The 57,671-nt window shown below is 65.7% G+C and carries 50 protein-coding genes and 7 tRNA genes; 22 read left to right on the forward strand and 35 right to left on the reverse strand.

The genetic code is table 11. The features are described from left to right. A partial coding sequence (locus AB0O71_RS10640; protein WP_363745070.1) for an integrase core domain-containing protein occupies positions 1–274 on the forward strand: 274 nt, incomplete at its 5' end. Here the strand turns inward: AB0O71_RS10640 and uvrB are convergent. Beyond that, on the reverse strand, positions 271–2,361 hold the full coding sequence (gene uvrB, locus AB0O71_RS10645) for an excinuclease ABC subunit UvrB (protein WP_363745072.1): 2,091 nt from the start codon (positions 2,359–2,361) through the stop codon (positions 271–273). The two genes, AB0O71_RS10640 and uvrB, sit on opposite strands and share 4 nt — an antisense overlap. Positions 2,362–2,462: 101 nt before the next feature. On the opposite strand from uvrB, the gene AB0O71_RS10650 reads away from it, so the two are divergent. Beyond that, entirely contained in the window at positions 2,463–3,629 is a 1,167-nt protein-coding gene (locus AB0O71_RS10650) for a serine hydrolase domain-containing protein (protein ID WP_363745074.1), read from the forward strand. A gap of 33 nt (positions 3,630–3,662) precedes the next feature. On the opposite strand, the gene AB0O71_RS10655 is transcribed toward AB0O71_RS10650, so the two are convergent. The 5 genes from AB0O71_RS10655 to ileS all read right to left on the reverse strand — a co-directional run bounded on the left by AB0O71_RS10655 (position 3,663) and on the right by ileS (position 10,746). Beyond that, complete coding sequence (locus tag AB0O71_RS10655) at positions 3,663–4,880, reverse strand: crosslink repair DNA glycosylase YcaQ family protein (RefSeq protein ID WP_363745076.1); 1,218 nt, start codon at positions 4,878–4,880, stop codon at positions 3,663–3,665. A 163-nt stretch (positions 4,881–5,043) separates the two neighbouring features. After that, on the reverse strand, positions 5,044–5,460 hold the full coding sequence (gene ndk / locus AB0O71_RS10660) for a nucleoside-diphosphate kinase (RefSeq protein ID WP_363745078.1): 417 nt from the start codon (positions 5,458–5,460) through the stop codon (positions 5,044–5,046). Positions 5,461–5,537: 77 nt separating this feature from the next. Beyond that, positions 5,538–6,020 carry a DUF4233 domain-containing protein gene (locus AB0O71_RS10665; RefSeq protein WP_363745080.1) on the reverse strand — a complete coding sequence of 161 codons (483 nt, stop codon included), beginning with the start codon at positions 6,018–6,020 and terminating at the stop codon, positions 5,538–5,540. Next, positions 6,017–7,357: a folylpolyglutamate synthase/dihydrofolate synthase family protein gene (locus tag AB0O71_RS10670; RefSeq protein ID WP_363745082.1), complete on the reverse strand. Its 1,341-nt coding sequence runs from the start codon at positions 7,355–7,357 to the stop codon at positions 6,017–6,019. Before AB0O71_RS10670 ends, AB0O71_RS10665 begins: the two co-directional genes overlap by 4 nt. Then, the gene (ileS, locus tag AB0O71_RS10675; RefSeq protein ID WP_363745084.1) at positions 7,354–10,746 is read right to left on the reverse strand and encodes an isoleucine--tRNA ligase; all 3,393 of its coding nucleotides are present in this window, start codon (positions 10,744–10,746) and stop codon (positions 7,354–7,356) included. The genes AB0O71_RS10670 and ileS overlap by 4 nt, the downstream gene beginning before the upstream one ends. 754 nt (positions 10,747–11,500) lie before the next feature. Between ileS and AB0O71_RS10680 the strand changes: the two genes are divergently transcribed. From AB0O71_RS10680 to AB0O71_RS10720, 9 genes are all read left to right on the forward strand, one after another. Further along, a complete protein-coding gene (locus tag AB0O71_RS10680; protein ID WP_363745240.1) occupies positions 11,501–12,799 on the forward strand; it encodes a glycine betaine/L-proline ABC transporter ATP-binding protein in 1,299 nt (432 codons plus the stop codon). Continuing rightward, the gene (locus tag AB0O71_RS10685) at positions 12,799–13,704 is read left to right on the forward strand and encodes a proline/glycine betaine ABC transporter permease (protein ID WP_363745086.1); all 906 of its coding nucleotides are present in this window, start codon (positions 12,799–12,801) and stop codon (positions 13,702–13,704) included. The genes AB0O71_RS10680 and AB0O71_RS10685 overlap by 1 nt, the downstream gene beginning before the upstream one ends. An 83-nt stretch (positions 13,705–13,787) precedes the next feature. Next, positions 13,788–14,699 (forward strand): glycine betaine ABC transporter substrate-binding protein, encoded by a 912-nt coding sequence (locus AB0O71_RS10690; protein WP_363745088.1) that lies wholly within the window; start codon positions 13,788–13,790, stop codon positions 14,697–14,699. Positions 14,700–14,821: 122 nt separating this feature from the next. Beyond that, a complete protein-coding gene (locus AB0O71_RS10695) occupies positions 14,822–15,712 on the forward strand; it encodes a glycine betaine ABC transporter substrate-binding protein (protein ID WP_363745090.1) in 891 nt (296 codons plus the stop codon). Positions 15,713–15,796: 84 nt separating this feature from the next. Continuing rightward, positions 15,797–16,315 carry a GyrI-like domain-containing protein gene (locus AB0O71_RS10700; RefSeq protein WP_363745092.1) on the forward strand — a complete coding sequence of 173 codons (519 nt, stop codon included), beginning with the start codon at positions 15,797–15,799 and terminating at the stop codon, positions 16,313–16,315. A gap of 130 nt (positions 16,316–16,445) precedes the next feature. Beyond that, positions 16,446–19,040 (forward strand): valine--tRNA ligase, encoded by a 2,595-nt coding sequence (gene valS, locus AB0O71_RS10705; protein WP_363745094.1) that lies wholly within the window; start codon positions 16,446–16,448, stop codon positions 19,038–19,040. Positions 19,041–19,042: 2 nt separating this feature from the next. Beyond that, positions 19,043–19,336 carry a Fe-S oxidoreductase gene (locus AB0O71_RS10710; protein WP_363745242.1) on the forward strand — a complete coding sequence of 98 codons (294 nt, stop codon included), beginning with the start codon at positions 19,043–19,045 and terminating at the stop codon, positions 19,334–19,336. 8 nt (positions 19,337–19,344) lie between these two features. Beyond that, positions 19,345–19,995, forward strand: coding sequence for a hypothetical protein (locus tag AB0O71_RS10715; RefSeq protein ID WP_363745096.1), 651 nt, complete (start codon positions 19,345–19,347; stop codon positions 19,993–19,995). Then, complete coding sequence (locus AB0O71_RS10720; protein ID WP_363745098.1) at positions 19,992–20,588, forward strand: histidine phosphatase family protein; 597 nt, start codon at positions 19,992–19,994, stop codon at positions 20,586–20,588. The genes AB0O71_RS10715 and AB0O71_RS10720 overlap by 4 nt, the downstream gene beginning before the upstream one ends. 62 nt (positions 20,589–20,650) lie before the next feature. On the opposite strand, the gene clpX is transcribed toward AB0O71_RS10720, so the two are convergent. The 14 genes from clpX to recO form a co-directional block, all read right to left on the reverse strand. Next, on the reverse strand, positions 20,651–21,922 hold the full coding sequence (clpX, locus tag AB0O71_RS10725) for an ATP-dependent Clp protease ATP-binding subunit ClpX (RefSeq protein WP_363745100.1): 1,272 nt from the start codon (positions 21,920–21,922) through the stop codon (positions 20,651–20,653). 115 nt (positions 21,923–22,037) lie between these two features. After that, the gene (locus tag AB0O71_RS10730) at positions 22,038–22,709 is read right to left on the reverse strand and encodes an ATP-dependent Clp protease proteolytic subunit (RefSeq protein ID WP_339972371.1); all 672 of its coding nucleotides are present in this window, start codon (positions 22,707–22,709) and stop codon (positions 22,038–22,040) included. 27 nt (positions 22,710–22,736) lie between these two features. Then, positions 22,737–23,576, reverse strand: coding sequence for an ATP-dependent Clp protease proteolytic subunit (locus AB0O71_RS10735; RefSeq protein ID WP_363745102.1), 840 nt, complete (start codon positions 23,574–23,576; stop codon positions 22,737–22,739). After that, complete coding sequence (gene tig, locus AB0O71_RS10740) at positions 23,473–24,990, reverse strand: trigger factor (RefSeq protein ID WP_363745104.1); 1,518 nt, start codon at positions 24,988–24,990, stop codon at positions 23,473–23,475. Before tig ends, AB0O71_RS10735 begins: the two co-directional genes overlap by 104 nt. 56 nt (positions 24,991–25,046) lie before the next feature. Continuing rightward, positions 25,047–25,124, reverse strand: a tRNA-Pro gene (locus AB0O71_RS10745). Between the two features lie 173 nt (positions 25,125–25,297). Continuing rightward, a tRNA-Gly gene (locus tag AB0O71_RS10750) sits at positions 25,298–25,371 on the reverse strand. 82 nt (positions 25,372–25,453) lie between these two features. After that, positions 25,454–26,011, reverse strand: coding sequence for a gamma carbonic anhydrase family protein (locus tag AB0O71_RS10755; protein WP_363745106.1), 558 nt, complete (start codon positions 26,009–26,011; stop codon positions 25,454–25,456). A gap of 66 nt (positions 26,012–26,077) precedes the next feature. Next, positions 26,078–26,150 (reverse strand) — tRNA-Asn (locus AB0O71_RS10760). A 114-nt stretch (positions 26,151–26,264) separates the two neighbouring features. Next, positions 26,265–27,113 (reverse strand): ATP-binding cassette domain-containing protein, encoded by an 849-nt coding sequence (locus tag AB0O71_RS10765; protein ID WP_363745108.1) that lies wholly within the window; start codon positions 27,111–27,113, stop codon positions 26,265–26,267. A 94-nt stretch (positions 27,114–27,207) separates the two neighbouring features. Continuing rightward, complete coding sequence (dnaG, locus tag AB0O71_RS10770) at positions 27,208–29,274, reverse strand: DNA primase (protein ID WP_363745110.1); 2,067 nt, start codon at positions 29,272–29,274, stop codon at positions 27,208–27,210. An 86-nt stretch (positions 29,275–29,360) separates the two neighbouring features. Next, complete coding sequence (locus tag AB0O71_RS10775) at positions 29,361–30,620, reverse strand: deoxyguanosinetriphosphate triphosphohydrolase (RefSeq protein ID WP_363745112.1); 1,260 nt, start codon at positions 30,618–30,620, stop codon at positions 29,361–29,363. Continuing rightward, a complete protein-coding gene (gene dusB / locus AB0O71_RS10780; protein ID WP_363745114.1) occupies positions 30,613–31,800 on the reverse strand; it encodes a tRNA dihydrouridine synthase DusB in 1,188 nt (395 codons plus the stop codon). The genes AB0O71_RS10775 and dusB overlap by 8 nt, the downstream gene beginning before the upstream one ends. A 20-nt stretch (positions 31,801–31,820) precedes the next feature. Beyond that, positions 31,821–32,606: an isoprenyl transferase gene (locus AB0O71_RS10785; protein WP_363745116.1), complete on the reverse strand. Its 786-nt coding sequence runs from the start codon at positions 32,604–32,606 to the stop codon at positions 31,821–31,823. A gap of 37 nt (positions 32,607–32,643) precedes the next feature. Continuing rightward, complete coding sequence (recO, locus tag AB0O71_RS10790; RefSeq protein WP_363745118.1) at positions 32,644–33,366, reverse strand: DNA repair protein RecO; 723 nt, start codon at positions 33,364–33,366, stop codon at positions 32,644–32,646. A 107-nt stretch (positions 33,367–33,473) separates the two neighbouring features. Here recO and AB0O71_RS10795 point away from each other — a divergent pair, with 107 nt between their 5' ends. After that, a complete protein-coding gene (locus tag AB0O71_RS10795; RefSeq protein ID WP_363745120.1) occupies positions 33,474–34,277 on the forward strand; it encodes a TRIC cation channel family protein in 804 nt (267 codons plus the stop codon). A gap of 55 nt (positions 34,278–34,332) precedes the next feature. On the opposite strand, the gene ruvC is transcribed toward AB0O71_RS10795, so the two are convergent. From ruvC to AB0O71_RS10830, 7 genes are all read right to left on the reverse strand, one after another. Next, positions 34,333–34,929 (reverse strand): crossover junction endodeoxyribonuclease RuvC, encoded by a 597-nt coding sequence (gene ruvC, locus AB0O71_RS10800; protein WP_363745122.1) that lies wholly within the window; start codon positions 34,927–34,929, stop codon positions 34,333–34,335. Positions 34,930–34,960: 31 nt separating this feature from the next. Continuing rightward, positions 34,961–35,725, reverse strand: a complete 765-nt coding sequence (locus AB0O71_RS10805) for a YebC/PmpR family DNA-binding transcriptional regulator (protein WP_363745124.1) — start codon at positions 35,723–35,725, stop codon at positions 34,961–34,963. A gap of 110 nt (positions 35,726–35,835) precedes the next feature. Further along, positions 35,836–36,393 (reverse strand): HIT domain-containing protein, encoded by a 558-nt coding sequence (locus tag AB0O71_RS10810; RefSeq protein ID WP_363745126.1) that lies wholly within the window; start codon positions 36,391–36,393, stop codon positions 35,836–35,838. Between the two features lie 17 nt (positions 36,394–36,410). Further along, positions 36,411–38,333, reverse strand: a complete 1,923-nt coding sequence (gene thrS, locus AB0O71_RS10815; protein ID WP_363745244.1) for a threonine--tRNA ligase — start codon at positions 38,331–38,333, stop codon at positions 36,411–36,413. Between the two features lie 135 nt (positions 38,334–38,468). Continuing rightward, positions 38,469–38,738 (reverse strand): PLD nuclease N-terminal domain-containing protein, encoded by a 270-nt coding sequence (locus AB0O71_RS10820; protein ID WP_363745128.1) that lies wholly within the window; start codon positions 38,736–38,738, stop codon positions 38,469–38,471. Positions 38,739–38,886: 148 nt separating this feature from the next. Continuing rightward, positions 38,887–38,959, reverse strand: a tRNA-Val gene (locus AB0O71_RS10825). Between the two features lie 115 nt (positions 38,960–39,074). Then, the gene (locus tag AB0O71_RS10830) at positions 39,075–40,097 is read right to left on the reverse strand and encodes a hypothetical protein (protein WP_363745130.1); all 1,023 of its coding nucleotides are present in this window, start codon (positions 40,095–40,097) and stop codon (positions 39,075–39,077) included. A gap of 161 nt (positions 40,098–40,258) precedes the next feature. Between AB0O71_RS10830 and AB0O71_RS10835 the strand changes: the two genes are divergently transcribed. From AB0O71_RS10835 to AB0O71_RS10860, 6 genes are all read left to right on the forward strand, one after another. Continuing rightward, positions 40,259–40,331, forward strand: a tRNA-Gly gene (locus AB0O71_RS10835). Between the two features lie 43 nt (positions 40,332–40,374). Next, positions 40,375–40,445: transfer RNA gene (locus tag AB0O71_RS10840), tRNA-Cys, on the forward strand. 27 nt (positions 40,446–40,472) lie between these two features. Continuing rightward, positions 40,473–40,544 (forward strand) — tRNA-Val (locus AB0O71_RS10845). 210 nt (positions 40,545–40,754) lie between these two features. Then, positions 40,755–41,273: a hypothetical protein gene (locus AB0O71_RS10850; RefSeq protein ID WP_363745132.1), complete on the forward strand. Its 519-nt coding sequence runs from the start codon at positions 40,755–40,757 to the stop codon at positions 41,271–41,273. A gap of 132 nt (positions 41,274–41,405) precedes the next feature. Continuing rightward, positions 41,406–42,008: a class I SAM-dependent methyltransferase gene (locus AB0O71_RS10855; protein WP_363745134.1), complete on the forward strand. Its 603-nt coding sequence runs from the start codon at positions 41,406–41,408 to the stop codon at positions 42,006–42,008. A 71-nt stretch (positions 42,009–42,079) separates the two neighbouring features. After that, the gene (locus AB0O71_RS10860) at positions 42,080–42,436 is read left to right on the forward strand and encodes a VOC family protein (RefSeq protein WP_363745136.1); all 357 of its coding nucleotides are present in this window, start codon (positions 42,080–42,082) and stop codon (positions 42,434–42,436) included. Between the two features lie 69 nt (positions 42,437–42,505). Here the strand turns inward: AB0O71_RS10860 and AB0O71_RS10865 are convergent, their stop codons facing one another. Genes AB0O71_RS10865 through AB0O71_RS10875 form a run of 3 tightly spaced genes read right to left on the reverse strand, consistent with a single transcriptional unit; the run spans position 42,506 to position 45,322 of the window. Beyond that, positions 42,506–43,033 (reverse strand): type II toxin-antitoxin system PemK/MazF family toxin, encoded by a 528-nt coding sequence (locus AB0O71_RS10865; protein WP_363745138.1) that lies wholly within the window; start codon positions 43,031–43,033, stop codon positions 42,506–42,508. Between the two features lie 5 nt (positions 43,034–43,038). Further along, positions 43,039–44,097 (reverse strand): cell division protein ZapE, encoded by a 1,059-nt coding sequence (gene zapE, locus AB0O71_RS10870; protein ID WP_363745140.1) that lies wholly within the window; start codon positions 44,095–44,097, stop codon positions 43,039–43,041. A 28-nt stretch (positions 44,098–44,125) separates the two neighbouring features. Then, positions 44,126–45,322 carry a hypothetical protein gene (locus AB0O71_RS10875; RefSeq protein WP_363745142.1) on the reverse strand — a complete coding sequence of 399 codons (1,197 nt, stop codon included), beginning with the start codon at positions 45,320–45,322 and terminating at the stop codon, positions 44,126–44,128. Between the two features lie 79 nt (positions 45,323–45,401). Here AB0O71_RS10875 and AB0O71_RS10880 point away from each other — a divergent pair, with 79 nt between their 5' ends. The 4 genes from AB0O71_RS10880 to AB0O71_RS10895 all read left to right on the forward strand — a co-directional run bounded on the left by AB0O71_RS10880 (position 45,402) and on the right by AB0O71_RS10895 (position 50,671). After that, complete coding sequence (locus tag AB0O71_RS10880) at positions 45,402–46,019, forward strand: DUF3000 domain-containing protein (protein ID WP_363745144.1); 618 nt, start codon at positions 45,402–45,404, stop codon at positions 46,017–46,019. Positions 46,020–46,024: 5 nt separating this feature from the next. Then, a complete protein-coding gene (locus AB0O71_RS10885) occupies positions 46,025–47,215 on the forward strand; it encodes an HRDC domain-containing protein (RefSeq protein ID WP_363745146.1) in 1,191 nt (396 codons plus the stop codon). 114 nt (positions 47,216–47,329) lie between these two features. Next, positions 47,330–48,532, forward strand: a complete 1,203-nt coding sequence (locus tag AB0O71_RS10890; protein WP_363745148.1) for an acetyl-CoA C-acyltransferase — start codon at positions 47,330–47,332, stop codon at positions 48,530–48,532. A gap of 3 nt (positions 48,533–48,535) precedes the next feature. Continuing rightward, the gene (locus AB0O71_RS10895) at positions 48,536–50,671 is read left to right on the forward strand and encodes a 3-hydroxyacyl-CoA dehydrogenase NAD-binding domain-containing protein (protein WP_363745150.1); all 2,136 of its coding nucleotides are present in this window, start codon (positions 48,536–48,538) and stop codon (positions 50,669–50,671) included. Positions 50,672–50,778: 107 nt separating this feature from the next. Here the strand turns inward: AB0O71_RS10895 and dxs are convergent, their stop codons facing one another. The 5 genes from dxs to dut all read right to left on the reverse strand — a co-directional run bounded on the left by dxs (position 50,779) and on the right by dut (position 57,671). Next, entirely contained in the window at positions 50,779–52,731 is a 1,953-nt protein-coding gene (gene dxs / locus AB0O71_RS10900; RefSeq protein WP_363745152.1) for a 1-deoxy-D-xylulose-5-phosphate synthase, read from the reverse strand. Positions 52,732–52,870: 139 nt separating this feature from the next. Further along, positions 52,871–55,558 carry an aconitate hydratase AcnA gene (gene acnA / locus AB0O71_RS10905; protein ID WP_363745154.1) on the reverse strand — a complete coding sequence of 896 codons (2,688 nt, stop codon included), beginning with the start codon at positions 55,556–55,558 and terminating at the stop codon, positions 52,871–52,873. 63 nt (positions 55,559–55,621) lie between these two features. Further along, on the reverse strand, positions 55,622–56,491 hold the full coding sequence (locus AB0O71_RS10910) for a DUF3159 domain-containing protein (protein WP_363745156.1): 870 nt from the start codon (positions 56,489–56,491) through the stop codon (positions 55,622–55,624). Continuing rightward, positions 56,488–57,162, reverse strand: a complete 675-nt coding sequence (locus AB0O71_RS10915) for a DUF3710 domain-containing protein (RefSeq protein WP_363745158.1) — start codon at positions 57,160–57,162, stop codon at positions 56,488–56,490. Before AB0O71_RS10915 ends, AB0O71_RS10910 begins: the two co-directional genes overlap by 4 nt. A 71-nt stretch (positions 57,163–57,233) precedes the next feature. After that, the gene (gene dut / locus AB0O71_RS10920; protein ID WP_363745160.1) at positions 57,234–57,671 is read right to left on the reverse strand and encodes a dUTP diphosphatase; all 438 of its coding nucleotides are present in this window, start codon (positions 57,669–57,671) and stop codon (positions 57,234–57,236) included.

A 57,671-nucleotide genomic window follows, 5' to 3' on the forward strand; every position in this document is an offset into this window, starting at 1 on the left:
CCACTCCGCCGCGTTTCGAAGCGTGATCGACGCTTACGGAATACAGCAGAAGTTCATCAAGCCGCACTGCCCCTGGACCAACGGCAAGGTCGAACGACTGAACCGGACCCTCGCCACTGAGTGGGCGTACGCACGCGCCTGGACGTCGAACCAGGACCGAGCTGCAGCCTTGCAGTCCTGGCTCGATTACTACAACCTAGACAGAGCCCACCTCGGCATCGGGGGCAGCACCCCCATCGACCGCGTCAACAACGGTCGAGGTCAGTACACCTAGAGGTGCCCCGCCTGGTCCATGCTGCGAAGTTCGCGTTTGATCTCGGAGAGCTCGTCCCGCAATCGCGCGGCGAGTTCGAACTTGAGCTCGTCGGCTGCAGCCAGCATCTGTTCCGTGAGGTCGCTGATGAGCTCTTCGAGCTTCGCGGCGCCCTCTCCGGCAATAGCGCCGGCGCGTGCAGCAGCCTTTCCTTTGCCGCGCTGCGGTGACGCGGTCTTGCGCTGCGCGTGCGCACCGGATCGTGACAGGATGTCTTCCGAGTCGGCCGCTTCTCGCGACAACATCGCCGTGATGTCGCCGATCTTCTTGCGGAGCGGCTGGGGGTCGATGCCTCGTTCGGTGTTGTAGGCGACCTGGATCTCACGACGACGATTCGTCTCATCCATCGCTTCGCGCATCGAGCGCGTGATCTTATCGGCGTACATGTGCACCTGACCGGATACGTTTCGCGCTGCGCGTCCGATGGTCTGGATGAGCGAGGTGCTCGATCGTAGGAACCCCTCTTTGTCGGCGTCGAGGATCGAGACGAGCGACACCTCGGGCAGGTCGAGCCCCTCGCGAAGCAGGTTGATGCCGATGAGCACGTCGTAGACGCCGGCGCGCAGCTCGGTGAGCAACTCGACGCGACGCAGCGTGTCGACGTCGGAATGGAGATAGCGCACGCGCACGCCGGCCTCCTCCATGAACGTGGTCAGCTGCTCCGCCATCTTCTTCGTGAGTGTCGTGACGAGGACGCGCTCATCGCGTTCGGCGCGCACGCGCACTTCTTCGAGCAGATCGTCGATCTGCCCCTCGCTCGGTTTGATCACGATCTCGGGATCGATGAGTCCGGTCGGACGAATGATCTGCTCCACCACGCCGTCGGCGCGTTCCAGCTCGTACTTGCCGGGAGTCGCCGAGAGGTAGACGGTCTGACCGACCCGATCCTTGAACTCGCTGAACTTCAAGGGGCGGTTGTCGAGCGCGCTCGGCAGTCGGAACCCGTGGTCGACCAGCGTGCGCTTGCGCGACGCATCGCCCTCGAACATCGCCCCGATCTGCGGCACGGTGACGTGGGATTCATCGATGACCACGAGGAAATCGTCGGGGAAGTAGTCGAGCAGGCAGTGCGGGGCCTCCCCCGGGCGACGACCGTCCATGTGCATGGAGTAGTTCTCAATGCCCGAGCAGAAGCCGATCTGCTCCATCATCTCGAGATCGAAGGTGGTGCGCATGCGCAGGCGCTGCTCCTCGACGAGCTTGTTCTGCTGCTTGAGTTCGCGCGTGCGGCTTTCGAGCTCATGGGAGATCTGACCCATTGCGCGGTTCATCACATCACGACTGGCGACGTAGTGCGACCCCGGGAACACCGAGATCGTGTCGACCTGTTTGATGACGTCACCGGTGAGCGGATGCAGGTAGTACAGCGCTTCGATCTCATCACCGAAGAACTCGATGCGCACCGCGAGCTCCTCGTACATCGGGATGATCTCGACGGTGTCGCCGCGCACGCGGAAGTTGCCTCGCACGAACTCGATGTCATTGCGCTGGTACTGCATATCGACGAATCGACGGAGCAGCACGTCGCGATCGAGCTGATCGCCGACAGCGAGCGGCACCATCGCCTCGTAGTACTCCTCCGGCTTGCCCAAGCCGTAGATGCACGACACGGTCGACACCACGATCGTGTCGCGCCTGCTGAGGAGGGCGTTCGTGGTCGAGTGGCGCAGCCGCTCGACTTCAGCGTTCACCGACGAGTCTTTCTCGATGAATGTATCGGTCTGCGGCACGTACGCTTCGGGCTGGTAATAGTCGTAATAGCTCACGAAGTACTCGACCGAGTTGTGCGGGAAGAGTTCTCGCAGTTCGCTGGCGAGCTGCGCAGCAAGCGTCTTATTGTGGGCGAGCACCAGCGTCGGGCGCTGTACGGCTTCGATCAACCAGGCGGTGGTGGCCGACTTGCCGGTGCCCGTCGCGCCGAGCAGGACCACGTCGGTCTCGCCAGCATTAATCCGACGCGTGAGATCTTCGATGGCCGCGGGCTGATCGCCGCTCGGCTCATAGTCGCTGACCACTTCAAATGGGCGGACGCTACGGGTGGGTTCCATGTCTTCGAGAGTACTCGGGACCACCGACATTCATGATCCCGACTGCTCAGGGTTGCGCTCGGCCTCTGGCGCAGCGACGGGTCCTGTGTTTCACTTGCCGCATGATGAAGCGTGCGCGGCGGGGCCTGGCAGCCACCCTGATGATCGGGCTTCTCGCAATCGGCTGCGCGCCGATCGCTCCGGAAAGCGCAGGCGACGACGATGCTCAGACCGAAGGCAGTGATTCCTCGGTATTCGCATCCGCGGTCGACGCGGCTTTCGAGGGAAGCGGCGTTCCCGGGGGCGCAGCCGTGATTACCGGCTCTGATACCGAGCACATGCTCCAGCATGCGTTCGGCGAGGCAGCCGAAGGCCGAGAAGTCGCACTGCAGACTCCCTTCGCGTATCGCAGTATGACGAAATCGTTCGTAGGAACAGTGATTCTGCAGCTCGTCGACGAAGGCCGACTCTCCATCGACGACACCGTGGGCCAGTACATCGACGGAGTGCCGAGTGGAGATGAGATTACGATCGAGCAGCTTGGAGCTATGCGCAGCGGCGTCGCGAACTACTCGGGCTCACCGAAGCTGACCGACCTCCTCGTAGTTGATCCGGCGCGCGACCCCGGGGTTCAGGAGCTGCTCGAGCTCGCGTATCCGGAGTCGCCCGAGTTCGCTCCGGGTACGGCGTTCGAGTACTCGAACACCAATACGCTGCTGCTCGGGCAGGTCATCGAGGCTGTGACGGGCAACCCGTGGTTCGAGGAAGTCGATGCGCGGGTGCTGCAGCCACTCGGCCTCGATTCGGTCACCGACGGACTGAACGATGTGGAAGGTGATGCCGTCGGCTATCAACTCGCTGGCGGCTCGGTCGAAGAGCAGGTGCCCTGGGTCGCCCCGGGCTGGTTCGGCGCCGCCGGTGCACTTGCCGGAGACGTCGAGGATCTCGCAACGTGGGGCCGTGCACTCGGCGACGGAACACTGCTCGAAACCGAGACCCAGCAGTGGCGCCTCGAGCGCTTCGGCCCGACATCCGATGATGCCCGCAGCCCCGAGTACGACGGATACGGCTTCGCCATGGGAGAGATCGACGGCTGGGTGGGGCATACCGGCACCGGGCTCGGCTTTCAAGGACTCGTGATGCACGATGTCGAGTCAGGTCGAACGGTGGCAATGCTCGTCAACGGAACGGGCGAGGATCCGGATCTGCCTGCGCACGTGTTCGCCGAACTCCTGCCGACCATCGAATCGTTGCGCACGTTCGCCGATGCTGGAGGCTCCGACGAGTGACTCATGTGCAGCGTCGACGGTGAGAGATCCGGTTCACTGGGCAGCGCGAAGCGGTTCTTGAGCAGCGGCGAATCGGTTCGGCAGCTCAAGATTGCCAACCCCTGACCAGCGCACCTCCTCGAGTCCCTGCCATGCAGCGGCTTGCGCGAGCAGTACGCATGCGATCTCAGCGGCGTGCTGCGGAGCGCCCTGCTCCCGCCAGGCCGCCTGCGCGAGCAGAGCGCGCCCCGTACGATCCGATTTGAGGTCGATGCGTCCCGCCAACCTGCCCCCGACCATGAGCGGAAGGCAGTAGTAGCCGAACTGCCGCTGCTCCTTGGGGGTATAGATCTCGATGCGGTAGTGGAAGTCGAACATGCGCTCGGCTCTCGGACGAAACCAGACCACGGGATCGAACGGAGTCAGCAGAGCGTCGGGAGCGAGCCGCGCGGGCGTAGCGGCGTCGCGGTGCATCCAAGCCCGCTCGGGCTTTCCTGCCGCGGTGCGCCACCCCGCGACTTCGACGGGGAGCAACTCGCCCGAGCTCTCGAGTTCAGCGACCGCCGCTCGCGCTGGCGTCAGCTTCAAGCGGTGGTAGTCAGCGAGGTCGGCGAGCGTCGCGACGCCGAGTGATCTCGCGGCCTGAGCGATGAGCGATCGGTGCGCATCCGCATACGGCACCTCTCCCAGCCCGTGCTCCGGAAGCGACTCCTCGGCGAGCGCATACCGTCGTTGAAAGCCGTCGCGCCCGGCTGCGACGACGTCTCCCCATGCGAAGAGCAACTCGACCGCGCGCTTCGTGTCGCTCCAGTCCCACCACGGACCGCGACGGGTGCGCTGGCCGTCCTCGAGGTCGCGCACCAGCGACGGCCCCGCGGAACGCAGCTGCGCCCGTACCCGCTCGAGCACCGGGCCCAGTTCGCCAGCAAGTCCGCTTCGCTCGTCGCGTACCCGGCGCTCGCGCATGCGCCACTGGAACAGCGGGCGATCCCGCACGGGAATGAACGCAGCCTCGTGCGCCCAGTACTCCGTGAATTCGCCGCTGCACCAGAGATGGCGGTCAAGCGCCGCAGCATCGTAAGCTCCGTGGCGGGAGAAGACCGGGAGGTAGTGGCTGCGCGCGAACACATTGACCGAGTCGATCTGCAGCACATGCAGTCGGTCGAGTGCGCGGTCGAACGGGCGTCGCTTGCGGAGGCGGGCGGTATTCGAGAAGCCTTGAGCGGCGAGCCCGATCCGACGGGCCTCCGAGGCTGAGACTGAAAGCACCATGCGCGTACGCTATCTCGATCCGGTGACATTCGTGCGCGGTTCGCGAACGACGTGCGCGGCGCCCGGCTGCACCGATTTCCGCCGAGTCAGGCCCTGCGAGACGGCCGCGCGGAACGCGCGGGGATTCCCCCGCCGGAGCGCGGCCGTTCGCACGTCGCGGGTCTCAGGCGAACCAGAGGGCGAGCTCGCGCGCCGCCGACTCGGGCGAGTCGGAGCCGTGCACGAGATTCTGCTGCACCTTCAGGCCCCAGTCGCGGCCGAGGTCGCCGCGGATCGTACCGGGAGCCGCCGTCGTCGGATCGGTTGTGCCCGCGAGCGAGCGGAACCCCTCGATGACCCGCTCTCCCGTCGCGCGGATCGCCACAGACGGACCCGAAGACATGAATTCGAGCAGCGGCTCGTAGAACGGCTTGCCCTCGTGCTCGGCGTAGTGCTCCGCGAGCAGCTCGCGTTCGGGCGCGACCAGGCGGAGATCTACCAGGCGATACCCCTTGGCCTCGATCCGACGGATGATCTCACCGGTCAGTCCGCGGGCGACGCCGTCGGGCTTCACCAGGATCAATGTTTCTTCAGCCGACATGCGTACTCCTCATGGTTCGGGGCGGGGGAAATCGGATCGAGCCGTGCGTGCACGGCCCGATCTGAGAGTGTATCGAATCAGACTGCGTCACCTTGCGCCGCCAGCCAGGCCGCGCGGTCGCGATCGATGCGGGCACCGCGCACCATGCAGTACACCCAGAGTGCGGTGAAGAGCACGCTCACGATGAGCGACATCGGCAGGATGATTGCGGTGAGCAGCATCAGGATGTGCACGAGCCACCCGACCACGATGCCGAAGCGCCCGCGTCGCATGCCCACGAGGCCGACCAGGATCGTGAGCGCGAGCCCACCGCCGAGGAACAGCCCCATCTCGCGTGGTTCGAGCGCGCTCAGCCCGAAGATCGTCAGGCCGAACAGCGCAACGATGAAGAGCTCGAACCCCAGCACGATCGAGGCGAGGGCCTTCTGCGTCGACGTGGGCCCGCGTCGGGCTCCGGCGATCCGCATTGCCGAATTGTGCGCTGCGGTTTCCGACGGCGACAGCACGAGTTCGGGCTCGCTCTCCTCAGAGGGCCTGCGCGCATCGCCCGGGGCGTTCATGCGGCACCCCAGCCCTCGGCGCGCGCAAACGCGATCGCTTCGCCTGCGAGCAGCACCGATCCGACGACGAGCACCGCGCGCCCATCTGCACGCATCGCCCAGCCGCGGGCCTCATCGAGTGCTTCGGGAAGGGAATCGGCGATCTCGATGGGCGTGCCGGGAATCTCCTCCTCGGCAAGCTGCTGCAATTCGACAGCCGATGTGCTGCGCGGCGAATCCACGGGGGTCACCGTCACGCGATGCGCGATCGGGGCGAGCGTCGCGAGCAGACCCGCGACGTCCTTCTCCTCCAGCACGCCGACGACCAATGCGAGCTCGGCGAAGTTGAACGACTCCGTCACCGCTGACACGAGCGCAGCGGCACCGTGCGGGTTGTGGGCTGCATCGACGTAGACGATGGGGTCGGTTCCGATGAGCTGCAGGCGGCCGGGAGAAGTGAGTGCACCGAAGCCGTCGTCGAGCACCTCTTCTGGCACTGGGCGATCCGCCCCGAAGAACGCCTCCACGGCCGCGATCGCCAGCGTGGCGTTCTCAGCCTGATGCCGCCCGAACAGGGGGACGAACACGGGATCGTAGGCGTGACCACCGAGTCCGATGACATCGATCTGACGGCCCCCGACTGCGACGCGGTCGTCTTGAAGGGAGAAGTCGCGCCCCTGCACGGCGAATGCCGCACCGTGCCGGCCAGCCGCGTCGGCGAGCTCGCCGAGGGCATCGACGTCTTGCGCTGCCGAGACGACGACGGATCCCGGCTTGATGATGCCCGCTTTCGTGCGGGCGATCGCCGGGACGTCTGGGCCGAGAACCGCAGTGTGATCCAGATCGATCGGGGTGAATACGGCGACCCGAGCATCCGCGATGTTCGTCGCATCCCACTCACCGCCCATGCCGACCTCGATGACCGCAACATCGACCGGCGCGTCGGCGAATGCCGCGAACGCGAGCACCGCGAGCGCCTCGAAGAACGTGATGGGACCGTGACCCGCTGCAGCGAGCTCGGCATCGACCACCTCGAGCGGCAGCTGCAGCTCGTCCCACGCAGCCGCCAGCACCTCGCCATCGATCGGCTCGCCGTCGAGCTGAAAGCGCTCGGTGAACTCGACGAGATGCGGGCTCGTGAAGAGTCCCGTGCGCAACCCGTGCGCGCGCATGAGCGACGCGATGGCGCGGCTCGTGGACGTCTTCCCGTTGGTTCCTGCGACCTGAATGACGGGGAAGGAGAGCTGCGGGGATCCTGCCAGCTCGGAAAGGCGCCGCACCGGTTCGATACGGGGCCGGGGATTGGCCTCTCCGACACGCTCGAGGAGCGCCGCGTACACGCGTTCCGCGCCGCTCATGCGCCGGCTCCCGACTGCAGTGATGCCGACTCGGTTGCATCGATCGTGATGACGATCGCCGCCTTCTGCGAACCGATGGCGCGGGGCGCCGAAACGTGCACGCCATTGCCCGGCGACGTGAGGTCATCGACGATCGCATCGATACCGATCGCCTCCTGCACGGCAAACCCTTCGGCCAGCGTCTCAGCGGCGATGAGCGACGCGTGCGTCTCGAGTGCGGCGGCATGCGCCGGTTCCGCGTTCAGCGCCAGCACGATCCGATCGCTCACGTCGAGGCCGGCATGCTTGCGCGCCTCCTGCACCGCGCGGATCGCATCGCGGGCGATCCCCTCCGCCTCGAGCTCGGGGGTGAGCGCCGTGTCGAGCATCGCAAAGCCTCCCCCTGGCAGCAGCGTCAGTGCCGGGCCCGCCGCAGCATCGTCTCCGGCGCGCAGCGTGAGTTCATACTCGTGGGGTTCGAGAGCGATACCGCCGGCGACCACCACGCCCGCTGCCTCGCTCCAATCGCCCGATTTCGCCGCCTTGATCGCCTGCTGCACCTGCTTGCCGAGCCGGGGGCCGGCAGCGCGCGCGTTCACGGTGAGCGTCTGCACGATGCCGTGCTCGTGCGCGCTGGTCTCCGACTGCTGCACCAGCTCGACCGACTTGACGTTGAGCTCTTCGCGGAGAATGTCGCTGAAGGGTTCGAGCGCCGCGGGGTTCTCCACCACCACGGTGAGCCCGGCCAGGGGAAGTCGCACCCGGAGACCGCGGCTCTTGCGCAGCGCGAGCGTCTGCGAGGTGATCTGGCGCACCTCATCCATGGCGTCCACGAGCGCGTCGTCATCAGGGAACTCCGCCGCATCCGGCCAATCGGTCAGGTGCACGGAGCGGCCCCCGGTGAGCCCCCGCCAGAGTTCCTCCGTCACGAGCGGCGCGAGCGGCGCGGCAACGCGAGCTACCGTCTCGAGCACCGTGTAGAGCGTGTCGAACGCCTGACGCTGCTCGGGTGCATCCTCGTCACCGGCGCCCGCCCAGAAGCGGTCGCGCGAACGACGTACATACCAGTTGGTGAGCACTTCGGCGTATGCCCGCAGTGCATCAGCTGCCGAGGTGGTATCGAGCGCCTCGAGATGGGCCTCCACCTCGCGAACGAGTCGCCCGGTCTTCGCGAGAATGTAGCGATCGAGCGGATCGCTCGAATCGGTGCGGCGCTCGGCCGTGATGCCGTCGGCATTCGCGTAGAGCGAGAAGAAGTACCAGGTGTTCCAGAGTGGGAGGATGAACTGCCGCACGCCCTCCCGGATTCCCTCTTCGGTCACTACGAGGTTGCCGCCGCGCACCACGGGCGACGCCATGAGGAACCAGCGCATCGCGTCGGACCCGTCGCGATCGAACACCTCGTTGACATCGGGATAGTTGCGAAGCGACTTCGACATCTTGTTGCCGTCCGACCCGAGTACGATGCCGTGACTGACCACGTTCGTGAACGCCGGTCGATCGAACAGGGCCGTCGCGAGCACGTGCTGCACATAGAACCACCCGCGGGTCTGACCGATGTACTCGACGATGAAGTCGGCGGGCTGGTGAGTCTCGAACCACTCCTGGTTCTCGAAGGGATAGTGCGCCTGCGCGAACGGCATCGATCCCGAGTCGAACCAGACGTCGAGCACGTCCTCGATGCGACGCATGGTCGAGCGACCGGTCGGATCATTCGGGTTCGGCCGAGTCAGTTCGTCGATGTACGGGCGGTGCAGATCGATCTCCCCCGAATCGTTGCGCGGAAGCTCGCCGAAGTCGGCTTCGAGCTCCGCAACCGACCCGTACACGTCGACCCGCGGGTACTCGGGGTCGTCGCTCTTCCAGACGGGAATCGGGCTGCCCCAGTAGCGGTTACGGCTGATCGACCAATCGCGCGCGCCCTCGAGCCACTTGCCGAACTGGCCGTGCTTGACGTTCTCGGGCACCCAGGTGATCTGCTCGTTCGTCTCGAGCATCCGTTCCTTGATGTCCGTGACGCGCACGAACCAGCTGGAGACGGCCTTGTAGATGAGCGGGTTGCGGCAGCGCCAGCAGTGCGGGTACGAGTGTTCGTAGCTCTGCTCGCGCAGCAGGCGGCCGCGTTCGCGCACAATGCGTATCAACGGGCGGTTCGCGTCCATCCACAGCTCGCCGGCGACGTCCGTGACGGCGCTGATGAACCGGCCGCCTTCGTCGACGCTCACGATGGTCGGCATTCCCGCAGCCGTTGTGATCCGGTAGTCATCCTCGCCGTATGCGGGCGACTGGTGCACGATGCCGGTGCCATCGGTGGTCGACACGTACGCGTCGGCGAGAATCTGCCAGCAGTGCTCCGTGCCCCAGATCTCGGCGTCGTCGAAGTAGTCGAAGAGCGGTGCATACCGCACGCCTGCGAGATCGGCGCCGCGCACACTGCGCGAAACGGCGGCGAGGGCCTCGTCGCCGGAGCCGTACCCGAGATCCTTCGCATGCGCCCCGACCAGGTCGCGCGCGAGCAGATAGCGAGCCGTTCCTGCGGCTCCGCCGTCGCCGGCTCCCTCGGGCCCGGCCACGATGATGGCGTACTCGATCTCGGGGCCGACCGCGAGTGCGGCGTTCGTCGGCAACGTCCATGGCGTCGTCGTCCAGGCCAGCGCGCGCACATCGGTCAGCTCGAGCTCCGCCGCGCGGCTTCCCAGGAGCGGGAACGCCACCGTGACCGATGGGTCCTGACGCATTTGATACACGTCGTCGTCCATGCGCAGCTCGTGGTTCGACAGCGGGGTTTCGTCGCGCCAGCAATACGGCAGGATGCGCGAGCCCTCGTATGCGAGGCCACCGTCGTAGAGCTTCTTGAACGCCCAGATGACGCTCTCCATGTAGCTGAGATCGAGCGTCTTGTACCCGTGCTCGAAATCGACCCAGCGGGCCTGGCGAGTGACGTACTCCTCCCACTCGCGCGTGTACTGGAGCACGGACGCGCGAGCCTTGCCGTTGAACGCAGCGACGCCCATGGCCTCGATCTCCGACTTCTCGGTGATGCCGAGCTGCTTCATCGCTTCGAGCTCCGCCGGCAGACCGTGGGTGTCCCACCCGAAGCGCCGCTCTACCTTCTTGCCGCGCATGGTCTGGAACCTCGGGAAGACGTCTTTCGCGTAGCCCGTGAGCAGATGGCCGTAGTGAGGCAGTCCGTTGGCGAACGGGGGGCCGTCGTTGAACACCCATTCCGGTGAGCCTTCGCGGCGCCGGATCGATTCGCGGAACGTGTCGTCGGTCGCCCAGAAGTCGAGCACGTGGCGTTCGATCTCGGGAAGCTTCGGTGACGCGGTGACGCCGAATGCGGCTCCTGAGCGCTGCTGGTCGGGGCTCTCGGGCAACGGGGTTCCCGTGGACTGCTGAGGGTACGGCATGGGTTCCTTCTCGGTTCCGGCGTGAGTAATTGTGCCTGCGCCGGGACGAGAGCCGGATCGCGATCCGTTTCCCGCGGTACCACCCCGCTTGCCGCTCGCGCTGTCCTCTCGGAGCGCTTCGACCACTTCATTGGGCGATGACGGGCCCGATCCGTTCGGTTCTACTGGGCACATCCACGCGGCGACGCTCGTCGCGGTGACGCACTGTTCTTCCGAAGACTCCCCGATGATGGTCGGTTCGCAGTCTGTGCACCCAGTCTAGCGCAGCCGACTTCGCGCGCCACTTCGACTGGCAGAGCAGAAAAGAGGCTCAGGGGGTGCCTATTGGTAACGAAGCGGTAACGATAAGGTTGCGGAAAAAACCCAGATCAGGGCGAAAAACGGGCCCGTAAATGGTGTGAGAACGGCCGGGCGAGCCTTGCACTTCATCGCAAGACGTTGTTAGCGTCGACTCAGCGTTGAGGGCGGCCGCGTGCCATTCTTCTTGATTCGCTCCGAGATATCCAGCGTCGAGATTCGGCGCCTCGGAGTGCAGGAAGTCGAGTGCGGCCCGATCCTCCGCAATACGAACTGGCCAATTGTGAGGCCGCCGGGACCATCTGCGCTGCGATCATAGCGATCCCGCGCGTCATCGGTGCGCCTCCGATTTCGTCGTGCCAAGAACGAGGAGTTTACAGTGACCAGTACAACGGAACAGCCCGCAGTCGCGGGCGAGAAGCGGCCGGGTGAAGCGCCTGAAGCGACGTCACCCGCGATCGCGGTCTCCCACGCCTACAAGGTCTTCGGGCGACGCCCGCGGGAGGTTGTCAAGCGCCTGCGCAAGGGGGCCACTCGTGACGAACTGCGCGGGCAGGGCACCGCTGCGGTCATCGATACCAGCTTCACCGTGAACCAGGGAGAGATCTTCGTGGTGATGGGCCTGTCGGGGTCGGGTAAGTCGACTCTGATCCGCATGCTCAACGGTCTCAACGACACGACTGACGGGTCGATCTCCGTGTTCGGCACCGAGGTCGTCGGTCTCAGCGGGCAGGAGCTCCGCGAGCTGCGCCGCGACCGGATGTCGATGGTGTTCCAGCATTTCGCCCTGTTGCCCCACCGGAGCGTGCTCGACAACGTTGCATATGGCCTCGAGCTGCAGGGCGTCGAGCTCTCGGAGCGTCGCGATCGCGCTCGCCACTGGCTCGAGCGCGTGGGCCTCACGGGATGGGAAGACCACCTGCCCGGCGAGCTATCGGGGGGCATGCAGCAGCGCGTGGGCATCGCCCGAGCCTTTGCCGCGGACACCGATATTCTGCTGATGGACGAGGCGTTCTCGGCGCTCGACCCCCTCATTCGCCGAGAGATGCAGGAGCAGCTCGTCGAACTGCAGCAGGAGCTCAACAAGACGATCGTGTTCATCACCCACGACCTCAACGAGGCGATGTTCCTGGGCGACCGAATCGCTGTCATGCGAGACGGCCGCATCGTGCAGGTCGGTACGCCGAACGATATTCTGACCGATCCGGCGAATGATTACGTCGCGCAGTTCGTGCAGGATGTTGACCGAGCGCGCGTGCTCACCGCCGGTGACGTGATGGAGCCGCCGCGCGCGGTCGTTCCAGCGAGCGCCGGCCCGCGCACCGCCCTGCGCACGATGCGCGACCTGCAGACCTCCGCATGCTTCGTCACGTCGGCCTCGCGCAAGCTGCTCGGCGTGGTTCGCGACAAGGACGTGCTGCGTCAGGTTCGCGAAGGCGGTACCGATATCACCGAGCTCCTGCGTCCGACGCCTTCGATCGTGAAGCCCGACCAGTACATCTCCGAGCTCTTCGAGCTCGCGGTGGAGAGCTCTTTGCCCGTGGCCGTGATCGACGAGCAGGATCGCCTCATCGGCGTCGTGCCGCGCGTCACGCTGCTCGCAGCGCTGACCGATCTTCCGACGATGACCACAGAGATTCCGATCATCGAGCCGACACCCACCGTGTCTGCCGCGATGATCACAGAAACGCTGGGCGATGCGCCGGCCGGGAGCTCACTGCCCGGCCTCGCTCCCGAGAATGAGGAGGTGCGCTGATGGACGACTTCCGTATTCCGCTCGGCGATTGGGTCGCTGATGGGCTCAACTGGTTCAAAGCGACGTTCGACGGGTTGCTCGACGTCGTCACGATGGTCATCAAGTTCTTGGTCGAAGGGCTCGCTGACGGCCTGGTCTCGGTACCCTTCGCCGTGCTCATCATCGTGTTCGGGCTCATTGGTTGGGCTCTCCGCTCGTGGCAGCTCGCAGTAGGCACTGTGATCACGATGTTGCTCATCGTCGGCATGGGGCAGTGGGAGAACGCGATGCTCACCCTCGCGCTCGTGCTCGTCGCGGCGCTCATCTCGATCATCGTCGCCATTCCGCTCGGTATCGCTGCCGCGCGGAGCGACGCTTTCAGCGCAATTCTGAAGCCCGTGCTCGACTTCATGCAGACCATGCCGGCGTTCGTGTACCTGATCCCAGCCGTCATCTTCTTCAGCATCGGTTTCGTGCCCGGCGTCTTCGCCACAGTGCTGTTCTCGGTGGCTCCGGGCGTCCGGTTCACAGAGCTCGGGATTCGCGGTGTCGACTCCGAGACCGTCGAGGCCGGCCACGCCTTCGGCGCTGCATCGGGCAAGATCCTTCGCGGCATTCAACTGCCGCTCGCGATGCCGACCATCATGGCTGGCATCAACCAGGTGATCATGCTCGCTCTCTCGATGGCCGTCGTTGCCGGCATGGCGGGCGCCAATGGCCTCGGAAAAGAGGTCGTCGCAGCCATCTCGACCCTGAACATCGCCCAGGGCGTCGAGGCCGGCCTGAGCGTCGTCATTCTCGCCGTCTTCCTCGACCGCGTCACGGCGGCACTCGGAAACCCGGGCGACTACAAGCACTCACTGCTCGGCGCGATGCGCAAGCGTCGCGATGCGCGCCGCACCGGCGCACTCGCGAAGGCCGCGTGATCCAGCGAGCGACTGAGGGTTAGACCACCCACACACCACACCCCACACCGTGCGCCTCCGCGCACGACACGAAAGGACGAAGTATGCAGAAGCGCACTCTCACCGGAATGCTGGCTCTGGGAGCCGCCGCAACCCTCGCCCTCGCAGGCTGCTCGGGCAGCGGTTCCGATAATGGCTCCGATGCCGGCTCGGGTGAAGACAACGGCACCGTAACGCTCGGCTTCCTGCCCGCTTGGACCGATGGCCTGAGCACGGCTTACCTGCTCGAAGACCAGCTCGGCAAGATGGGCTACACCGTCGAGATGGAAGAACTCACCGAAGCCGGCGTGCTCTACGCCGGACTCGCCGAGGGCAACTTCGACATCTACCCGTCGGCTTGGCCCGAGGTGACCCACGCCTCCTACATGGAGGAGTTCGGCGACCAGATCGAAGATCTCGGCGGGTACTACGACGGCGCGGTGCTGACGCTCGCGGTGCCGGAGTACGTCGACATCGACTCCATCGAGGATCTCGCCGGCGACGCGGGTCGCTTCGATGGGCAGATCATCGGCATCGAACCCGGTGCCGGTCTGACCGCTCAGACCCAGGATGTCGCGATGCCGGAGTACGGTCTCGAGGGCGACTACGAGCTCGTCACCTCCTCCACCGCGACCATGCTCGCCACGCTGCAGGACAAGATCGACAACGAGGAAGACGTCGTAGTGACGCTGTGGCGTCCGTTCTGGGCCAATGATGCATTCCCGCTCAAGGACCTGGAAGACCCCAAGGGCGCCATGGGCGAGCCCGAGACCCTGCACTTCCTGGGCAAGCAGGGCCTCTCGGAGGAGTACCCCGAGGTTGTCGATTACATCGCCGATATCAAGCTCGACGACGTCGCGTATGGCGCGCTCGAAGGCATGGTGACCGGCGATGAGTACGAGGGTGACCCCGAGGGCGCTGTCGACGCTTGGCTCGAGGAGTACGGCGACGCCTACCCGGGTCTGATCGCCAGCTGACCGATCCATCGTCTCCCTTCGGGGATTCACGCAGTACGAAAGGAGCCCTCCCGAAACACCGTTCCGGGAGGGCTCCTTTTTCATGCCGCGCAGCGGCACCACGCTCTACGAAAGGACATCATTTGCAGTTCCGCACCCTCACTTCTGCTCTCGCACTCACCGCAGCAGCCGCTCTGACGCTCACCGGATGCTCTGCCGAAGACGCCGCCGATGCCAGCGCAGACAGCATCACGATCGGCTACGTCCCCTCCTGGAGCGATGGCAAGACCAGCGGCTTCCTCCTCAAGGACCAGTTCGAGAAGCTCGGCTACGACGTCGAGATGCAGGAGCTCACTGAGGCAGCCGTGCTGTACACGAGTCTCGCGGAGGGCGACATCGACGTCTTCTCGGGTGCTTGGACCGAGCGCACGCAGGCCGAGTACATCGCGGGGCGGGAAGATGACTTCGAGGATCTCGGCACCTGGTACGACAACGGCACGATCACGCTCTCGGTGCCCGACTACGTCGACATCACATCGCTCGAAGAACTCGCGCCGAATGCCGATCGATTCGACGGGAAGATCATCGGCATCGAGCCGAGCGCGGGTCAGATGAAGCACACCGAGGAGGTCGGCATGCCTGCCTACGGACTCGACAGGGACTTCTCCCTCGTATCCTCGTCGACGGCGGCGATGCTCGCCTCGGTGAGCGACGCGGTCGAGAACGGCGACGACATCGTCGTGACCAGCTGGCGCCCGTTCTGGGCGAACGAGGTGTACGGCCTGCGCGACCTCGAAGACCCGAAGGGCGTCATGGGCACCCCTGAGGGCATTCATGTGCTCGCGACGCAGGGATTCACCGAGCGCTTTTCCGACGCGGCAGACTACGCCGCAGATTTCAAGCTGAACGACGAGGCCTTCAGCACGCTCGAGAACGCGATGACGAACGAATACGAGGTGGGTGAAGAGGCCGAGGCCGTCGACGCCTGGATCGACGAGCACCCCGACGCATTCCCCGGCCTGCTCGCCGGATAGAGAAACCAGGAGCGCCCGGCGCCGTTGCCGCGTAGGATCGGCGGCGTCGGGCGTCTCCGGCTCGGCCTGCATCAAGGAGAGATGATGAACGATTCGCCCGTCACGCCCGAGATCGACACGCGACCCGAGTTGCACCTCGCCGTCGTGCGCGAGACCGTTCCGTTCGACCGCATTCCCGAGTTGTACGACCGCGCGTTCCCGGCGCTCTTCGCCGCGATCGCCGCCGCTGGCTCGTCGCCCGCCGCCGCCCCGATGGGGATCATGCACGGCTCACCCACCGCGGACGGGCTCGACCTCTCCGTCGCCGTGCCGATTTCGCAGCCGTTCCCGAGCGCTGAGGGCGACGGCGGCGCTGACGGCGCTGCCACTGCTGGGGTCCGCGTCACCGCTGAGACGCTCCCCGCATCGCGCACGGCAACATACCTGCTGCGGGGCGACTTCAGCGGTCTCTCGGCCGCGTACGAGCGCCTCTATGCCTGGGTCAGCGAGCAGGGCGAACAGCCGACCGACATCGCATGGGAGCAGTACCTCACCGAGCCCGAACCCGGCGGGGACCCCGCGCACAATGAGACCCTCATCGGAGTGCAGCTCGCCGGTGATTGATGGCCGGTAAGCTGGAGGTACACCATCAGGCACCAGTGCGGCGACTCGCTGCCGCGCGATCACGCGGTGCCGTCCACATCGAACCCCGATGCCGCAGCTGAGCGCGGTGTCGAGAAGCGGAGCCCCACGCATGAGCGCGATTCCCGACAAGCCCGTACTCGAAGGCCTCGAAGCGAAATGGGGCCCGGTGTGGGAGGAAGCCGGCACGTACGCCTTTCCACGCGAACGCGCTTCCCGGGAGAACGTCTACAGCATCGACACGCCTCCGCCGACGGCGTCGGGATCGCTGCACGTGGGTCACGTCTTCTCGTACACGCACACCGACACCATCGCGCGGTACCAGCGCATGCAGGGCAAGGCCGTCTTCTACCCGATGGGGTGGGACGACAATGGGCTGCCGACCGAGCGACGCGTGCAGAACTACTACGGCGTGCGCTGCGATCCGTCGCTGCCGTACGTCGAGGGATTCGTCCCTCCGCACGAAGGCGGCGATGGCAAGAGCATCAAGGCGGCGGATCAGCAGCCGATCTCCCGCCGCAACTTCATCGAGCTGTGCGAGCGCCTCACCGAGGAGGACGAGCAGCAGTTCGAGGCGCTCTGGCGCACGCTCGGGCTCTCCGTTGACTGGAAGCAGAGCTACCGAACGATCGGAGCCGAATCGCTGCGCGCTTCCCAGCTCGCCTTCCTCCGCAACGTCCAGCGCGGCGAGGCCTACCAGGCCCAGGCGCCGACCCTGTGGGACGTGACGTTCCGCACGGCGGTCGCCCAGGCGGAGCTCGAGGATCGCGATCAGCCGAGCGCCTATCACACGCTCGCCTTCCACAAGTCGGACGGATCCGGCGACATCCTCATCGACACCACGCGTCCTGAACTGCTTGCAGCGTGCGTAGCGCTCGTCGCGCACCCCGACGATGAGCGCTTCCAGCCGCTCTTCGGCTCGACAGTGCGCACTCCCCTGTTCGACGTCGAGGTGCCGATCCTCGCCCACCATCTCGCGCAGAAGGACAAGGGCACCGGAATCGCGATGATCTGCACGTTCGGCGATGTGACCGATGTGGTCTGGTGGCGCGAACTCGACCTGCCGAACCGTGCCATCCTCGGATTCGACGGCCGCGTGATCTCCGAGGCGCCCGACGTCATCACGAGCGAGACCGGGCGTGCAGCCTACGCGGAGATCGCGGGCAAGACCGTGTTTAGTGCGAAGCAGATCGTCGTCGACTCGCTGCGCGCCTCCGGCGAGCTCGTAGGCGAGATTCGCAAGATCACGCACCCCGTCAAGTTCTTCGAGAAGGGCGACAAGCCGCTCGAAATCGTTTCGACCCGTCAGTGGTACGTCGTGAACGGTGCTCGAGACGAAGCGCTCCGCGAGCGCCTGCTCGCCCACGGGCGAGAGCTCGAGTGGCATCCCGACTTCATGCGCGTGCGCTACGAGAACTGGGTCGAGGGGCTGGCGGGCGACTGGCTCATCTCACGGCAGCGTTTCTTCGGCGTGGCGATTCCCGTCTGGTACCCACTCGATGCCGACGCGAACCCCGTGTACGACCAGCCGATCCTCCCCTCGGAGGATCAACTGCCCGTCGACCCGTCGAGCGACGTTCCGGCCGGGTACTCCGCCGATCAGCGCGGTGTCGCAGGAGGCTTCCAGGGCGAAGTCGATGTGATGGACACGTGGGCCACATCGTCGCTCACGCCCCAGCTCGCCGGTGGTTGGGAGCGCGACCCAGAGCTGTTCGACCTCGTGTACCCGTTCAGCCTGCGCCCGCAGGGTCAGGACATCATTCGCACCTGGCTCTTCTCGACCGTGCTGCGCTCGGAACTCGAGGGCGGCCGGCTGCCGTGGCAGCACGCGGGCATCTCCGGGTGGATCCTGGATCCCGATCGGAAGAAGATGTCGAAGTCGAAGGGCAACGTGGTGACGCCCGCTGGCATGCTCGAACAGCACGGGTCGGACGCCGTGCGCTACTGGGCGGCCTCGGCGAAGCTCGGCACGGATGCGGCGTTCGACCCGCAGAATCCGACGCAGATCAAGATCGGCCGTCGTCTGGCGATCAAGCTGCTGAACGCGGCGAAATTCACGCTCAGCTTCGACGACTCGGGCGCCGGCACCGTCACGGAAGCGCTCGACCGCGCCGTGCTCGCCGGACTCGCGGGAGTGATCGAGCAGGCGACGCGAGCGTTCGAGATTTATGACCATGCTCGTGCACTCGAGCTGACCGAATCGTATTTCTGGACCTTCTGCGACGACTATCTCGAGCTCGTGAAGGAGCGCGCGCACAACGGTGAAGGCCAGTCGCAGGCGTCTGCAGTGACCGCCCTGCGCACGTCGCTCTCCGTGTTCGTGCGTCTGCTCGCGCCGTTCCTGCCGTATGCCACGGAAGAAGTGTGGTCGTGGTTCGGCGAAGGGTCAGTGCACCAGGCTGCCTGGCCCGTGCCGGAGGAGGCCGCCTCGCTCGCAGGGGAGAGCGCCGATGCGGCATTGCTCGGGCTCGTCGGCGAGGCGCTCGTCGGCATCCGCGGAGCGAAGACGGCCGCGAAGGCTTCGCAGAAGACCCCGGTCTCGATCGCGGTCGTGCAGGCCCCGCAGCCTGATCTCGCCCGACTCGAGTCGGCCGCGGCTGATCTCGCCGCAGTCGGAAAGATCGTCGAGCTTCGGATCGAGGCCGGTCCGGACGATCTGAGCGGCGTCACCGTCTCCGACATCCAGCTCGCACCAGTGGAGGCGTGACGATGCAGCTCGGGGCGCGCTGGCAGACGGGCACTCCCCCGCATCGCAGCGTGCCCGAAGCGCTGTACGCCGCAATCGCTGAGCAGGAGAGCGGGCACCCGGACGCTGATTCGTGGACGCTGACCTGGCTCGAAGGCCGGCCGCGCTGCGAGCTCGATGATCTCGTGTTCGTCGCGCTCGACGTGGTCGGTCGCGTGCGCACCGGTCCCGTGAGCGCGGGCGGCGAGCCGGGGCTCGCGGAAGAGCGCCCGGCCCACAGTGCAGACGACGACGCCGACGACGACTGGCTGAGTTGAGGAGTATTATGTTCCACGGAAGCGAACGCTCGGCTACGCGTTCCAGCGCGAGCCTCGCAGCGGCAATCGCACTGCTCATCGGCCTCAGCGGTTGCGCACCCGAGCCCTCAAGCGTCGACGAGTCGAAGGGCGCGGACGCATCCTCGTCGGCTTCGGCAGACGCGCACGGTGGTGACACTGGGGCGGGCGGGAACTCGGGCGAGGCCGACAGCGCCGGCGCGGACGATGACGCCGGCAGCGACGCCTCAGTCGAGAACGAGGGCGTTCAGAAAGCCCAGGGAGCGGCATCGAGTGACAGCGAGGGCGGCTGGCCGCAGCAGGGCGACCCGCAGGATACTCCGAAGTCTCGTAGCCTTCCCGCGTCGTTCCCGAGCGAGAGCTTCGTCCTGCCCGAGACCGCCGCCATTGACGATGCCGGTGAACGCTCGGCGAACGAGTGGTATCTCGTGCTCGACGCGAAGAATGCAGCGACTGCGGATGCACTCTGGCAATCGATCGTCGACGCCAGCGGGTTCGCCGAGGCCGACCGATCCGAGACGGCCGACGGCGGTGTCGCAGCGACGCTGACGAACAGTGCACTCAGCGTCACGGCGTTGCAGATTCCCCAGGAAGATGGATCAGTCCTGGTGAGTTTCGACCTCTCTGGCACCATCGGGTGACCGCGCTCGTCGCACTGGTTCGACACGGCCAGACCGATTGGAACCTCGCCGGTCGCATGCAGGGTCGCACCGACATTCCGCTGAATGCCACCGGCCGAGAGCAAGCCAGCGACCTCGCCGAGCGACTCTCACGGGAAGGTATGTGGGACGCTGTCGTGACGAGTCCGCTGCTCCGGGCTCGGCAGACGGCCGAGATTCTCGCCGAGCGGCTCGGCTACGACCCGGTGACGTGCGAGGGGCTCGTCGAGCGCTCCTTCGGCGATGCGGAAGGTTTGTCGCACAGCGTCGCCCTCGAGCACTGGCCGTCTCGCCAGTACCCGAGCATGGAGGGCCATGACGAGGTCGCGGAGCGGGGGGTATCGGCACTCGACCGCATCGCCGACGAGTTTCGCAATGGTCGCGTCATCGCGGTGACACACGGTTCGTTCATCCGGCATCTGCTCGCGGACATCTCGGGGTTGCCTGCAGATGAGGTGCCCCGGGCGGAGAATCTCGCTATCTCTGAGGTCGAGCGCGACGAGTCAGGCACGTGGCACGTGCGTTCCATCGCAGGCCGCACCTGGGAGCCTGGCGAGGAGATTCGTCACCCCTAACGTCATTGCGCAGCCTGAGACCCGCCGCGGGAGCCCATGAACCGCACAGAGAGCGCATCGACTTACGCGCTCTCGCGGCCTCCGCGCGACTGCAGCACGCGCGGTGCAGCTTCCCCGTTTACCGATTCCCGGGTCACGATGACCTTCGTGATGTCACCGTCGGAAGGCACCTCGAACATGACGGGCCCGAGGATCCCTTCGAGGATTGCACGGAGACCACGAGCGCCGGTCTTGCGTTCGACGGCGAGTTCGGCGATGGCTTCGAGCGCGGCATCTTCGAATTCGAGACTCACGCCGTCGAGTTCGAACATCCGCTGGTACTGCTTCACGAGTGCATTCTTTGGCTCGGTGAGAATACGCGTCAGCGCTTCGACGTCGAGCGGATCGACCGTCGCCACAATCGGCAGACGACCGATGAACTCGGGAATCAGGCCGAACTTATGGAGATCTTCGGGTTGCACCTGAGCGAAGAGCTGGTCGTCGTTGCGCTTGCTCGATACTGGCGCACCGAATCCGATGCCGCCCTTGCCGAGGCGCGATCCGACGATCTCCTCGAGCCCAGCGAATGCGCCGGCGACGATGAAGAGCACGTTTGTCGTGTCGAGCTGGATGAATTCCTGGTTCGGGTGCTTGCGCCCGCCCTGAGGCGGAATCGAAGCGACCGTGCCCTCAAGGATCTTCAGCAGCGCCTGCTGTACGCCCTCGCCCGACACGTCGCGCGTGATCGACGGGTTCTCGGCTTTGCGGGAGATCTTGTCGATCTCATCGATGTAGATGATGCCCATCTCGGCCCGTGCAACATCGAAGTCGGCCGCCTGCAACAGCTTCAGCAAGATGTTCTCGACGTCTTCGCCGACGTATCCGGCTTCGGTCAAAGCTGTGGCGTCGGCCACCGCGAACGGCACTCCGAGTTGTCGTGCCAACGACTGCGCGAGATACGTCTTGCCGCATCCTGTCGGCCCGATGAGCAGAATGTTCGACTTTGCAATCTCGACCTGCTCCGAAGCGACGTCTGCACTGGCGAGCGAAGAAAGAGCGCGGACGCGCTTGTAGTGGTTGTACACCGCGACGGCGAGCGACTGCTTCGCCCGATCCTGCCCGATCACATACTGGTTGAGGAAGTCCGCGATCTCCCGCGGCTTGTGGAGCGTGAAGTCCGACGTCTCCCCGGTCTGATGCTCTGCAAGGCGCTCCTCGATGATCTCGTTGCAGAGAGCCACGCACTCGTCGCAGATGTAGATCTGCGGGCCGGCGATGAGTTGCTGAACCTGCTTCTGCGATTTACCGCAGAAGGAGCACTTGAGCAGCTCGCTGCTTTCGCCGATCTTCGCCATGCGGAGCTCCTTCACCTAACTCGGTCTGATCCGATGCCTTCGAGACTAGCGGGAGCCTCAGACATTGATGGGCGGCGCGCCGGAGCCCCGGGGTCGCCCCCGAGGCTCCGGTTGACTACTTCGCGATGACCGGCTGCGGGTTCTTCCGACTCGTCAGCACCTGGTCGACGAGTCCGTATTCGAACGCCTCCTGCGCGCTGAGAATCTTATCGCGATCGATGTCGCGATTCACCTCTTCGATGCTGCGCTTGGAATGCTTCGACAGCGTCTCTTCGAGCCATTCGCGCATGCGAAGAATCTCACGCGCCTGAATCTCGATGTCCGATGCCTGCCCGTGTCCGCCCTGGCCGCTGGAGGGCTGATGGATCAGCACGCGCGCGTTCGGCAGTGCGAGGCGCTTGCCGGGGGTGCCGCCGGCAAGCAGCACGGCGGCCGCGGACGCCGCCTGACCCAGGCAGACCGTCTGCACGTGCGGGCGGATGTACTGCATCGTGTCGTAGATCGCCGTCATCGCGGTGAACGAGCCACCGGGAGAGTTGATGTACATCGTGATGTCGCGCTCGGGATCCTGGCTCTCAAGCACGAGGAGCTGCGCCATGACGTCATCGGCTGATGCGTCATCGACCTGAACGCCGAGGAAGATGATGCGATCCTCGAAGAGCTTGGCGTAGGGATCCTGGCGCTTGTACCCGTAGGCCGTGCGCTCCTCGAACGAGGGAAGCACGTAGCGGGAATCGGGCATCTGCAGGCTCGACCCACCGGACTGGGGCATGTATGGAGTATTCATCGAGTCAGTTGCTTCCTGTCCGTCACGTTAGTTGCTGGTGCCGCCGCCGCCGATGACATCGGTGGCTGAATCGCGGATGAAGTCGATGAAGCCGTACTCGAGCGCCTCATCTGCGGTGAACCAGCGGTCGCGGTCGCCGTCTTCATTGATCTGCTCGAGGGTCTTGCCGGTCTGCGCGGCGGTGATCTCGGCGAGGCGATTCTTCATCGACGTGATGAGCTGCGCCTGGGTCTGGATATCGCTCGCGGTTCCGCCGAAGCCGCCATGCGGTTGGTGGAGCAGCACGCGCGCATTCGGCGTGATGTACCGCTTGCCCTTGGTGCCGGCGGTGAGGAGGAACTGCCCCATCGAAGCGGCCATGCCGATGCCGACGGTGACGATGTCGTTGGGAACGAACGACATCGTGTCGTAGATCGCCATGCCGGCGGTGATCGAGCCACCGGGCGAGTTGATGTAGAGGTAGATATCGGCCTTCGGATCCTCTGCCGCCAGCAGCAGGATCTTGGCGCAGATCTCATTCGCGTTGTCGTCACGCACCTCGGAACCGAGCCAGATGATACGGTCCTTCAGCAGTCGTTCGAACACGCTGTTCGGTGGCGTCTGTTCAGCCATGCGGCGCTCCATTCGTTGTTGCTTGGTTCGAGCGTACCGAGTCGTTCGCGCCTCGGGAGCCGTGTTCGCCGTGGGCGCATGGCGCCGCCATATGCAACGATCCCCCGCCTCGAGTACAGAGACGGGGGATCGTTGGTACAGCGGGTGCTGCCTACTTGCCTGCGGCTTCTGCCTCAGCTGCAGCCTTCTTCGCGGCACGGGTCGCTGCGGCCTTCTTCGCTGCTGCCGAGCGCGCGGCCTTCTTCGCGTCCTCATCGTCAGCGGGTGCGGCATCGGTCGACGCCTTCGCGGACTTCTTCGCCGACGACTTCTTGGCGGGAGCCGCTGCCTCGGTCTGAGCAGCCTCGACGGTCTCCTCGGCTTCGTCCGCGACCTCGGCCTCATCGTCCGTGTCGACAGCGGTGAACTCGCTCAGGTCGACGGGCTTGCCGTCTTGGTCGACGACCTCTGCCTTGGAGAGCGCAATGGCGAGCGCCTTGTTGCGAGTGACTTCTCCGAGGATCACGCCCATCTGGTTGCCCTGGCTGATGGCCTGCAAGAACTGGGTGGGCTCCATGCCGTACTGCTGCGCCGACTGGAAGATGTACTGCGAGAGCTCGTTCTGCGTCGGCGTGACACCCTCGGCCTCGACGATCGCGTCGAGCAGGAGCTGGAGCTGGATCTGCTCCTCCGACGACTTGCGCACCTCTGCGCGGTGCTCGTCGTCCTCGAGGCGTCCTTCGCCCTCGAGGTGACGGTGCACCTCTTCCTCGACGAGCTCCTCCGAGACGGGGATGCCGGCCTGCTCGATGAGCGTTGCGGTGAACAGATCACGTGCCTGCTGGCCCTGGCTGAAGACGGAGGCCTGCGAGACCTGGTCCTTGAGGCTCTCGCGGAGCTCCGCGATCGTATCGAACTCGCTGGCGAGCTGCGCGAACTCGTCGTCGGCCTCGGGAAGCTCGCGCTCCTTCACCGCGGTGAGCGTGAGCTCGACCTCGGCGTCCTGGCCCTCGTGCTCGCCGCCGAGCAACTGGGAGGTGAAATTGGTGGTCTCGCCGGCGGTGAGCGTTTCGACGGCCTCGTCGGTGCCGGTGAGCAGATTGCCCGCGCCGACCTCGTACGAGACTCCGCTTGCCTGATCGACCTCGTTGCCATCGATCGTTGCGGTGAGGTCGAGTTCGACGAAGTCGCCGGTCTTCGCCGGGCGATCGACCGTGACCAGGGTGCCGAAGCGCTCGCGGAGCTTGGTCAGCTCGGCGTCGACGGCGCTCTCGTCGACCTCGACGTTGTCGACGGTCAGCTTGAGACCCTCGTACTTGGGCAGCGTGAAGTCGGGGCGCACCTCGACCTCGAACGCGAGCACGAGGGTGCTTTCCGGGTTCTTGGCCTCGGGCCACTGCTCGACGTCTGCGGTGGGACGCCCCATGGGTCGCTCATCCGCCTCGGCGAGAGCTGCCTGGTAGAAGTCGTCGAGCGAGCTGTTGACGGCCTCCTGGATGACGGCCTCGCGACCGACGCGCTGATCGATGATCGGAGCGGGGACCTTGCCCTTGCGGAACCCGGGGATCGAGACCTGCTCGGAGATGGTCTTGTACGCCTGCTTGAGGTAGGGCTCCAGCTCGTCGAGCGTAACTTCCACGCTCAGCTTGGCGCGGGTCGCAGTGAGCTTCTCAGCTGTCGTCTTCGGCAATTTGGCCTCTCATCATCAGAATGTCGTTCGGATGCCGGTTTCGGGCCGGCGGACCCTGGTCGGGGCGACAGGATTCGAACCTGCGACCTCCCGCTCCCAAAGCGGGCGCTCTAGCCAAGCTGAGCTACGCCCCGGAATACCCGGGTGATCCATCGTGATGGGCGCGTGGACGCGCACAACCCGAGCAAGTCTAGCCGATGTGCGCACGCGTGCGCTGCAGCGGGCGGGAGAACCCTGCGAAACCGACCGCCCGTGCGCATCACCACGCCGAAAACGCAACAGGCCCCGCATAAGCGGGGCCTGCGAATGGAGGGGATGACGGGAATCGAACCCGCGTAATCAGTTTGGAAGACTGAGGCTCTACCATTGAGCTACATCCCCGAGCTGCCATAAGCATGCAGCGCGTCGTGCCGAAGCACCTCACCGATCATACTGCATCGGCCACTCCAGCACGAACGGGGCGTCACTCGTCGCGTGTCGCGGCGCGATGGTGCTCCGTTGTCTCGAGGTACCGAGCCGAGTTCAAGCGCACGGTATCGCGATCCTCCTCGCGAAGTGCGCGCACCACGCGTCCGGGCACGCCGACGACGAGCGAGTGGGGCGGTACGACCATTCCCTGCGGCACGACTGCTCCGGCAGCCACGAGGCTTCCGGTCCCTACGACGGCACCCGTCAGCACGGTGGCGTGCATTCCGATGAGGCAGCCGTTCTCGATCGTGGCGCCGTGGATCATTGCGAGGTGCCCCACGGATACATCGTCGCCGATGACCGCGGCGTCGCCCCGCTGCGTGTGCACCACCGCTCCATCTTGAATATTGCTCCGCTCCCCCACGCGGACGGCGTCGGAGTCGCCGCGCAGCACTGCGTTGTACCAGACGCTCGACTGCGCACCGATGCGCACATTGCCGACGACCACGGCGCCCGGAGCGACCCACGCAGTCTCGTCGACTTCGGGAGCTCCGTAGGGCGGAACGCTGATCACGCGCGCCCCTGCACGGCCCGAAGATCCATTCACTGTCATTGCGCCTCCTGCTCGCAGTGGGTGGAAACGAAAAAGCCCTTACCGCAAGGGTAAGGGCTATGCTCGCTCCCCCGGCTGGGCTCGAACCAGCGACATCCTGATTAACAGTCAAGCGCTCTGCCAACTGAGCTACAGGGGATCATTGCGACTGCAACCAGACTAGGTTAGCAAGCCCCGAAGCGGGTGCGCAAATCGGGTCGGGCCGGGCGATTCTTCACGTGTGTCGCGGTCACGAGGTCTGTCGGTGCCGCCACTATTCCTCAGCGATTTCGTCGTATGCGGTCGCCCGCAGCGCCTGCGCGAGACGCTGCACGTAGCCGTGATCCGCATTGCGAAAGATCTCGTTGATGTCGCCTCGCCCCACCAATCGCCCCTGCTGCATGACGAGCACGTCTTGCACGAGTGCTTCGAGCATGCCGATGTCATGGCTGATGAGTAGCATCGTCGCGCTGCTGCGCTCCCGATACCACCGCAGCAGTTCCACGATCTTCGGGCGGTTGTTCGCATCGACTCCCAGCGTGGGCTCGTCGGCGATCAACAGGGTCGGGTCGAGCATGAGCGAACGCATCACCGCGACGCGCTGCCGTTGCCCCTTCGACAGTTCGTACGGGTACTCTTGCAGTTTGGCGAGCGGAAGCGCGACGATATCCATCATCTCCGCGATGCGCTCTCCGAGTTCGTCTCGATCGAAGTGCTTGCTCCGTTCGACAATGGGCTCGAACAAGATATCGCCCACGTTCAGGTCTGGTGTCAACGTCGCGCCGGCGTCTTGCGCGAGATAGCCCACGTATGCAGTGAGTCGAGCACGTGTGCGCCGCCACAGGCGATGCATGGGCACATCCATGACCGCGGCTTCACCGCCGGTGAGCCTGATCCGACTCGACTTCTCGGTGGCCTCCGGACCACGTCCCGCGAGGAATTTCGCGAGCGTCGATTTTCCCGAACCGCTTTCGCCGAGAAGCGCGAACACGTCGCCACGAGCGACTTCGAACGAGAGCCCCTCCACGGCCTCGAACTCGCGGCCTCCAGCATGAGCCGGATACGAGAGCGACAGGTCGGAGACGCGGATCATGGGATCGGCGTCGACTACGGGGTGGGGCATCCTGGATTCTCCTCGGTGGCTCGTGGTGCGCTCCGGCTGTCCAGCAGCCTATGGCATCCCGATACCTGCGGGTGCAGCGCTTCCGGCACGCCGCCTATTCAGCGCGCAGACTGCGGCGGGCCGACTCGAGCGCGACGAGCTGCTGCTGAATCTGCCGAGCGCGAGGATCGGCGGAGTCCCCGATGCGCTGGTGCCGTGCCAGCAGCTCGCGTTTGAGCTCCACGAGATCCCGGTCGAGCAGCGAAACCACGACGTCGCGCGAGTACGCGGCGAGTTGATCGAGGTTGCGCTGCGGCATGGGCGCCATTGCGAGTTCGCGAATCAGTCCGTGGTGCGTCTCGGGCGCCGCGTCCAGCACCGTATCCCACCAGGTCGGTGCACCGAGCACCGGCAGCCCCGCGCCGAGCGCATCGCGCACGATGCGGAGATCGGGTTCGTGCACCTGCGCCGTCACCGCCTGCTGCAGCAGTTCCGCGCCGACCGATTCACCCTGCTGCAGCATCGCCATGAGGGCGTCGCGCTCGAGCCAAGTGGTGGGAGAATTTCGCAGCGATGAGAGGCCGATGCGGCGTGCGGGTGCGGGTGCGGAAACACCGTGCGGATCCTCGTACCCGCCATACGGGTCGCTCGACGCTTCGTACCGATCCCTCGGACCGTCGGCGTACGGATCCTCGCGCTGGGTCGACCCTCCTCGACGTGCGGAAGGCTGCTGATTCGGCTGATCCTGCGAACGCTGGCGCTGGTTCCGGTTCTGACGCTGATCGCGCTGATTCTGATACTGGTCGCTCGGCCGCTGGGGCTCGCTGCGCTCGGTGCTCCGCGAATTGCGCTCAGTGTTGCGCGGAGCGCGCTCGGCGCTGCGCACCGCGTGCTGCACCTCGCCGAGCTCAGCGCCCAGCATGCGCGCCAGTTCGCGGGTGTATCCCGGCCGCAGCGACGGGTCCTTGATCTCAGCGATGATGGGGGCCGCCTCGCGCAGCGCGGCGACCCGCCCCTCCACGCTGTTGAGATCGAAGCGCGAAACGGCTCGCCGGAGGGCGAACTCGAACAGCGGCAGCTTGCGTGTGAAGAGCTCGCGAACGGCCTCGTCGCCGCGGTGCTGGCGCAGATCGGACGGATCGAGCCCGTCGGGAGCCACGGCCACATAGGTCTGGGCGGTGAAGCGCTTCTCTTCGCTGAAGGCGCGCAGCGCCGCTTTCTGACCCGCCTCGTCGGGGTCGAAGGTGAATACGACCTCGGCCGCGGAGTCATCGCCCATGATGCGCCGCAGCACCGCGATGTGATCCTTGCCGAAGGCCGTGCCGCAGGTCGCCACTGCGGTTTCCACCCCCGCGAGATGGCACGCCATGACATCGGTGTAGCCCTCGACGACCACAGCGCGCTTGCCGCGCGAGATCGCCCGTTTTGCCAGGTCGAGCCCGTAGAGCACTTGGGACTTGTGATATACCGGCGACTCGGGCGTGTTCAGATACTTCGGTCCGTTATCGTCTTCATACAGCTTGCGTGCGCCGAAGCCGAGCGTTTGCCCGCTCGTGTCGCGGATGGGCCAGACGATGCGTCCGCGGAAGCGATCGTACGCGCCGCGCTGCCCCTCGGATGCGAGGCCGGACTGCACGAGCTCTTGCGGCGTGTAACCGAGCCCGCGCAGATGACCGCTCATACCGTCCCAGCCGCGCGGCGCATACCCCACGCCGAAGCGTTCGCACGCGGCTTCGTCGAAGCCGCGCTGGGTGAGAAACTCGCGCGCGGTAACGGCCTCAGCGCCGGCGAGCTGCGCACGGAAGTACTCGGCAGCAGCGGTATTGGCGGCGAGGAGGCGAGCGCGGTTCGGTCCGTCTTCACGGGCGAAGTTGCCCTCTTCATAGGTGAGGCCATAGTGAATGCGCGCGGCGAGCCGTTCCACCGACTCGGCGAACGTGAGATGGTCCATGCGCTGCAAGAACGTGAAGGCGTCGCCCGACTCTCCGCACCCGAAGCAGTGGTAGTACCCGAGTGCCGGCCGCACGTGGAAACTCGGGCTGCGCTCATCGTGAAACGGGCAGAGCCCCTTCATCGAATCGATCCCGGCGTTCTTCAGCGTGACGTAATCGCCCACGAGATCGGCGAGGTTCGTGCGACGCTTCACTTCCTCGATATCGCTCGCACGGATCCGACCTGCCATAGCTGCACAGTCTACTGCGCGCAGGCCGCTGCGCCCGGCGTCCGCGCGATGCTCAGAGCGAAGTGGTCGGGCGCGAATCGAGTGGGCTAGACCAAGGGAACATCGCACAGCCGCTTGTGCCACGCGATGGCCGACTGATCCGTCAGCGAAGCCACCTGATCCACGATTGCGCGACGGCGCCCGGCGTCGTCGGGGGCGACCCGAAAGTCGGCAGCGAAGGCGGGTTCGAGTTCACTCTCCCCCGACTCCCAGAGCACCTCGAGCAGTTCGCTCAACAGTTCGCGCTGCCGTCGGTAGGTCGGTTGGCGACGTCCGCTCGCCATGACGAAGGCTGCGACGATTCCCTTGAGCACGGCGATCTCCGAACGGATCTCCTGCGGCACGATGATCGAGGCGTTGTAGCGGGCGAGCGGCGACCCGTCGGCGGCCTCGAGAGTCGCCCCGATCGAGGCCCGCGCGAATCGACCGATCATCTCGCTCGTGAAGTTCTTCAACTGCGCCTGGTGCGCCCGGCTCTCATCCCAGCGCGTCAGCCACGTCTCCGATTCAGAAATGCGATTGTATGCCGCCCCGAGCTCATCGCTTGAGAACGATCCGCCGGCCCACTCCGACACGGCACGGATCAGCGACTCATGGCCTGAGCGGGCGGTGAGAATCTCGGGGTCGATGAACCCGCTGACGACGGCGTCCTCGAAGTCGTGCACCGAGTAGGCGATGTCATCCGAGAGATCCATCACCTGGGCCTCGGCGCACTTCCTGCGCTCCGGCGCTCCCGTGCGCAGCCACGCGAAGACGGGAGCATCATCCGCGAAGTAGCCGAACTTCGCGCTGCCGGGCTCGGCCTCGGCAAGGCTCCAGGGGTACTTGCAGCTGGCGTCGAGCGTCGCGCGGGTCAGATTCAACCCCACGCTCGCACCGTCGGAGGTGAACCGTTTGGGTTCGAGTCGCGCGAGCACTCGGAGCGTCTGCGCGTTGCCCTCGAACCCGCCCGCGTCGACAGCCCACTCGTTGAGCGCCTTCTCCCCGTTGTGACCGAAGGGCGGATGACCGAGGTCGTGCGCGAGGCACGCAGTGTCCACCACGTCCTGCGCAAGGTTCAGGGAGACGGCGAGCTCGCGGCCGATCTGCGCGACCTCAAGGGAATGCGTCAGACGGTTCCGCGCGAAATCGATGCCAGCGGTGGGGCTGAGCACCTGAGTCTTCGCCGCGAGTCGCCGCCAGCCGCTCGAGTGCAGCACGCGAGCCCGGTCGCGCGCGAAATCGCTGCGCGACCCCGAATGCGCCTCCGGGACGTAGCGTTCAGCGTCGTCAGACCCGTACCCGTCGGGCAGCCCGGACTCACCCACCCGAGTCGTCTCGCTCGGCCTCCGCCAGATCGGCGTAGTCGATGTTTTCACTCGTGCGGCTCTCGAGCCAGCGGTCCGGCAGCACGACCCGCTTCGGGCTGCCGGCGCGACCGCGCTGCCCTTCGGCGCCTTCGCCGGGGTACGGCAGTGAGGCATCCATCGTGGCGAAGATCTCGCCCATCTGCTCGAGCGATTCGACGGCCGCCAGCGCGCGACGCGTGTCGCCGCCGACCCCGTAGCCCTTGAAGTACCAGGCAACGTGCTTGCGGATATCGCGGCACGCATGCGGCTCGTCGTCGTCGTAGAACTCGACGAGCAGCTCGGTGTGGCGGCGCATCGCGTCCATCACGAACCCGAGCGGCGGCTGAGCGATCGACGCCGCGGCTTCCTCTGCCGTGATCTCGCCGGCCTCGGCGCGGAACGCCGCAGCCAGGTCGCCGAAGAGCCACGGGCGCCCGAGGCATCCTCGCCCCACCACAACGCCATCGCACCCGGTCTCGCGCACCATCCGGATCGCATCATCGGCCGACCAGATATCGCCGTTGCCGAGCACGGGAACGCTCGTGATGGTCTCCTTGAGCGTCGCGATCGAACTCCAATCGGCCTGGCCCGAGTAGAACTGATTCGCGGTACGGCCGTGCAGCGCGATTGCGGCCACGCCGGCGCCCTCGGCGGCACGCGCTGCGTCGAGGTACGTCAGGTGATCCTCATCGATGCCCTTGCGCATCTTCACCGTGAGCGGAATGTCACCCGCAGACCGCACCGCCCCCTCGACGATCGCGCGGAACAGATCGCTCTTCCACGGCAGCGCGGAGCCGCCGCCCTTGCGGGTGACCTTCGGAACCGGGCACCCGAAGTTGAGGTCGATATGATCGGCGAGGTCTTGGTCGACCAGGAAGCGCACGGCTTCGGACACGGTCTTGGGGTCTACGCCATAGAGCTGGATCGAGCGCGGGGTCTCGCTCTCATGGTGCTTGATGAGGCGCAACGACGCGGGCGTGCGTTCGACGAGCGCGCGGCTCGTGATCATCTCGCTCACGTACAGGCCCGCGCCGTATTCGCGGCAGAGCCGCCGGAAAGCCGTATTGGTGATACCGGCCATGGGGGCGAGCACGACGGGCACATCGAGTGCGAGCGGCCCGATGCGCAGGCGGGCGTCACCGAGAGTCTGGGAAGTCATATCTCTACCATTCTCGCAGATCAGGATCCGCTGGGCGTGTCGACTGCACCGCCGAAGCGTCGATCGCGATCGTGATACATGCCGATCGCCTTCCACAACTGCTGCCTGCCGAAATCCGGCCACAGCGTGTCGAGAAAGACCATTTCGGCGTACGCTGACTGCCAAAGCATGAAGTTGCTGGTGCGCTGCTCACCGGAGCTGCGCAGAAAGAGGTCGACGTTCGGCAGCTCGGGTACGTACAGGTGCCGCTCGATGGTGCGCTCGGTGATGCCGTTCGGCGACAGACGGCCGGCGCGCACATCGGCGGCGATGGAGCGCACCGCGTCGGTGATCTCGTTGCGGCCGCCGTAGTTCACGCACATCGTGAGCGTGAGCCCAGTATTGGACGCGGTCGCCCGTTCGGAGGCCTGCAATTCATTGATGACGGATCCCCAAAGCTTCGGGCGACGCCCCGCCCAGCGCATGCGGACGTTCCACGCGTCGAGCTGTGCGCGGCGACGTCGCAACACGTCGCGGTTGAATCCCATGAGAAACCGCACCTCGTCGGGCGATCGTCGCCAGTTCTCGGTCGAGAATGCGTAGACGCTTAGGTGGCTCACCCCGGCCTGAATGGCACCGGCCACCACGTCCAGAAGCGCCTGCTCCCCCATGCGATGGCCTTCGACGCGTGCGAGGCCCCGCCGATTCGCCCAGCGTCCGTTGCCGTCCATGACGATGGCGACGTGCCCGGGAGGCTGGCCCGTGAAGTTCGGGGGCTGCTCACCGGTCCAATCGACCGGAACGAGGGAGGTCGGGGCGCGGTGCATGCCTGCCAGTGTAGGGGGCGGAGGACTCGCCGCGTGCTCAGCGCCGCGGCGCGCTGAACGACCGCAATCCGCGCTCGAGCTGCCACTGCGCGTAGGCTGCGGCGATCCCCGCAGCCTGGCCGCGTTCTCGCTCCGATGCGGCCAGCGATCCCTCCCAGTCTCCCGAGAGCAGCGCGCCCAGCAACCGAATGCTCCCCGGGTCGAGACGGGGTGACCCGGGGGTGCGGCACTCCTCGCAGACGACACCTCCGAGCTGCACGACGACCGCGGTGTGCGGCCCAGGTGCACCGCAGCGCACGCAATCGACGAATCCGGGCGTCCACCCGGCGATCGACAGCGCGCGCAGGAGATACCCGTCGCGAACGAGTTCGGGCGGAATCCGTGCGGCCGCGAGCGTGCGCAGCGCACCGACGAGCAACTCGTACAGCGGTCGGGAAGGGTCGCCTTCGGCAAGGCGCTCGGCGGTCTCGACGATCACGCTGCCGGCGCGGTAGCGGTCGTAATCCGCACTGATGGCAGGGCCGTAGGCGCCGAGCGTCTCCGCCTGAGTGATGGTGTCGAGCGAGCGACCCTCGAAGCACTGCACGTCGGCGACCATGAACGGTTCTAGCCGGGCACCGAACTTCGATGAGGTGCGCCGCACGCCTTTCGCCACTCCCCTGAGCAGCCCGCGATCCCGCGAGAGCATCGTGACGATGCGATCCGCCTCACCCAGCTTGTGGGTGCGGATCACAACGCCTTGCTCGCGGTACAGGGGCACCCTCCCAGTATCCTCCACTCGGCGGTTGACGCAGAGCGATTCCGCGCGAGGCGCAACCGAGTGCGACGACGAGCCCGCAGCGCACCGAGTTGGGCGACAATAGAGCTGTGTTCGACGAGACCTTCCGCATTCCGCTCTACGCCGACCTCGCGGCAGTCGGCGTCGGCAGTCTGCAGGGCGCGCTCTTCGCGGCCGGATTCAAACGTCTCGACCTGCTCGGGGTTGCCATCATCGGCATCTTCTCAGGTGTTGGCGGCGGTTTTCTGCGCGACGTGTTTCTGGGCACGACGCCCGCCGCGTTCGCAGACAACTGGTATTTGATCGTCGCCACGGGCGCCGCATTCATCGGCATGCTGCTCCAGCGGCTTCTCGAGAAGGTAGATCCCGTCATCACAGTGCTCGACGCCATCAGCATCGGCATGTTCGGCGCGATCGGAGCAACCAAAGCGCTCGCGCTCGGCATGCCGGTGGTGCCAGCGCTCTTCATCGGCACGGTCTCCGCCGTGGGCGGCGGCGTGCTGCGCGATCTGATGCTCAACATTCCGATCGCACTCATGCACGTCGGATCCCTGTACGCGGTCGCCAGCCTCGTCGGCGTCACGGTGCTCATCGGTCTGCTCGCGCTCGACGTCGCAGTGATCCCCGCCAGCATCGTCTGCGTGGTAGTAACGGCGCTCGTGCGCCTGCTTGCGGTGCGCTTCGGATGGAGCCTGCCCGAGCAGCGGGCGCTGAGCCGCATCCGACTGCGGCGCCAGCGCCAGGTAGAGCAGGCCATCGAGGAGGCGCTCCACACGGGAACCATTACCCTGCCGATCACGCTGCCTCAGCCGGGCGACATCGGTGAGCACGGGCGCCACTCCGATACGCAGGATCGCCGAGCCGATCCAGAACCGCCGCCCGAACGCGGCTGACATCGTTGCTGAGAAGTTCGGAGGCTCAGAATTTCAGGGGTGTGCTCCTGAGCGTTCAGGCCCGAGGTCCGCTGCGACGTCGACCGGCTTTCGCTTCGGCTTCGCGCCACGCGCGCTGAGCCGGAGTCTCGCCGACCGGGGCCGAACCGCGGGCAGAGCGATCGGCCGTTCCCCCACGCGAAAGGTGCCAGGCATGCGTGATAGCCAAGGCGAGAGCATCCGCCGCGTCGGCGGGCTTCGGGGGCGCGCCGAGGCGCAGCAGCCGCGTCACCATCGTCGTCACCTGGGCTTTGTCGGCGCTGCCGTACCCCGTGACCTGAGCCTTCACCTCGTTGGGCGTGTACAGCGCGACCGGAATGCCCCTGCGCTCGGCGAGGAACATCACGACGCCGCTGATCTGAGCGACGCCCATAACGCTCGGCAGATTCTGCTGCGCGAAGACGCGCTCGAGCGCGATCGCCGCCGGCTTCTCGCCATCGAGCAATCGCTCGATGGCGGATCCTAATTGGTGCAATCGCGCCGGGAGCTCGGCCGCGGCCGACGTACCGAGTACCTCGACGTGTTCGAAGGTCACTCGCCGCCCAGCCCCGGCCGTCACCACGCCGATACCGCAGCGGGTGAGGCCGGGATCGATTCCGATGATCCGTGTCATGGACGCCGAACCGACGCGCGTCGCCGCCGGCTCACTCGTCTTCAGCGAGTTCTGCCTGCACCTCTAGGGTGAGATCGAAATTCGAGAAGACATTCTGCACATCGTCACTGTCTTCGAGCGCATCGATGAGGCGGAACACCTGCCGGGCGGTGTCAGCGTCGACCTCGACCTTGAGATTCGGCACGAACTCGGCGTCTGCCGAGTCGTAGTCGATCCCCGCGTCGACGAGCGCCGTGCGCGCAGCCACGAGTTCCGACGCCTCAGTGATGACATCGAACGTCTCACCGTTGGGTGCGGCGTTGACCTCTTCGGCGCCAGCTTCGAGCACGGCCGTGAGCACGTCGTCTTCCGTCGTGCCTTCTGCTGGCACCACGATGACGCCCTTGCGCCCGAAATTGTAGGCGACGCTGCCCGGATCGGCGAGAGTTCCGCCATTCCGGTTCAGCGCGGTGCGCACCTCGGCTGCGGCGCGGTTCTTGTTGTCGGTGAGACACTCGATCATGAGAGCGACGCCGTTCGGCCCATATGCCTCGTACACGATGGTCATGTACTCGACGGCGTCACCGTCGAGCCCCGCGCCGCGCTTGATCGCGCGATCGATATTGTCACCGGGTACCGAGTTCTTCTTCGCCTTCTGCACGGCGTCGACGAGCGTCGGGTTGCCCGACAGGTCGGCTCCGCCGATGCGCGCCGCAACCTCGATGTTCTTGATGTACTTCGCGAACGCCTTCGCACGACGCGAGTCGATGATCGCCTTCTTGTGCTTGGTCGTCGCCCACTTGGAGTGTCCGGACACGGGAGCTCCTCTTTGATCGTTTCGGAATGAGGGTGGTCTGAGTTCAGTCTATGGCGCGGTTGTGGTCGCTCTGGGCACCGACCTGCCGGCGTCGCGCTCGGGAACGCGGCTCACGGGTGCGGCCAGGCCTCAGCGAAGAGGTCGCGCACTTCGCCCAGCAACTGGGGCATGGCCTTGGTCTTCGCGATGATCGGAAAGAAGTTGGCGTCCGACGCCCACCGCGGCACGACGTGCTGATGCAGATGCGAGGCGACACCGGCACCGGCGATGGCGCCCTGGTTCATACCGAGATTGAACCCGTCGCAGCGCAGCGTCTCCCGAGCCACGCGCATCGCCGTTTGCGTCAGCGCCGCGATCTCGGCCGTCTCAGCAGCAGATGCCTCGTCGTAGTTCGAGATGTGGCGGTACGGACAGACGAGCAGGTGTCCGCTGTTGTACGGGAAGAGGTTGAGCAGCACATAGGCGTGCTCCCCCCGCGCCACGATCAGGGCGTCGCGATCGCTGCGCTCTGGCGCGGCGCAGAACGGGCAGTCATGCTCGCCGGGCTGGTGGTGGTCAGCAACGTAGACCATGCGGTGCGGCACCCAGAGCCGACGGAGGTCGTCGGCCACCCCGACGGCGCCGCTCTCATCGAGCGACTCCGAGCGGGCTGCTCCTGCCTCGTCCATGCCAGCGCCGCTATCGGCTACTCCGACCATGCCGTAGATACCTGCTCGTGCGTGCGAATTGCGCCGGTGATCCGCTCGATCGCCTCGGCGACGGGAACGCCGTTCAACTGCGTGCCATCGCGGAAGCGGAAGCTGACGGCGCCGGCCGCGCGATCCTCTTCCCCCGCGATCAGTTGGAAGGGGATCTTCGCCTTCGTGTGCGTGCGGATCTTCTTCGGCATGCGGTCATCGCTGTGATCGACCTCAGCGCGCACACCGTGCTCGCGGAGGCGTGCGATGACCTCATCCAGGTACTCGCCGTACTGCTCGGCGACGGGAATGCCGACGACCTGCGTGGGCGACAGCCAAACCGGGAACGCGCCGGCGTAGTGCTCGAGGAGGATCGCGAAGAAGCGCTCGACCGAGCCGAGCAGCGCCCGGTGGATCATGATGGGCTGCTTTCGGGTGCCATCCGCCGCCGCATACTCCAGCTCAAACAGCTCTGGCTGGTTGAAATCGAGCTGCACGGTCGAGAGCTGCCAGGTGCGGCCGATCGCGTCGCGCGCTTGCACGGAGATCTTCGGCCCGTAGAACGCGGCCCCGCCGGGGTCGGCGACGAGCTCGAGTCCCGATTCCTCGCCGACCTCGCGAAGCGTGTCGGTGGCGAGCTCCCACTGCTCGTCCGAGCCGACCGACTTCTCGGGATCCCGCGTCGACAGCTCGAGATAGAAGTCGTTGAGCCCGTACGCGCGCAGGGTGGAGAACACGAACTCGAGCTGTCGCTTGATCTCGTCCTTCACCTGATCGTCGGTGACGTAGATGTGGGCGTCGTCTTGCGTCAATCCGCGCACACGTGTCAAACCGGAGAGCGTGCCGCTCTTCTCGTACCGGTACACGGTGCCGAACTCGGCCAGTCGCAGCGGCAGCTCTCGATAGCTTCGAGCGCGCGCGCGGAAGATGAGATTGTGGAACGGGCAGTTCATGGGCTTCAGGTAGTAATCCTGCCCCTGTTTGACGACGTTGCCGTCGCCATCCGTCTGCTCGTCCAGGTGCATCGCCGGGAACATCCCGTCCTTGTACCAGTTGAGATGCTGGCTGGTCTCGAACAGCGTGCCCTTCGTGATGTGCGGGCTGTTGACGACCTCGTACCCGTTCTTCAGCAGTTCGGAGCGCATGAAGTTCTCGATCTCGTGGCGGATGATGCCGCCCTTCGGATGGAACACCGCGAGGCCGGAGCCGATCTCCTCAGGAAAGCTGAACAGGTCGAGTTCGACCCCGAGCTTGCGGTGATCGCGCTTTGCCGCCTCTTCGAGACGCGTCTGGTAGGCACGCAGTTCGTCCTTCGATGGCCACGCGGTGCCGTAGATGCGCTGCAGCATCGGGTTCTTCTCGCTGCCACGCCAGTATGCTCCCGCCGAGCGCATGAGCGCCCAGCCGTTGCCGAGCATGCGAGTGCTCGGCACGTGGGGCCCACGGCACAGATCCTTCCAGCAGAGCTCGCCCGTCTTCGGATCGATGTTGTCGTAGATGGTGAGCTCGGCGCCGCCGACCTCAACGCTCTCGCCGTTCTCGTCTCCGGCCGCCCCGCCCTTCAGCCCGATGAGCTCGAGCTTGTAGGGCTCGTCGGCGAGTTCGGCGCGCGCCTCGTCCTCGGTCACGACGCGTCGCACGAACCGCTGACCCTGCTTCACGATCTTCTGCATCTCCGAAGAGATCGCCTTCAAGTCTTCGGGGGTGAAGGGCTCCGCCGGGTCGAAATCGTAGTAGAAGCCATCGGTGATGGGCGGGCCGATGCCCAAGCGAGCTTCGGGATTGATGCGCTGCACCGCTTGGGCGAGCACGTGCGCCGCCGAATGGCGCAGAATGTTCAGACCGTCGGCCGACTCGATCGAGACGGGTTCCACCGTGTCCGTGTCCGTGATCTCCGCTGCAAGGTCGCGCAGCTCTCCGTTGACGCGCATTGCGACGATCGATCGTTCGGTGAAGCGGGAGAAGCCATCGGCCACGGGTGAACTCCTTCACTGTGGAGGTCGGAGACGGCGCACGCGTACATGCGAGCGCGCCGGGTCGGCGCTGGTGCCGACCACCGTACGATCCTACTGCGTTCGAGCGTCGTCGACCTGCGGTGCATGGGGGCGCTTTCCCGGGCTCGCAGTCGCGAACCGCCGGCGGCCCGCCGTGAACCAGACGATGGCTCCGACGAGGGGAACTGCAGCGATGAAGAAGATCCAGGCGATCATCTTGGGCCAACTGAGCTGCTCGCCGATCTTTGCGAGAGAGAGGATCGCCCAAAGCCCGAGCACCGCGTGGGTGAGGGCGAAGATTCCCGGCAGGAAGTCGAGCGCGGTGACGGCCGGAGCATGCATGGGCGTCAGACTACCCGAGCGGCTGCAGGGCACGTCACACCGGCCCCTCTGCTGGGGCAATCGCGCGGCCGCACCGAGGAAGCGGCTCGGAAACCGAAGTCTGAAACGACGGCACCCCCGCGACTCATCGACTCGCGGGGGTGTGCTGTGGGCGATACCAGACTCGAACTGATGACCTCTTCCGTGTGAAGGAAGCGCGCTACCAACTGCGCCAATCGCCCGCGAGCATGAGCAGAACCCTTCAGGGATCCGGTCGATGCCAACCTGAAAGATCATACACGGATCATGGGCCGGTCGTGCACCGTCGGCGGGGTGGGGCAGCTTTCCGCGGATCCGTCATCTCTCGTTCGGGCGTGTCGTAATGGGCGCGAGATCACTGTCGAGATGCTCATCGAGCTCTGCACTCACCTCGCCCAGGGCCTCGAGGTCATCGCGAAGCGCGTTGTATCGATCAATATCGGCCTGAAGCGCGTCGAGTTCGGCATCAAGCGAGACGCGCCGCTGCTGGAGCGCATCGGCGTCGCGCTGCTGCCCATCCGGGTCGTCGCGATAATCGTCACGCTCGATCCGCGTCGCGTACGCAGTCGCGTCTGCGTTGAACGCATCCACCGCGTCACCGTATGCGGATTTGCGTCGCTCGACGTCTGCTCGCAACGACGTCATCTCAGCCTGGAGCGCCACCGCTTGGCTCTGGAGATCGTTGAATACCGTGTGATACGACTCGAAGTCGTCGATGAGGGCTGGTCGATTGGTGAACCATTGCGCATAGTGATCCTCGAGCCATGTCGGCAGATCGCGCACCTCGGTACCCAGAACCGAATGCAGCTCATTGGCGAAGGCCGACTCCGAGAGGTGCTCGTACACGGACATGCGCTCCTTGAGGTCAGGATGCGACGGCACCAACTCCTTGTATGCACCGCGAAGACGAGATGCGAGCAGCGATTGATCGCCCTCCCCGAGACGGCGAAACGCAGCATGGAGCAATTCGTGAGCCGCGGTGATCTCGACGATGCCGTTCACTCGATCGTCCGTGACGTCGAAGAGATGAATGCGATCAGACGTGTAGCAGCCGAGCACATGACCTTGTTCAGAGTGATCAACGCCGGCGCACTGATCATTGAAGTGCTGACTCCCGTCGATCGTCGGATGGGTCGCGATGAAAATGCGACGCCCGGCATCCGTGAGCTCTAGATCCTCGGCCAATTCGTTGACCCGCGGGGTCATCTCGTAGTTGATTCCGGCGACGTGGTCGCTGATCTCCTGGCGGAGCATCATGCCGGCCACGATGAGACCGACAACGGCGAGGAACACGCTGAAGCCGACCCATCGCTTCACCACCGCTGCCGCCCCTTCAGCCATGCAATAACAGTATCCGCGCCGGTGCTCCACAGTGAGAAAAAGTTGCGAGATCCGCGCGACGATTGGGCGCGCTCGGGCGGCGCGCCCGGGATTGCCGCACCGATTTGCACCCCCGGCAAGGCTTCCCTATAGTTATTCAGGTCGCGGTAACGCGGTGAAATGCGGATGTAGCGCAGTTGGTAGCGCATCACCTTGCCAAGGTGAGGGTCGCGAGTTCGAGTCTCGTCATCCGCTCTAGTGCCCGAGCTTGCTCGGTAACTTATGGTAACAAAACTACGGTGGCGTGGCCGAGAGGCGAGGCAGCGGCCTGCAAAGCCGTATACACGGGTTCGAATCCCGTCGCCACCTCGTCTCACAACTGAATAGCCTGAACAGGCGCGATTGGCGCAGCGGTAGCGCGCTTCCCTGACACGGAAGAGGTCACTGGTTCGATCCCAGTATCGCGCACAGATAGACCCGGCCCCGGCCGGGTCTTTTTCTTTCACCAGTGACCTCGCGAGCATCGCGAACGCGATGCGTTCGGGAAGCACCATCGAATGAGCTTCACAGGAGCCCAGGTGAGTCCGGTCGCTCGCACAACAGCCTCGTGGTGAGGTGGCGCGAAACTATGTGGATCAGCAGGCCTGCGCTCACAGACCGGCCTGTAACCTTGCGTACGTGTCAAACACGATCAGTTTGAGTGTGGCGGACGCAGATGTTCCCGACCTCCGCATGCAGAACGGACTCACGTCAGTCTTCATCTCCACGTTCGGACTCGCGGCCACGCGACTTGCGGACACCGATGATCAACGATTGCTCACCATATGGTTCCTAGAAAAGGACCAGTCCGTGGTGGGAATGGGCTCAGTCGGCTTCGACCTGGTCGAAGCGCCATTCCTACCAGCAGCATTCGAGACGCAGCGCGCTTTTATGCTCCAGTCGACTGGCGGGATGACGAGTCGTCTGGGCTGGGAGACCCTCAGTTACGAACCGAACCCGCGATTACTGGACCCATCGATTGCTTCGTTCGCCGCTTTGCTCAATCATGTGACACGGGAACACCTCGATATTGCAGCTGCTGAAGAGTGGCGTGATAGCTGCGGAGCGGAAGAACTCATGTTCTCCGGTTTCCCAACCTGCACTCAACACAAGATCCTTTCAACCGTATTTGGTTGCCACGCCTGCAACGACCGATAGCGGATCACGCGTCCTTCTGCTTTGGATTCCCGGCCGCGGCCGGGTCTTTTACTTCCACCAGTGACCTTGCGAGCATCGCGAACGCGATGCGTTCGCCCGAGATGCGTCACACGCGGCACTAAGGGTGGAGCGATGTCAGCCACCGCGATACAGTGCTCGTACGATGCGCGGGCGGCAGAATATGCCGACCTGTTTGCCGCCGTCAACGCAGCGCCCGCCGAAGATGTGGTCGAGATTCGCGACTGGGCCGCGCGGTGCAGGGGCCCGCTCGTCGATGCCGGCTGCGGCCCGGGCCAGTGGACCGACGATCTGCGCCGTCAGGGCGCGGAGATCACGGGCTTCGACCTCTCCCCCGCGTTCATCGAGATCGCGCGCGAACGATTTCCGCATACCGAGTATCGGGTTGCTGACCTGGCGCAGAGCGGCATCGCCACCGCTTCCGTCGGCGGAATTCTCTCGTGGTTCTCGGTGATCCATACTCCTCCCGACGAGATCGACGCGGTTCTCGCCGAGTTCGCCCGCGCGTTGGCTCCCGGCGGACGCCTCCTGCTCGGAGCATTCGCCTGGCCGGAGCTGGAACCGTTTCCGCACGCCGTTGTCACCGCCTATCGGTGGCCGCCCGACAGCCTCGCTCGACGGCTCATCTCTGCAGGGTTTGAGGTACAGCGAGTCAACGAGCGCACGCCCGAGGGCGCCCGACCGCAGTGCACGCTCGAAGCTCGACGTGTCGAGTAATGATTGTCACGGGAAGAGCCGCAGCACACAATGGAGAGGACCAGAACTTCGGCTTCGAGATAGGAATATCCATGGCACACCTCGGCTCCCTGCACAGCTTCGTGCTCGACTGCCCCGACCCGCGTGCGCTCGCGGAGTTCTATCGCGGGCTCGTCGGGGGCACGATACGGCCCGACGGCGAGGATTGGGTCAATCTCGAGATTGACGGCATCGGGGCGAAGCTCGCTTTCCAGCAGTCCCCCGGTTACGCGGCACCGGTATGGCCGAGCGATGACGGCGACCAGCAGGCGCACCTTGATATCGCAGTGCCCGACCTGGCGGGTGCCCACGATGAGGTGCTCGCACTCGGCGCGCGCCACATCGAGTCGCATGACACGTTCCGGGTCTACCTTGATCCTGTCGGTCACCCGTTCTGCACCGTCGTTTAGTGCCGCCGGATCGCGGAGCGTACGGAAGATGAGACGCCGACCGCGGGGGTGGGCACGTGATCGGCAGTCTCAGCGCCCGTAGGGCTTTTGCACTCCGTGCGCGCGCATGACCGCGCCGACGACGTCGACGAAGCGGCCGCGGTCGAGCACATGGCCCTCGCGCCGCATGCGTGCGTGCGGGAGGCGGAGCACCCGATCGGTAGCGAGGAAGCTCTCTCGCCCCTCCGCGTCCCACGCCCCTGATCCCACCGAGACGAAGCCGCGATGCTGTTTCGTGCTCAGATAGCAACCGGCCGTCGTACTCGCGTCGATGCGGGCGATGATGAGCACCGGCCGATCCTTCCCCCGGCCATCGTGCTCCGCATACGGCACCCAGGCCCACACGATCTCCCCCGGATCAGGATCGCCGTCCGGATCTGGCTCATAGCTGGGTCGGAGTGCGCGGATCTCGGCGAGCGAAAGGTCAGCGTCGCTGAGGCGGCTCGTGGCGTTTCCGCGATGCTCAACCGGGAGCGTTCGTGAAGACGGCTTCGTGAGCGCAGCGACGAACGAGCGCAGCACTCCAACGATCGCGCCCGAGACTCCTCGCCGCACCATTGCCGTTAGGCGATCTCGCTCGCGGAGAGCGCGTTGAGGCGCGACATGCAGCGCAGGTACTTCTTGCGGTAACCGCCCTCGAGCATCCCGCCGCCGAAAATAGTGGTGATCGGTGCACCGGTTGCGCGAATCGGTATCTGGGCGTCGTACACGCGGTCGATGAACGCGACGAATCGCAGTGCCGACGACTGATCGGTCAGCACGCGCACGTCGCGGAGGCCGATGCACTGCACTCCCGTCAGCAGGCCGCTGTAGCTCGACGGATGCACGGTTGAAAGATGTTCGATCAATGCGGAGAAGTCGTCATCCGTCATGCGTTCGTGCGCCGCGGCAACGTCGGCGAGGGCGAAGCGGTACTCCTCGTCGGAGAGCGGAACCGCGTCCCCCTCGAGATCCCGCTGTCGGTAGTCGACGCCGTCGATGCGAATAGTCGTAAAACGATCGGACATCGCTTGGATCTCGCGCATGAAATCCGCAGCGGCGAAACGGCCCTCTCCGAGTGCGTTCGGCGGAGTGTTGGAGGTCGCGACGAACTTCGTGCCCGTCGAGGTGAGATCACCGATCAACCGAGTCATCAGCATCGTGTCGCCCGGATCATCGAGCTCGAACTCATCGATGCAGATCAGCCGGGCGCCTGACAGCACTCCGACGGCCCCGTTGTAGCCGAGAGCACCGACCAGAGCGGTGTACTCGATGAACGTGCCGAAGTACTTGCGACCCGACGTCGCATGCCAGGTTGCAGCGAGCAGGTGCGTCTTTCCGACGCCGAAGCCGCCGTCGAGGTAGATGCCCGGCTTGGTCGGCGCGTGTGTCGACGGCTCCGCCTTCTTGCGCCCCAGGCCGAAGAATCCCCCGCGCGAGACGGTCGGAGCCGGAACAGCGAACGCCCGGAGCATCTCGCGAGCTTCCTCTTGCGACGGGTAATCGGGATCCGGTCGATAGGAGTCGAACGAGGCGCGGTCGAACTGGGGCGGGGGAACCAGCGTCGCTACGAGCTCGGTGCCGCTGATCGTGGGGCGCCGGTCGACGAGGCTGGAGGTGCTGTGCTGGGAGTCTGAGACCATCGCGGCTAGTCTACCGCCGTCCTGTCGTTCACCCGCGCCAGGGCGGGTGAGGCAAAGCCCGGGCGAATGCGCGGGTGACGGCTTCCCAACCCGTGGGATCGATGTTCCAGAGCTTGACGTGCTCGGCTTCCGGTTGGAGGCGGAGCTGGACAAGGTCAGGTCGGAGCTCGGCGAGCCGTTCCGCGCCCGATGCAGGCACGAACGTGTCGTCGCGGCTGGCATGAATGAGCACGGGCACGCGAAGTTCATCCGCGAACGTCTCGGGGTGCAGCGAGCTGATCGGAAGCCCACCGCTTTCACCCGCTGCGACGAGGCCACGTGCGAGCATCTCTACGCCGAGGCCGGCAATCATTGCAGGCACTGACTGCGCCGAGGCGTGGTATCGCAGCAGAGCGTTCCAATCGACAGCGGGTGAATCGAGTATCAGCCCGTCGACGAGGTTTCGGTGCGCGCCGCGGGTAGCCGCGACCAGGCATGCGGTGCCGCCCATGGACCAGCCGAAGAGGGTGACGCGCTCGGCTCCGCGACGTTGAGCCTCGGCTATCGCCGCATCGACGTCCCGGCTCTCGGAGAACCCGACTCCGTATCTGCCCCGCAAGCCGCGAGGGGCTCCTGGGTCGTTGCGGTAACTGATCACGAGACTCGTGATGCCGCAGCGAGCCAGCGACGTGACACCCCGCATGGTCTCCTCGGGGAGCGCTCCGCGGCCGTGCACGTGCACGGCCCACCGTCGCTTGCGCGCAACGCGGGGGAACACGATCCACGCCTCGGCCTCGCCGAACTCGGTGGGATACGTGAGGCGTTCGACGCGGTAACCGAGTTCTTCGGGATCGGTGAACCACCACCCAGTGATTCGCCCGCGGATTCCTGCCCGAAGTACGCCGCGATCGACCGCCACGAGTTCTCGTACCGCGCCGCCGTCCGAGACCTCGACGACCGAGCCGAGCCTGGCGTGGCCCTCACCGCCGTCGAAGATGAATGAGTAGCGGCCGGGCAGATCCGCGTCGACTCCGCGCAGTCCAACGAGCCGTGTGCCGCCATTCGCCCCGAACTCTTCGACCTCGACGACGGTCACAGGAGATTCCGGGACCGCGGCCGGCGTCACGGCTCGGCGCGCGAGTGCGATACCTCCGAGCAGAGCTCCCGCACTACCCGCGACGAGCGTCCCAGCAATCGCTCCAGCGGCTCCGAGACCGAACGTTCGCACCCATCGTGTTCGTCGCATGCAGGCCCTCCCCCTCTTCGCCCCAGCACGGCGTGGCATCGGCAGGATGCTCACAGGAAACTCTAGTGTCGCCAGTGTGATGGCACGCGTCAGTGGTACCCATGTCGATTTCGACACGGCGGCCGAGCAGCTCCGCAATGCGAGACTGCGCGAGGAGCTCATCTCCCAAGAAATTCCGGCACCCGAGCGAATCGCACCGCAGTCCGTCGCGTTTGCGGCGGGCGTCGCTCGCGGCGTGCACGGCGTAGGCGCCACGGAAACCGCGTTGGAGTCCCCGTACGGGGCGGGTCGCATCGTACTGATGCACGACGCAGCCGCCATCGACGAGTGGGGCGGCCCGTTTCGCATCGTGTGCTTCGCGCAGGCTCCTCTTGAGCTCGAGATCGGAGTCGACCCGTTCATTTCGGACGTCGCCTGGTCCTGGCTCGTCGACGCACTCGATTCGCGCGGCGCACGGTACGTGTACCTCTCGGGCACGGCGACGAAAACGCTGTCGAGCAGCTTCGGTGCGCTCGAGGCCCGCGGTGATTCCGCTCAGATCGAGCTTCGCGCATCGTGGACGCCCACCGGATCGGATTTCGGCGTGCACGCCGAGGCTTGGTCGGAGCTCGTCTGCCTGCTGGCCGGCCTGCCCCACGCCGAGGGAATAGACTCCATCGCGGCACGGCGCTCCCGCCAGGCCGCGGAAGGGGTTTGAACAGCATGACGATCTCCCAGTCGGAGCTCGACATCGAATGGACGATGGTCGTGGACACGGGGGGCCTCGCTGCGGCGGCAGCGGCGCTCGCGAAGGGAACCGGACCGGTCGGTGTCGACGCAGAACGGGCGTCGGGGTTCCGCTACGGCGGAGAGGCCTATCTCGTGCAGGTGCACCGGCAGGGCGCTGGCACGTTTCTCATGGATCCGGTAGGGATCGATGATTTCTCGCCGCTCCAGCGTGCGATCAGTGATGCCGAGTGGATCTTCCACGCTGCCTCGCAGGATCTCGCGTGCCTCGCTGCCCTGGGCCTCGTGCCGACGCACCTGTTCGATACCGAGCTCGCCGCGCGACTGCTGGGATTCGATCGGGTCGGACTCGGCGCGATCGTCGAGTTGCTGCTCGGAATCAGCCTCGAGAAGGCACATTCGGCAGCCGACTGGTCGCAGCGGCCCCTCCCCGAGGGCTGGCTCGAGTACGCAGCGCTCGACGTCGTGCTGCTCCCGCGGCTTCGTACGGCGATCGCCGAGCGGCTCGAGGAGCAGGAGAAGGCCGAGTTCGCTCGCCAGGAGTTCGAAGCAGTGCGCACGAAGCCCGAGAAACCGCGCCCTGAGGAGCCCTGGCGCAAGCTCTCGGGCGGCCACGCGCTCAAGACGCCCCGTGCGCTCGCCCTGGCGCGCGAGCTCTGGGAAGGGCGCGACGCCCTGGCGCGCGAACGCGACGTCGCACCCGGTCGTCTGATCCCCGATTCGTCTGTGGTCGCGGCAGCGAGTGCAAATCCGCGGTCGAAAGGCGATCTTGCGCGCCTCCAGGATTTCAAGGGCAGGGCGAGCCGCAGCGAGATCGATCGATGGTGGGCCGCCATCCTCCGGGGGAAGACCACCGAGAATCTGCCCGGGCAGAAGCGCCGCGATCCTGATTCGATTCCCCATCACCGGATGTGGGCTCAGCGCAGCCCCGAAGCCGCGGCGCGCTTGGAAGCCGTGCGTCCGGTGATCGAGGCGGAGGCCGCTGCGCGAAGCATTCCGCTCGAAAACCTCTTGACCCCTGACACGTTGCGTCGTCTCGTATGGCGCCCGCCCGCGGACCGCTCGGCGGAGAGCATCGCACTCCGGCTCCGCGAACTCGGCGCGCGAGACTGGCAAGTTGGCATTACAGCACCAATTATCGCCTCCGCTTTTGTAGACCTCCCATAATTTCCGCGCGCTCCGACGGCGCTCGCTGAGTGCCGTTCGTGGGTTCGGTTTCGCGTGAGACTCCGTCTCTCTAGTATGGAAACGACGCAGATCACCAATGCTGATGGAGGCGAAGTGGCCGCAATGAGAGAAGTCGTGTTCGTGGACGGTGTCCGCACCCCGTTCGGGCGAGCGGGCGACAAGGGAATATACGCAGGAACTCGCGCGGATGACCTGGCGGTCAAAGCACTGCAGGGGCTCATCGAACGCAACCCAGAGCTTCCGCTCGACCGTATCGACGACGTCGGCATCGCCGCGACGACCCAGCAGGGCGACCAGGGCCTGACACTCGGTCGCACGGTGTCGATACTCGCGGGGATCCCCGTCACCGTTCCGGGTTTCGCCCTCGATCGGATGTGCGCCGGCGCGCTGACGGTGGCCTCGTTCATGGGTGCCGCGATTGGAGCGGGGCAGTACGACCTCGCGATCGCCGGCGGTGTCGAGCACATGGGCCGCCACCCCATCGGACTGGACGCCGATCCGAACCCCCGGTTCGTGGCTGAGAAGCTCGTCAGCCCTGATGCGCTGAACATGGGCCTCACCGCCGAGCGGCTGCACGACCGGTTTCCCGCGCTGACGAAGGAGCGTGCCGATCGCTTCGGCATGCTCAGCCAGCAGAAGGTGCAGGCGGCGTACGATCGCGGTGACATCCAGGCCGATCTCATCCCGGTTGCCACGCGCTCGGAGACGGGCTGGGGTCTCGCGACGGAGGATCAGGGGCGCCGCCCCGAGACGACCATGGAAGGTTTGGCGACGCTCAAGACACCCTTCCGTCCGCACGGCCGCGTGACTGCGGGCAATGCCTCGCCGCTCACTGACGGCGCGACCATCTCCCTGCTCGCGGGCGGGGACACCGCGAAGCAGCTCGGACTTTCGGTGAAGATGCGGCTCGTCGGATTCGGCTTTGCAGGCGTCGAGCCGGAGGTGATGGGCCTCGGCCCGGTTCCCTCAACCGAGAAGGCACTCGCGCGAGCCGGCCTCACCATCGACGACATCGGTCTGTTCGAGCTGAACGAAGCGTTCGCGGTGCAGGTGCTCTCATTCACCGATCACTTCGGCATCGCCGACGACGACCCGCGCGTGAACCCGTGGGGCGGCGCCATCGCGTTCGGGCATCCGCTCGCCGCATCCGGAGTGCGCCTCATGACGCAGCTCGCACGGCAATTCTCGCAGCGACCGGACGTGCGTTACGGTGTCACCGCCATGTGCGTCGGGCTCGGCCAGGGCGGCACCGCGATCTGGGAGAACCCGCATTTCGACGGAAAGAAGGGCAAGTAAGCCATGACCGACTACCGCAGCATCGACTTCTCTCCCCTCATCGCCGCCTCCGCCGACGAGGTCGTCACCGAGTCACTCGTGCGCGATGTGACGCTTCCCTCGGGAGGCACGCTCGCGCTCATCACGCTCGACAACGGCCGTGACTACACCCGTCCGAACACACTGGGACCCCGAACACTCCAGGGCCTCGGGAACGCACTCGACGATCTCCGGCGGCGCGCTTCCGCCGGAGAGATCGCGGCGGTCGCCGTCACCGGGAAGCCATTCATTTTCGCAGCGGGGGCAGACTTATCAAAGGTCTCGACCCTCGCCACCGAGGAGAACGCGCGGCTCATGGCACAGTTCGGGCACTTCGTGCTCGGAAAGTTCGGTGAGCTCGGCGTCCCCTCATTCGCGTTCGTGAACGGCCTCGCACTCGGCGGCGCACTGGAGATCGCCCTGCACTGCGATTACCGCACGCTTGACGATTCCACGGCGGCGCTCGCCTTTCCCGAGGTGTTCCTCGGCATCATTCCCGGCTGGGGCGGGGCAACCATCGTTCCGAATCTCATCGGTATCGAGCGGGCGCTCGAGATCATCGTGTCGAACCCGCTCAAGAACAATCGCATGCTGAAGCCGAAGCAGGCGTTCGAGATGGGTCTCTTCGACGCGATGTTCGGTGCCGCAAGCTTCCTGGAGCGCTCGATCGCGTGGGCGGATGGCGTCGTCGCGGGATCCGTGAAGGTGGACCGCAAGCACGTGCCGGGCAAGCTGGAACGGCTCACGAAATGGCCGGCTGCGATCAAGATCGCCCGCGATACGCTGAAGGCGCGCATCGGCACCACGGCGAAGGCGCCCTATGCAGCTCTCGACCTGCTCAGCGCCGCCAAGGACAATGATCTGGGGCGCGGGTTCGAGCGCGAGGATGAAGCACTCGCCCAGCTCATCTCGGGCGATCAGTTCGCAGCTTCGGTCTACGCCTTCGACCTCGTCCAGAAGCGCGCGAAGCGTCCGGCAGGCGCCCCTGACAAGCAGCTGGCGAAGCAGGTACGCAAGGTCGGCGTGATCGGGGCAGGGCTGATGGCGAGTCAGTTCGCATTGCTGTTCGCACGAAAGCTCCGCGTGCCGGTGCTCATCACCGACCTCGATCAGTCGCGCGTCGACAAGGGACTCGAGTACATTCGCGGCGAGGTCGACAAGATGCTCGAGAGGGGCCGACTGACCGCCGACGACGCGAATCAGATCAAGGATCTCGTGCGCGGCACGACCGACAAGTCGCAGTACGCCGACTGCGACTGGGTCATCGAGGCCGTCTTCGAAGAACTCAGCGTGAAGCAGGAGGTCTTCGCGGAGATCGAAGCGATCATCTCGGAGACCGCGGTGCTCGCGACGAACACGTCATCACTCTCCGTGCAGGAGATCGGTGAGCGGCTTGCGCACCCAGAGCGACTCGTCGGATTCCACTTCTTCAACCCGGTCGCCGTCATGCCACTCATCGAGGTCGTGCGCACTTCGACCACGGACGACGAGTCCCTCGCGACGGCGATGGTCGTCGCGAAGAAGCTCGGCAAGAGCGCGGTCATCACCGCCGACCGCCCGGGTTTCGTGGTGAATCGCCTGCTCGCAAAGGTGATGGGTGAGGCGGCGCGCGCGCTCGACGAGGGCACGCCCTTGCCGGTCGTGGAACGCGCCTTTGCTCCTATCGGGCTGCCGATGGGGCCGTTCGAGCTCATCGACCTCGTCGGATGGAAGGTCGCTGCGCACGTGCAAGACACGATGGTCGCTGCATTCCCCGACCGCTTCTACGCCTCCGAGAATCTGCACCGGCTCGCCGAGGTCGAAGAGCCCCTCGTAAAGTCGAAGATGGGGAAGGTCGAAGACCTCTCGAAATCGGGCAAGAAGGCCGTCACGCTCGGCAAGACAGCGGTCAGCGAGGAGGAGATCCTCCGACGGGTCGAAGACGAGCTCGCCGGTGAAATCAAGATCATGCTCGATGAAGGCGTCGTCGCTGCGGCTGAGGACATCGACCTGTGTCTGATCCTGGGCGCCGGCTGGCCCTTCCAGGCCGGCGGCGCGACGCCGTACCTCGATCGCTCAGGAGCAAGTGAGCGAGCGTTCGGCGGGACGTTCCACGATCCTCGGATCGCGGGAGCGCGCTGAGGCGAGCGTCGTGCGAAGCGGGGCGGATGGGAGTCAATCCCGTCCGCCCCGCTGCGCAGTTGAACGCCCATGAGCAGCGGTATCGACGACGGCCTCTGCTGACCAGCTCAGCTCACAGGTCGATCGCCGGCTTCAGGGCGAGCGATCGGCACGCGATCACCGCGCACTTGCTCGGCAACGCTAGCGGCGATTTGGTCCGCCGTGAGGCCCGCGTCGGCCAGCAGCTCCGAACGGGAGGCGTGATCCGGGAATGCATCGGGGGTGCCGAGTTCGCTGACGGCGGTGTCTACTCCAGCGTCTCTGCAGGCCTGACGGATGCGCGTTCCGACGCCTCCGACGCGAATACCGTCCTCAATGGTGACCACGAGCCGATGCTGAGCTGCCGCATCGACGAGGGAAACCGCCACGGGAACGACCCAGCGCGGGTCGATCACCGTCGAAGTGATGCCCAGCGATTCGAGCTGCTGAGCCGCTTCGAGCGCAATGACCGCCATTGGTCCCACCGCGACGAAGAGCACGTCCCGGTGTTCGCGGCCGTCGACCTCTGATTCGCGCAACACCTCGACACCGTCGGCCAAGCGCCGAAGGGCTGGGATGTCGTCTCCCACTGCACCTTTCGGGTAACGCAGCACCGTCGGACCATCGTCGATCGCGACTGCCTCCCCCAGCGTCTCGCACAGCGTCTGCGCGTCGCGCGGCGCCGCGATCCGAATGCCAGGAACCACCTGCAGCGTCGCCAGGTCCCACACCCCGTTGTGACTCGCCCCGTCGGGGCCGGTAATGCCCGCGCGGTCGAGCACGAATGTGACACCGGCGCGATGCAGCGCGACGTCCATCAGCAGCTGATCGAAGGCGCGATTCATGAAGGTCGCGTACACCGCGACCACGGGATGCAGCCCTCCGTAAGCGAGGCCAGCCGCGCTGGTGACCGCGTGCTGCTCGGCGATGCCGACGTCGATCACGCGGCCCGGGTGGCGGGTGGCGAGTGCATCGAGTCCGGTCGGCACCAGCATCGCAGCGGTGATTCCGATGATGCGCGCGTCGCCCTCTGCCAGCTCCACGATGCGCTGACGGAAGACCGAGGTCCAACTCCGGCCGGCGACGGCCTCGACGGGTTCACCGCTGCCCGGATCAATCTGACCGATCGCGTGGAACTGATCGGCGACGTCGTTCTCGGCGGGAGCGTACCCGCGCCCTTTCTCGGTGATCACATGCACGAGTGTCGGCCGCCCGTAGCCCTTGGCCTGGCGCAGCACCTCTTCGACGGCGAGGAGGTCGTGGCCATCGACGGGACCGAGATATTTGATATCGAGGTTGGAATACAGATCCTGGTTATCCGACGCTCGGCTGACGAACCCGCGCATGGCGCCGCGAGCCGCGCGGTAGAACGTGCGACCCGGCGTCCCGAGACGGGAGAACAGCTTCTCGCTGCCCTCCTGCAGATCGCGATAGGCGTCCTTCGAACGCACGGAGTTCAAGAACCGAGCCATGCCGCCGATGGTGGGCGCGTACGAGCGTCCATTGTCGTTCACGACCAGCACGAGATTGCGGTCATTGTCGTCGGTGATGTTGTTGAGCGCTTCCCAGGTCATCCCGCCGGTAAGCGCGCCGTCGCCGACGACGGCGACCACGTGCCGATGCTGCTGCGAGGGGTCGGTCTCGGCTCGTCGAGCGAACGCCCGGGAGATACCGTCGGCCCAGCTCAGTGAACTCGAGGCGTGCGAGCTCTCCACGATGTCGTGCTCCGACTCTGCACGCTGCGGGTAGCCGGCGAGCCCGCCGCGACTGCGCAGACCTGAGAAGTCCCGTCGACCCGTGAGCAGCTTGTGCACGTAGCTCTGATGCCCGGTGTCGAAGACGATCGGGTCTCTCGGCGAGCGGAAGACGCGATGGAGCGCGATCGTGAGTTCGACGACCCCCAGGTTGGGTCCGAGGTGCCCTCCAGTCCGCGACACCGCGGCGATCAGGAACTCACGAATCTCCGCGGCGAGCAACTCGCACTCCTCGAGCGACAGCGCGTCGAGATCACGCGGATCTCGGATTCGATCCAGGATCGCCACCCGCCGACCTCCGTTCCGCCCGACCGGGAGGGTCAGAGCATCCCCTCAGTCTACTCGGGGCGGAGGTACGAATCCTCGCCTGAAATGTAGTTGCGCCCGAGCGCTGGAAGCACTCGGGCGCAACTGCGATCGATGCAAATCAGACGAGCGAACGCAGCACGTACTGCAGGATGCCGCCGTTGCGGTAGTAGTCGGACTCACCCGGGGTGTCGATACGAACGACCGCTTCGAACGAAACCGAAGTGCCATCCTCGCGGGTCGCCGTGACGGAGACCGTGCGCGGCGTCACGCCCTCGTTGAGCGCGGTGATGCCCGAGATGTCAAAGGTCTCGGTGCCGTCGAGCCCCAGGCTTTCGGCGTTCTCGCCCTCGGGGAACTGCAGCGGAAGGACGCCCATTCCGATGAGGTTCGAGCGGTGGATGCGCTCGAAGCTCTCGGTGATGACCGCCTTGACGCCCAGCAGGCTGGTGCCCTTCGCGGCCCAGTCGCGCGAGGAACCCGATCCGTACTCCTTGCCGCCGAGCACCACGAGCGGAATTCCCGCCGCCTGGTAGTTCTGCGACGCGTCGTAGATGTACGACTTCGGAGCACCGTCGACAGTGAAGTCACGGGTGAAGCCACCCTCGACACCGGCTCCGTTGTTCTCGCCGGCGAGCAGCTGGTTGCGCAGGCGGATGTTCGCGAACGTTCCGCGAATCATCACCTCGTGGTTGCCGCGCCTCGACCCGTAGGTGTTGAAGTCCTTCGGTGAGATGCCGTTCTCTACGAGGTACTGGCCGGCAGGGGTCTCGGCCCGGAAGCTGCCGGCAGGGCTGATGTGGTCGGTCGTGACCGAATCGCCGAGCTTGGCGAGCACGCGCGCGCCCGAGATATCGGTGACCGGCGTCGGCTCAAGCTGCATGCCGTCGAAGTAGGGCGCCTTCCGCACGTAGGTCGACTTCTCGTCCCAGGCGAAGGTGTTGCCGTCAGGGGTCGGCAGTGACGTCCAGTGCTCATCGCCGTCGAACACCGTGGCGTACTTCTCGGTGAACATGCCTGAGTCGATCGACGCATCGGCGATCTTCTGCACCTCGACCGGATCGGGCCAGATGTCGCGCAGGAACACATCATTGCCGGCCTCATCCTGACCGAGCGCCTCGGTGTCGAAGTCGAAGTCCATCGTTCCGGCGAGCGAGTAGGCGATCACGAGCGGCGGGCTCGCGAGGTAGTTCATCTTGATGTCAGGGTTGATGCGGCCCTCGAAGTTGCGGTTGCCAGAGAGCACCGCGGTTACCGCGAGGTCGTGATCGTTCACCGCATCAGAGATCTCCTGGTTCAGAGGACCCGAGTTTCCGATGCAGGTCACACAGCCGTAGCCCACGGTGTAGAAGCCGAGCTGCTCGAGATCGCGGTTCAAGCCGGATTTCTCGTAGTAGTCCGTGACAACCTTGGATCCGGGCGCCAGCGTGGTCTTGACCCAAGGCTTCGCGCGCAGCCCGCGCGCAGCTGCGTTGCGAGCGAGCACACCGGCAGCGAGCATCACCGAGGGGTTGGACGTGTTCGTGCACGACGTGATCGATGCGAGCGTGACCGCTCCGTGGTCGATCTCGAATTCGCGCCCCTGCTCGTCCTTGACCTTCGCGGGGTTCGCCGCCTGCGCGTAGTTCTTCAGATCGGTTTCGAACTGCGACTTCGAGTTCGTCAGCTCGATACGATCCTGCGGGCGCTTCGGGCCGGCGATCGACGACACGACGGTGCTGAGGTCGAGCTCGAGGTACTCGCTGAACTCCGGCTCACGAGACGCATCGTGCCACATGCCCTGGGCCTGCGTGTAGGCCCGCACGAGCTCGATCTGCTCTTCGGAGCGCCCCGTGAGGCGCATGTAGTCGAGCGTGACGTCGTCGACCGGGAACATCGCAGCTGTCGAGCCGAACTCGGGGCTCATGTTGCCGATGGTTGCACGGTTCGCGAGCGGCACCGAGCCGACGCCCTCGCCGTAGAACTCGACGAACTTGCCGACGACACCGTGCTTGCGCAGCATTTGCGTGATGGTGAGCACGACGTCGGTCGCGGTCACACCAGCGGGGATCTGGCCCGAGAGCTTGAACCCGACGACGCGCGGGATGAGCATCGAAATCGGTTGCCCAAGCATCGCGGCCTCGGCCTCGATGCCGCCGACGCCCCAGCCGAGCACGCCGAGGCCGTTCTCCATCGTGGTGTGCGAATCGGTGCCAACGCAGGTGTCGGGGTACGCGAACAGCTCGCCATCGATCTCGCGAGTGAAGGTGACGCGCGCGAGGTACTCGATGTTGACCTGATGCACGATGCCGGTGCCGGGCGGAACGACCTTGAACTCGTCGAAGGCACCCTGGCCCCAGCGGAGGAACTGGTAGCGCTCTCCATTGCGCTGGTACTCGATCTCCACGTTGCGGGCGGCGGCATCGGGTGTGCCGTACACATCCGAGATCACGGAGTGGTCGATGACCATCTCAGCGGGAGCGAGGGGGTTGATCTTGTCGGGAGTACCGCCCAGCTCCACGACGGCCTCGCGCATCGTCGCCAGGTCTACAACGCAGGGCACGCCCGTGAAGTCCTGCATAATGACGCGCGCCGGGGAGAACTGGATCTCCGTATCCGGCTGGGCGCTCGGATCCCAGTTGCCGAGAGCCTCAATGTGCGACCGCGTGACGTTGGCCCCGTCTTCGGTGCGGAGGAGGTTCTCCAGCAGTACCTTCAGGCTGTACGGCAGCCGCTCGTGACCGGGGACCTGGTCGATTCGATAGATCCCGTATTCCTTCTCGCCGACGGCGAGGGTGCTCTTCGCTTCGAAGCTGTTAACGGCTCCCATTGAGCTCCTCCAATGTGTCTCGATGTCAAGATAATTCTACACCCGGATCAGACGCATCGAATGTTATGCGGACGGGGTGTTTTGCCCAGTGTTCGCGCCAGATTCACCCTTGGATTCATCAGATGATGGAGGGAGCCTGCTCAGCACCATCCACGTGAAGACGACCACGAGTGCGAACAGCGGCACCCCCATGACGAGGCGAGCGATTCCGAGGGCATCGGTAGCCGCAACGCCGTCGGGTTCGCGTGCCGCGAAGTAGAGCGGCATTTGCACGGCGAGTCGAGCGAGGAACAGCCCGCTCCAGAGGAGCGTGAGCCACGCTGCTACGCGCTTCAGCGCCCGATCGCGGCGCCATCCAGTGAGGTCTCCCCGCAGGGCTCCGAGTGCGACGCCGACGAGCGGCCAGCCGACCGCAACAGAGATGAGCAATCCGGCAGACCACACGATGTTCGTGATGAACCCGGGCACGTAGTAGTCGGCCCCGCGACCGGTGAGCAGAGTTGCAGCAACCGCGATCGCCACGCCAGCTGCACCCGAGAACACCGAGACGAGCGGCTCCCGCCGCACCAGTCGCACGACGACGGCGATGAGCGCGAGCGCAGCAGGAGCGATGGCAGAGATGCGCGCATCGCGGGTGAAGGTGAAGATCACGAGGAAGAGGAGTCCCGGAACGAGCGTCTCGGCGACGCCGCGCCACCCGCCGATGGCGTCGAGCACGCCGCGCCCGGTGAGCGACTCCCCCGACATGCCGGCCCGAACGGTGCGCCCGAGTGCTCCCCCGAACGTCGCTGGTTCCGCTGATTCCGCTGGCGCATCCTTGTCTGAGTCAGCACGAGCGCTCGGAGGGGTCAGCGGAGTGCGATGCCGGGATGCAGCACGGTCTTCCTCGCGTTCCCCGGATCCCTCAACCCGGCCATCCTCCGACCTGCTCACACCGGAAGCGTTCCGGCGGGAGGGGCCTGTCGCTGCCCCTGCACGCCAGCGGGAACCTTCAACTGCAACAGCTCGCTGGGAGGCATCGGCTGGTCGCCGCGCACGACCACGAGCTCGCGGAAGAGCTCGATGACGCGTTCGCGTGCTTCGGAATCTTGAGCGGCCTTGCCCATGATCACGCCGCGCAGCATCCACCTCGGGCCGTCGACGGCGATGAAACGCGCAACGCGCGTGCCTTCCTGGTCTCCCGGTGCAGGCGTTTCGACAAGGAGCTCAGGGCCGAGCGAGCCTGGTTCTTCGGCGACCGTACCGCCCTGAGACGTCATCTGCTGCGTCAGCTGAGCGCGCACGGGGCCCCACAGGCCCGTCTTCTTCGGCGCAGCGAACGCCTGCACCTGAAGCAGGGACTCGGCGTACTCGAGCGACACCGCGATGACGCGATTCGCGCGCTCATCGACCTCGAGCCGCAGCTGAAGACCCTCGCGGGGCGCGACCTTGATACCTCCCAAGTCGACGTACGGCCGCATCGCGGGAACCTCGGATGCGTCGAACGGACCCGCGGTCTCGCGGTCGGCCGGCGCAGATTTCGCGTCGTCGACGACCTCCGGCGTGCGCTCACTCAATTCGACATCGTCAGCCGAGCGCTGCTCCGGCGTCTGTGCTTCGCTCATCGTAGTTACTCCTTCGTCGTGACCCTGTGGGTCGAACTCAATCGGCGGCCACCCGCCTTGGGCGCCTCTCGTCAGCCGCTCACGCCGGTCGAACCGAATCCACCGGTGCCGCGCTCGCTCGTGGGGAGCTCGGATACCGGCACAAAGACCGCGCGCGTCACGGGCATGACGACAAGCTGCGCGATGCGGTCGCCCGCCGCGACCGAGAAGCGCTGCGAACGATCGGTGTTCAACAGCGTCACTTTGATCTCGCCTCGATATCCTGCGTCCACGGTTCCCGGCGAATTCACCACGGTGATGCCGTGCTTGGCGGCCAGGCCGCTCCGTGGAACGACGAAGGCGGCGTACCCGTCCGGCAGCGCGATCGAGACGCCCGTGCCGATCAGCGCTCGCTCCCCCGGCCCCAGATCAACAGCCTCGGTCGCGCGGAGGTCGGCCCCCGCATCGTTGGCGTGCGCGTAGTGCGGCGGGAGATCCGCCACAATCGGTACCTCAACCACATCAGTCAC

This window comes from Leucobacter sp. NPDC077196 (assembly GCF_040687075.1).
GTDB lineage: Bacteria > Actinomycetota > Actinomycetes > Actinomycetales > Microbacteriaceae > Leucobacter.

Excerpts from the sequence above, each read along its gene's own strand:
- uvrB (WP_363745072.1), bottom strand. The coding sequence starts at position 2,361 with ATGGAACCCACCCGTAGCGTCCGCCCATTTGAAGTGGTCAGCGACTAT.
- AB0O71_RS10650 (WP_363745074.1), top strand. The coding sequence starts at position 2,463 with ATGATGAAGCGTGCGCGGCGGGGCCTGGCAGCCACCCTGATGATCGGG.
- AB0O71_RS10655 (WP_363745076.1), bottom strand. The coding sequence starts at position 4,880 with ATGGTGCTTTCAGTCTCAGCCTCGGAGGCCCGTCGGATCGGGCTCGCC.
- ndk (WP_363745078.1), bottom strand. The coding sequence starts at position 5,460 with ATGTCGGCTGAAGAAACATTGATCCTGGTGAAGCCCGACGGCGTCGCC.
- AB0O71_RS10665 (WP_363745080.1), bottom strand. The coding sequence starts at position 6,020 with ATGAACGCCCCGGGCGATGCGCGCAGGCCCTCTGAGGAGAGCGAGCCC.
- AB0O71_RS10670 (WP_363745082.1), bottom strand. The coding sequence starts at position 7,357 with ATGAGCGGCGCGGAACGCGTGTACGCGGCGCTCCTCGAGCGTGTCGGA.
- ileS (WP_363745084.1), bottom strand. The coding sequence starts at position 10,746 with ATGCCGTACCCTCAGCAGTCCACGGGAACCCCGTTGCCCGAGAGCCCC.
- AB0O71_RS10685 (WP_363745086.1), top strand. The coding sequence starts at position 12,799 with ATGGACGACTTCCGTATTCCGCTCGGCGATTGGGTCGCTGATGGGCTC.
- AB0O71_RS10690 (WP_363745088.1), top strand. The coding sequence starts at position 13,788 with ATGCAGAAGCGCACTCTCACCGGAATGCTGGCTCTGGGAGCCGCCGCA.
- AB0O71_RS10700 (WP_363745092.1), top strand. The coding sequence starts at position 15,797 with ATGAACGATTCGCCCGTCACGCCCGAGATCGACACGCGACCCGAGTTG.
- valS (WP_363745094.1), top strand. The coding sequence starts at position 16,446 with ATGAGCGCGATTCCCGACAAGCCCGTACTCGAAGGCCTCGAAGCGAAA.
- AB0O71_RS10710 (WP_363745242.1), top strand. The coding sequence starts at position 19,043 with ATGCAGCTCGGGGCGCGCTGGCAGACGGGCACTCCCCCGCATCGCAGC.
- AB0O71_RS10715 (WP_363745096.1), top strand. The coding sequence starts at position 19,345 with ATGTTCCACGGAAGCGAACGCTCGGCTACGCGTTCCAGCGCGAGCCTC.
- clpX (WP_363745100.1), bottom strand. The coding sequence starts at position 21,922 with ATGGCGAAGATCGGCGAAAGCAGCGAGCTGCTCAAGTGCTCCTTCTGC.
- AB0O71_RS10730 (WP_339972371.1), bottom strand. The coding sequence starts at position 22,709 with ATGAATACTCCATACATGCCCCAGTCCGGTGGGTCGAGCCTGCAGATG.
- AB0O71_RS10735 (WP_363745102.1), bottom strand. The coding sequence starts at position 23,576 with ATGAGGACGCGAAGAAGGCCGCGCGCTCGGCAGCAGCGAAGAAGGCCG.
- AB0O71_RS10755 (WP_363745106.1), bottom strand. The coding sequence starts at position 26,011 with ATGACAGTGAATGGATCTTCGGGCCGTGCAGGGGCGCGCGTGATCAGC.
- AB0O71_RS10765 (WP_363745108.1), bottom strand. The coding sequence starts at position 27,113 with ATGCCCCACCCCGTAGTCGACGCCGATCCCATGATCCGCGTCTCCGAC.
- dnaG (WP_363745110.1), bottom strand. The coding sequence starts at position 29,274 with ATGGCAGGTCGGATCCGTGCGAGCGATATCGAGGAAGTGAAGCGTCGC.
- dusB (WP_363745114.1), bottom strand. The coding sequence starts at position 31,800 with ATGACTTCCCAGACTCTCGGTGACGCCCGCCTGCGCATCGGGCCGCTC.
- AB0O71_RS10785 (WP_363745116.1), bottom strand. The coding sequence starts at position 32,606 with ATGCACCGCGCCCCGACCTCCCTCGTTCCGGTCGATTGGACCGGTGAG.
- ruvC (WP_363745122.1), bottom strand. The coding sequence starts at position 34,929 with ATGACACGGATCATCGGAATCGATCCCGGCCTCACCCGCTGCGGTATC.
- AB0O71_RS10810 (WP_363745126.1), bottom strand. The coding sequence starts at position 36,393 with ATGGACGAGGCAGGAGCAGCCCGCTCGGAGTCGCTCGATGAGAGCGGC.
- thrS (WP_363745244.1), bottom strand. The coding sequence starts at position 38,333 with ATGCGCGTCAACGGAGAGCTGCGCGACCTTGCAGCGGAGATCACGGAC.
- AB0O71_RS10820 (WP_363745128.1), bottom strand. The coding sequence starts at position 38,738 with ATGCATGCTCCGGCCGTCACCGCGCTCGACTTCCTGCCGGGAATCTTC.
- AB0O71_RS10830 (WP_363745130.1), bottom strand. The coding sequence starts at position 40,097 with ATGGCTGAAGGGGCGGCAGCGGTGGTGAAGCGATGGGTCGGCTTCAGC.
- AB0O71_RS10855 (WP_363745134.1), top strand. The coding sequence starts at position 41,406 with ATGTCAGCCACCGCGATACAGTGCTCGTACGATGCGCGGGCGGCAGAA.
- AB0O71_RS10860 (WP_363745136.1), top strand. The coding sequence starts at position 42,080 with ATGGCACACCTCGGCTCCCTGCACAGCTTCGTGCTCGACTGCCCCGAC.
- AB0O71_RS10865 (WP_363745138.1), bottom strand. The coding sequence starts at position 43,033 with ATGGTGCGGCGAGGAGTCTCGGGCGCGATCGTTGGAGTGCTGCGCTCG.
- zapE (WP_363745140.1), bottom strand. The coding sequence starts at position 44,097 with ATGGTCTCAGACTCCCAGCACAGCACCTCCAGCCTCGTCGACCGGCGC.
- AB0O71_RS10875 (WP_363745142.1), bottom strand. The coding sequence starts at position 45,322 with ATGCGACGAACACGATGGGTGCGAACGTTCGGTCTCGGAGCCGCTGGA.
- AB0O71_RS10880 (WP_363745144.1), top strand. The coding sequence starts at position 45,402 with ATGGCACGCGTCAGTGGTACCCATGTCGATTTCGACACGGCGGCCGAG.
- AB0O71_RS10885 (WP_363745146.1), top strand. The coding sequence starts at position 46,025 with ATGACGATCTCCCAGTCGGAGCTCGACATCGAATGGACGATGGTCGTG.
- AB0O71_RS10895 (WP_363745150.1), top strand. The coding sequence starts at position 48,536 with ATGACCGACTACCGCAGCATCGACTTCTCTCCCCTCATCGCCGCCTCC.
- acnA (WP_363745154.1), bottom strand. The coding sequence starts at position 55,558 with ATGGGAGCCGTTAACAGCTTCGAAGCGAAGAGCACCCTCGCCGTCGGC.
- AB0O71_RS10915 (WP_363745158.1), bottom strand. The coding sequence starts at position 57,162 with ATGAGCGAAGCACAGACGCCGGAGCAGCGCTCGGCTGACGATGTCGAA.